This is a genomic window from Saccharothrix sp. ST-888 (genome assembly GCF_000955975.1).
Classification (GTDB): Bacteria; Actinomycetota; Actinomycetes; order Streptomycetales; family Streptomycetaceae; genus Kitasatospora.
Window position 1 is genome coordinate 1 of the sequence record NZ_JYJF01000030.1, and the last position, 55,176, is coordinate 55,176.

The 55,176-nt window shown below is 72.4% G+C and carries 54 protein-coding genes and 2 pseudogenes (1 of these 56 only partly in view); 26 read left to right on the forward strand and 30 right to left on the reverse strand.

Annotated features, from left to right (window positions below):
* Positions 1-518, forward strand: a 518-nt coding sequence (locus UK12_RS12690; protein WP_045303006.1) for an ISAs1 family transposase, incomplete at its 5' end; no start/stop codon positions are given.
* Here UK12_RS12690 and UK12_RS44750 read toward each other — a convergent pair.
* The 4 genes and pseudogenes from UK12_RS44750 to UK12_RS12710 all read right to left on the reverse strand — a co-directional run bounded on the left by UK12_RS44750 (position 484) and on the right by UK12_RS12710 (position 3,079).
* Positions 484-1,062: pseudogene (locus UK12_RS44750) on the reverse strand (replication initiator). The gene UK12_RS12690 and the pseudogene UK12_RS44750 sit on opposite strands and share 35 nt — an antisense overlap.
* 157 nt (positions 1,063-1,219) lie before the next feature.
* Positions 1,220-1,600 (reverse strand): PIN domain-containing protein, encoded by a 381-nt coding sequence (locus tag UK12_RS12700; protein WP_045303007.1) that lies wholly within the window; start codon positions 1,598-1,600, stop codon positions 1,220-1,222.
* Positions 1,600-1,887 (reverse strand): hypothetical protein, encoded by a 288-nt coding sequence (locus UK12_RS12705; protein WP_045303008.1) that lies wholly within the window; start codon positions 1,885-1,887, stop codon positions 1,600-1,602. Before UK12_RS12705 ends, UK12_RS12700 begins: the two co-directional genes overlap by 1 nt.
* Positions 1,888-2,155: 268 nt before the next feature.
* The gene (locus UK12_RS12710) at positions 2,156-3,079 is read right to left on the reverse strand and encodes an SGNH/GDSL hydrolase family protein (protein WP_045303009.1); all 924 of its coding nucleotides are present in this window, start codon (positions 3,077-3,079) and stop codon (positions 2,156-2,158) included.
* A gap of 318 nt (positions 3,080-3,397) precedes the next feature.
* Here UK12_RS12710 and UK12_RS12715 point away from each other — a divergent pair, with 318 nt between their 5' ends.
* Positions 3,398-5,053, forward strand: coding sequence for an FAD-binding dehydrogenase (locus tag UK12_RS12715; protein ID WP_045303010.1), 1,656 nt, complete (start codon positions 3,398-3,400; stop codon positions 5,051-5,053).
* Positions 5,054-5,212: 159 nt separating this feature from the next.
* Here UK12_RS12715 and UK12_RS12720 read toward each other — a convergent pair whose 3' ends face one another.
* Positions 5,213-5,647 carry a CBS domain-containing protein gene (locus UK12_RS12720; RefSeq protein ID WP_045303011.1) on the reverse strand — a complete coding sequence of 145 codons (435 nt, stop codon included), beginning with the start codon at positions 5,645-5,647 and terminating at the stop codon, positions 5,213-5,215.
* A gap of 183 nt (positions 5,648-5,830) precedes the next feature.
* On the reverse strand, positions 5,831-6,184 hold the full coding sequence (locus UK12_RS12725) for an ArsR/SmtB family transcription factor (RefSeq protein ID WP_045303012.1): 354 nt from the start codon (positions 6,182-6,184) through the stop codon (positions 5,831-5,833).
* A gap of 117 nt (positions 6,185-6,301) precedes the next feature.
* Between UK12_RS12725 and UK12_RS12730 the strand changes: the two genes are divergently transcribed.
* The 4 genes from UK12_RS12730 (at position 6,302) to UK12_RS12745 (ending at position 10,587) form a co-directional block, all read left to right on the forward strand.
* Positions 6,302-8,485: a heavy metal translocating P-type ATPase gene (locus UK12_RS12730; protein ID WP_045303013.1), complete on the forward strand. Its 2,184-nt coding sequence runs from the start codon at positions 6,302-6,304 to the stop codon at positions 8,483-8,485.
* On the forward strand, positions 8,485-8,931 hold the full coding sequence (locus UK12_RS12735; protein WP_231591175.1) for a hypothetical protein: 447 nt from the start codon (positions 8,485-8,487) through the stop codon (positions 8,929-8,931). Before UK12_RS12730 ends, UK12_RS12735 begins: the two co-directional genes overlap by 1 nt.
* Positions 8,932-9,009: 78 nt before the next feature.
* Positions 9,010-9,810, forward strand: a complete 801-nt coding sequence (locus UK12_RS12740) for an aminotransferase class IV (RefSeq protein WP_045303014.1) — start codon at positions 9,010-9,012, stop codon at positions 9,808-9,810.
* 66 nt (positions 9,811-9,876) lie between these two features.
* Positions 9,877-10,587, forward strand: coding sequence for an MBL fold metallo-hydrolase (locus tag UK12_RS12745; RefSeq protein WP_045303015.1), 711 nt, complete (start codon positions 9,877-9,879; stop codon positions 10,585-10,587).
* 15 nt (positions 10,588-10,602) lie between these two features.
* Here the strand turns inward: UK12_RS12745 and UK12_RS12750 are convergent, their stop codons facing one another.
* Complete coding sequence (locus UK12_RS12750) at positions 10,603-11,076, reverse strand: Dps family protein (RefSeq protein WP_045303016.1); 474 nt, start codon at positions 11,074-11,076, stop codon at positions 10,603-10,605.
* Between the two features lie 288 nt (positions 11,077-11,364).
* Between UK12_RS12750 and UK12_RS12755 the strand changes: the two genes are divergently transcribed.
* Positions 11,365-13,029: a purple acid phosphatase family protein gene (locus UK12_RS12755; protein WP_045303017.1), complete on the forward strand. Its 1,665-nt coding sequence runs from the start codon at positions 11,365-11,367 to the stop codon at positions 13,027-13,029.
* Between the two features lie 117 nt (positions 13,030-13,146).
* The gene (locus UK12_RS12760; RefSeq protein ID WP_045303018.1) at positions 13,147-13,482 is read left to right on the forward strand and encodes a YnfA family protein; all 336 of its coding nucleotides are present in this window, start codon (positions 13,147-13,149) and stop codon (positions 13,480-13,482) included.
* 73 nt (positions 13,483-13,555) lie between these two features.
* Here UK12_RS12760 and UK12_RS12765 read toward each other — a convergent pair whose 3' ends face one another.
* On the reverse strand, positions 13,556-14,767 hold the full coding sequence (locus UK12_RS12765) for a pyridoxal phosphate-dependent aminotransferase (protein WP_045303019.1): 1,212 nt from the start codon (positions 14,765-14,767) through the stop codon (positions 13,556-13,558).
* 102 nt (positions 14,768-14,869) lie between these two features.
* Between UK12_RS12765 and UK12_RS12770 the strand changes: the two genes are divergently transcribed.
* Positions 14,870-15,247, forward strand: coding sequence for a winged helix-turn-helix transcriptional regulator (locus UK12_RS12770; RefSeq protein ID WP_045303050.1), 378 nt, complete (start codon positions 14,870-14,872; stop codon positions 15,245-15,247).
* 136 nt (positions 15,248-15,383) lie between these two features.
* Here UK12_RS12770 and UK12_RS12775 read toward each other — a convergent pair whose 3' ends face one another.
* On the reverse strand, positions 15,384-16,229 hold the full coding sequence (locus tag UK12_RS12775; protein WP_197084802.1) for a GNAT family N-acetyltransferase: 846 nt from the start codon (positions 16,227-16,229) through the stop codon (positions 15,384-15,386).
* 163 nt (positions 16,230-16,392) lie between these two features.
* On the opposite strand from UK12_RS12775, the gene UK12_RS12780 reads away from it, so the two are divergent.
* On the forward strand, positions 16,393-17,289 hold the full coding sequence (locus tag UK12_RS12780) for an SGNH/GDSL hydrolase family protein (protein ID WP_082119553.1): 897 nt from the start codon (positions 16,393-16,395) through the stop codon (positions 17,287-17,289).
* Positions 17,290-17,318: 29 nt separating this feature from the next.
* Here UK12_RS12780 and UK12_RS12785 read toward each other — a convergent pair whose 3' ends face one another.
* The gene (locus UK12_RS12785) at positions 17,319-17,693 is read right to left on the reverse strand and encodes a cupin domain-containing protein (RefSeq protein ID WP_045303021.1); all 375 of its coding nucleotides are present in this window, start codon (positions 17,691-17,693) and stop codon (positions 17,319-17,321) included.
* A gap of 117 nt (positions 17,694-17,810) precedes the next feature.
* Between UK12_RS12785 and UK12_RS12790 the strand changes: the two genes are divergently transcribed.
* On the forward strand, positions 17,811-18,263 hold the full coding sequence (locus tag UK12_RS12790; protein ID WP_045303022.1) for a MarR family winged helix-turn-helix transcriptional regulator: 453 nt from the start codon (positions 17,811-17,813) through the stop codon (positions 18,261-18,263).
* Positions 18,264-18,363: 100 nt separating this feature from the next.
* On the opposite strand, the gene UK12_RS12795 is transcribed toward UK12_RS12790, so the two are convergent.
* The 4 genes from UK12_RS12795 to UK12_RS12810 all read right to left on the reverse strand — a co-directional run bounded on the left by UK12_RS12795 (position 18,364) and on the right by UK12_RS12810 (position 23,423).
* On the reverse strand, positions 18,364-20,742 hold the full coding sequence (locus UK12_RS12795) for an FtsX-like permease family protein (RefSeq protein WP_045303023.1): 2,379 nt from the start codon (positions 20,740-20,742) through the stop codon (positions 18,364-18,366).
* Positions 20,739-21,455 (reverse strand): ABC transporter ATP-binding protein, encoded by a 717-nt coding sequence (locus UK12_RS12800; protein WP_045303024.1) that lies wholly within the window; start codon positions 21,453-21,455, stop codon positions 20,739-20,741. Before UK12_RS12800 ends, UK12_RS12795 begins: the two co-directional genes overlap by 4 nt.
* Positions 21,452-21,976, reverse strand: coding sequence for a PadR family transcriptional regulator (locus tag UK12_RS12805; RefSeq protein ID WP_045303025.1), 525 nt, complete (start codon positions 21,974-21,976; stop codon positions 21,452-21,454). The genes UK12_RS12800 and UK12_RS12805 overlap by 4 nt, the downstream gene beginning before the upstream one ends.
* 133 nt (positions 21,977-22,109) lie before the next feature.
* Positions 22,110-23,423 carry a glycosyltransferase family 87 protein gene (locus UK12_RS12810; protein WP_063838249.1) on the reverse strand — a complete coding sequence of 438 codons (1,314 nt, stop codon included), beginning with the start codon at positions 23,421-23,423 and terminating at the stop codon, positions 22,110-22,112.
* Positions 23,424-23,672: 249 nt separating this feature from the next.
* On the opposite strand from UK12_RS12810, the gene UK12_RS12815 reads away from it, so the two are divergent.
* Positions 23,673-26,069 (forward strand): Tex family protein, encoded by a 2,397-nt coding sequence (locus tag UK12_RS12815; protein WP_045303053.1) that lies wholly within the window; start codon positions 23,673-23,675, stop codon positions 26,067-26,069.
* Positions 26,070-26,211: 142 nt separating this feature from the next.
* Here the strand turns inward: UK12_RS12815 and UK12_RS12820 are convergent, their stop codons facing one another.
* Entirely contained in the window at positions 26,212-26,781 is a 570-nt protein-coding gene (locus UK12_RS12820; protein WP_045303026.1) for an NUDIX domain-containing protein, read from the reverse strand.
* Positions 26,782-26,889: 108 nt separating this feature from the next.
* Positions 26,890-27,363 (reverse strand): annotated as a pseudogene (locus UK12_RS12825) (ionic transporter y4hA); the annotation flags it as partial.
* 158 nt (positions 27,364-27,521) lie between these two features.
* Here UK12_RS12825 and UK12_RS39635 point away from each other — a divergent pair.
* The gene (locus tag UK12_RS39635; RefSeq protein WP_156178688.1) at positions 27,522-27,677 is read left to right on the forward strand and encodes a hypothetical protein; all 156 of its coding nucleotides are present in this window, start codon (positions 27,522-27,524) and stop codon (positions 27,675-27,677) included.
* Between the two features lie 27 nt (positions 27,678-27,704).
* Here the strand turns inward: UK12_RS39635 and UK12_RS37830 are convergent, their stop codons facing one another.
* On the reverse strand, positions 27,705-29,225 hold the full coding sequence (locus UK12_RS37830; RefSeq protein ID WP_045303027.1) for a carbohydrate binding domain-containing protein: 1,521 nt from the start codon (positions 29,223-29,225) through the stop codon (positions 27,705-27,707).
* Between the two features lie 495 nt (positions 29,226-29,720).
* On the opposite strand from UK12_RS37830, the gene UK12_RS12835 reads away from it, so the two are divergent.
* Positions 29,721-30,677 (forward strand): aldo/keto reductase, encoded by a 957-nt coding sequence (locus UK12_RS12835; protein ID WP_045303028.1) that lies wholly within the window; start codon positions 29,721-29,723, stop codon positions 30,675-30,677.
* A 102-nt stretch (positions 30,678-30,779) separates the two neighbouring features.
* Here the strand turns inward: UK12_RS12835 and UK12_RS12840 are convergent, their stop codons facing one another.
* The 3 genes from UK12_RS12840 to UK12_RS12850 all read right to left on the reverse strand — a co-directional run bounded on the left by UK12_RS12840 (position 30,780) and on the right by UK12_RS12850 (position 33,995).
* A complete protein-coding gene (locus UK12_RS12840) occupies positions 30,780-31,370 on the reverse strand; it encodes a GNAT family N-acetyltransferase (protein ID WP_045303029.1) in 591 nt (196 codons plus the stop codon).
* Between the two features lie 167 nt (positions 31,371-31,537).
* Positions 31,538-32,212 (reverse strand): nitroreductase family protein, encoded by a 675-nt coding sequence (locus UK12_RS12845; protein WP_045303030.1) that lies wholly within the window; start codon positions 32,210-32,212, stop codon positions 31,538-31,540.
* A 145-nt stretch (positions 32,213-32,357) separates the two neighbouring features.
* A complete protein-coding gene (locus tag UK12_RS12850; RefSeq protein WP_045303031.1) occupies positions 32,358-33,995 on the reverse strand; it encodes an ABC-F family ATP-binding cassette domain-containing protein in 1,638 nt (545 codons plus the stop codon).
* A gap of 290 nt (positions 33,996-34,285) precedes the next feature.
* On the opposite strand from UK12_RS12850, the gene UK12_RS12855 reads away from it, so the two are divergent.
* From UK12_RS12855 to paaK, 4 genes are all read left to right on the forward strand, one after another.
* Complete coding sequence (locus tag UK12_RS12855) at positions 34,286-35,893, forward strand: ABC-F family ATP-binding cassette domain-containing protein (RefSeq protein ID WP_045303032.1); 1,608 nt, start codon at positions 34,286-34,288, stop codon at positions 35,891-35,893.
* A 76-nt stretch (positions 35,894-35,969) separates the two neighbouring features.
* Positions 35,970-36,236, forward strand: a complete 267-nt coding sequence (locus tag UK12_RS12860) for a hypothetical protein (protein ID WP_045303033.1) — start codon at positions 35,970-35,972, stop codon at positions 36,234-36,236.
* A gap of 2 nt (positions 36,237-36,238) precedes the next feature.
* Positions 36,239-36,607, forward strand: coding sequence for a hypothetical protein (locus tag UK12_RS12865; RefSeq protein WP_045303034.1), 369 nt, complete (start codon positions 36,239-36,241; stop codon positions 36,605-36,607).
* 139 nt (positions 36,608-36,746) lie between these two features.
* Complete coding sequence (gene paaK / locus UK12_RS12870; RefSeq protein WP_045303055.1) at positions 36,747-38,093, forward strand: phenylacetate--CoA ligase PaaK; 1,347 nt, start codon at positions 36,747-36,749, stop codon at positions 38,091-38,093.
* A gap of 28 nt (positions 38,094-38,121) precedes the next feature.
* Here the strand turns inward: paaK and UK12_RS12875 are convergent, their stop codons facing one another.
* From UK12_RS12875 to UK12_RS12880, 3 genes are read right to left on the reverse strand one after another with little or no spacing between them, the layout of a single operon-like run.
* Positions 38,122-38,769, reverse strand: a complete 648-nt coding sequence (locus tag UK12_RS12875; RefSeq protein WP_045303035.1) for a Pr6Pr family membrane protein — start codon at positions 38,767-38,769, stop codon at positions 38,122-38,124.
* The gene (locus UK12_RS45005) at positions 38,721-39,137 is read right to left on the reverse strand and encodes a LuxR C-terminal-related transcriptional regulator (RefSeq protein WP_156178689.1); all 417 of its coding nucleotides are present in this window, start codon (positions 39,135-39,137) and stop codon (positions 38,721-38,723) included. Before UK12_RS45005 ends, UK12_RS12875 begins: the two co-directional genes overlap by 49 nt.
* A gap of 28 nt (positions 39,138-39,165) precedes the next feature.
* Entirely contained in the window at positions 39,166-39,429 is a 264-nt protein-coding gene (locus UK12_RS12880; protein WP_045303036.1) for a DUF1876 domain-containing protein, read from the reverse strand.
* Positions 39,430-39,839: 410 nt separating this feature from the next.
* Here UK12_RS12880 and UK12_RS12885 point away from each other — a divergent pair, with 410 nt between their 5' ends.
* The 4 genes from UK12_RS12885 to UK12_RS12900 all read left to right on the forward strand — a co-directional run bounded on the left by UK12_RS12885 (position 39,840) and on the right by UK12_RS12900 (position 45,635).
* Positions 39,840-41,000: a CaiB/BaiF CoA transferase family protein gene (locus UK12_RS12885; protein ID WP_197084803.1), complete on the forward strand. Its 1,161-nt coding sequence runs from the start codon at positions 39,840-39,842 to the stop codon at positions 40,998-41,000.
* Positions 41,001-41,016: 16 nt separating this feature from the next.
* Positions 41,017-42,159: an acyl-CoA dehydrogenase family protein gene (locus UK12_RS12890; RefSeq protein WP_045303037.1), complete on the forward strand. Its 1,143-nt coding sequence runs from the start codon at positions 41,017-41,019 to the stop codon at positions 42,157-42,159.
* Positions 42,160-42,175: 16 nt separating this feature from the next.
* Complete coding sequence (locus tag UK12_RS12895) at positions 42,176-43,390, forward strand: acetyl-CoA C-acetyltransferase (protein ID WP_045303038.1); 1,215 nt, start codon at positions 42,176-42,178, stop codon at positions 43,388-43,390.
* 79 nt (positions 43,391-43,469) lie between these two features.
* Complete coding sequence (locus UK12_RS12900) at positions 43,470-45,635, forward strand: 3-hydroxyacyl-CoA dehydrogenase NAD-binding domain-containing protein (RefSeq protein WP_045303039.1); 2,166 nt, start codon at positions 43,470-43,472, stop codon at positions 45,633-45,635.
* Positions 45,636-45,702: 67 nt separating this feature from the next.
* Here the strand turns inward: UK12_RS12900 and UK12_RS12905 are convergent, their stop codons facing one another.
* Positions 45,703-46,428, reverse strand: coding sequence for a MerR family transcriptional regulator (locus UK12_RS12905; protein WP_045303040.1), 726 nt, complete (start codon positions 46,426-46,428; stop codon positions 45,703-45,705).
* A gap of 219 nt (positions 46,429-46,647) precedes the next feature.
* Here UK12_RS12905 and UK12_RS12910 point away from each other — a divergent pair, with 219 nt between their 5' ends.
* A complete protein-coding gene (locus tag UK12_RS12910; protein ID WP_197084804.1) occupies positions 46,648-46,917 on the forward strand; it encodes a hypothetical protein in 270 nt (89 codons plus the stop codon).
* Between the two features lie 39 nt (positions 46,918-46,956).
* On the opposite strand, the gene UK12_RS12915 is transcribed toward UK12_RS12910, so the two are convergent.
* Positions 46,957-47,889 (reverse strand): M56 family metallopeptidase, encoded by a 933-nt coding sequence (locus tag UK12_RS12915; protein ID WP_045303042.1) that lies wholly within the window; start codon positions 47,887-47,889, stop codon positions 46,957-46,959.
* 3 nt (positions 47,890-47,892) lie between these two features.
* Positions 47,893-48,324 carry a BlaI/MecI/CopY family transcriptional regulator gene (locus UK12_RS12920; RefSeq protein WP_045303043.1) on the reverse strand — a complete coding sequence of 144 codons (432 nt, stop codon included), beginning with the start codon at positions 48,322-48,324 and terminating at the stop codon, positions 47,893-47,895.
* A 208-nt stretch (positions 48,325-48,532) separates the two neighbouring features.
* Between UK12_RS12920 and UK12_RS12925 the strand changes: the two genes are divergently transcribed.
* A complete protein-coding gene (locus UK12_RS12925) occupies positions 48,533-49,186 on the forward strand; it encodes a hypothetical protein (RefSeq protein WP_045303044.1) in 654 nt (217 codons plus the stop codon).
* A gap of 54 nt (positions 49,187-49,240) precedes the next feature.
* On the opposite strand, the gene UK12_RS12930 is transcribed toward UK12_RS12925, so the two are convergent.
* The 3 genes from UK12_RS12930 to UK12_RS12935 form a co-directional block, all read right to left on the reverse strand.
* Positions 49,241-50,260 carry an isopenicillin N synthase family dioxygenase gene (locus UK12_RS12930; RefSeq protein WP_045303045.1) on the reverse strand — a complete coding sequence of 340 codons (1,020 nt, stop codon included), beginning with the start codon at positions 50,258-50,260 and terminating at the stop codon, positions 49,241-49,243.
* Positions 50,261-50,381: 121 nt separating this feature from the next.
* Positions 50,382-50,456: a putative leader peptide gene (locus UK12_RS45010; protein ID WP_442973793.1), complete on the reverse strand. Its 75-nt coding sequence runs from the start codon at positions 50,454-50,456 to the stop codon at positions 50,382-50,384.
* Between the two features lie 100 nt (positions 50,457-50,556).
* Entirely contained in the window at positions 50,557-52,158 is a 1,602-nt protein-coding gene (locus tag UK12_RS12935) for an AMP-binding protein (protein ID WP_045303046.1), read from the reverse strand.
* A 237-nt stretch (positions 52,159-52,395) separates the two neighbouring features.
* Here UK12_RS12935 and UK12_RS12940 point away from each other — a divergent pair, with 237 nt between their 5' ends.
* Positions 52,396-53,025 (forward strand): TetR/AcrR family transcriptional regulator, encoded by a 630-nt coding sequence (locus UK12_RS12940; protein WP_045303047.1) that lies wholly within the window; start codon positions 52,396-52,398, stop codon positions 53,023-53,025.
* A 326-nt stretch (positions 53,026-53,351) separates the two neighbouring features.
* Here the strand turns inward: UK12_RS12940 and UK12_RS12945 are convergent, their stop codons facing one another.
* Complete coding sequence (locus UK12_RS12945; protein WP_082119556.1) at positions 53,352-54,263, reverse strand: oxygenase MpaB family protein; 912 nt, start codon at positions 54,261-54,263, stop codon at positions 53,352-53,354.
* Between the two features lie 292 nt (positions 54,264-54,555).
* Here UK12_RS12945 and UK12_RS12950 point away from each other — a divergent pair, with 292 nt between their 5' ends.
* On the forward strand, positions 54,556-55,176 hold the beginning of the coding sequence (locus tag UK12_RS12950) for a glycoside hydrolase family 15 protein (protein ID WP_045303048.1). The gene runs 1,227 nt beyond the window's last position; the window shows 621 of its 1,848 coding nt (coding positions 1-621); its start codon is at positions 54,556-54,558; the stop codon falls past the right edge of the window.

A 55,176-nucleotide genomic window follows, 5' to 3' on the forward strand; every position in this document is an offset into this window, starting at 1 on the left:
TCAAGGCCAACCAGCCCGGGCTGCACCGCAGGCTCCGGTCACTGCCGTGGAAGGACGTCACCGCCCGCCGCTACGACCGCGAGACCGGCCACGGCTACAAGGAGACCCGCGTGACCAGGGCCCTCACCATCACCGAACTCGCCCCGGACTTCCCCCACGCCGTCCAGGCCGTCCGCATCCCGCGCCACCGCACTGACCTCAAGACCGGCGCCGTCAGCCGCCAGACCATCCACGCGATCACCGACCTGACCTCGCAACATGCCTCGCCTCAGCGGCTCGGTCAGCTCGCCAGGTTACAGTGGACCATCGAGAACCGGCTCCACTTCGTCCGCGACACCACCTTCGGCGAGGACGCCTCGAAGATCCACACCGGCCACGGGCCCGACAACATGGCGACCCTGCGCAACCTGGCGATCAACACGCTCCGGCAGTACGGACACCGCAACATCGCCGCCGGCCTCCGCCACGTCTCCTACGACCCCTTCAACAGGCCGCTGGACCTCCTGGGCATTGCCTGACCAGCCGGTCTACATGATCACCGGGACTTTGAAACACCCCTGGGTCGGTGATGCCGTCCGGGCCGTCAAGACGGATGACGGCGTGGAAGTGGACCAGGCCGCGCTTCTGGTACTTGGCGACCTTGGCGAAGGAGACCCGCAGTACTGCGCGGGCGGCTTTCTGGGTGAGGCCGAGCCGGGCGGCGATCTCACGGCGCAGGTGGATGGTGAAGCGCGCTCACAGGGCTCCGGCGTGGGGGTTGAACAGGGCTGCGCCTGTGTAGTCGTAGTCCTTGGGGTCCAGCGGGGTGCCGAGCAGCGTGCCCGTGGGCTCATGGGGCTTGCCGCCGCGGCAGAGCCGGACGCCACTGCTCGTACTGGTGGGGCGGTTGTGGACTGGGCCGAAGGACGGCGGGGTGAGCGTGGCGAAGATGCGGGGGTGGTTGCGGACGGTGTCCGGCACGCTCTTGCCGCCGGACAGGTCGGCGCGGATGAGCTGGTAGGTGTCGGCCGCGTAGAGACGGGAGCAGGCCGGGCAGCGCGAGGACCGGCGCGGTTTCCGCACGCCGTCAGAAGACTGCCCGTTGGCTCGTCGGTGGTGCTGTAGGAGCGCAGCACTTCACCCATGAGCGTGTGGACGGTGGTGGCTTGGCCGAAGCTCGGGCGGGACGCGGGGCGAAGCCCGCTCCGCCGCCCTTTGTGGCGGCGGCCGTCCGCAGCGGTCAGACGGTGAAGAGGCGGAGCTTGACGCCGATGGAGTCGGCGAGGTGGGTCAGGTCGTCGGGGTCGCTGGTGACCACGGCGGCCTGGTACTGAACAGCGGTGGCGACGACGATCGCGTCGACGACGTCGGAGGTGCCCGAGGCTCCGCAGGCGACGCCGGCAGCTCGGCCGGTGCGCTGGTCGTCGGGCAGGACGTCGCAGCCCTTGAGGACGCGGGAGATCTGGTGTTGCGGTCCGCCGCGCCAGGCTTGGGCGAGTACGACGACCGGTACGAGGGGACGGATGTGCGCGGCGGTGAGCTCGTCGTGGAGGGCGAGGAAGTCCGGGTTGCGACGTTCGGCGGCCAGCAGTGCACCGGTGTCGTAGACGATCGTGCGCACTACCCGACCGCCGGCCAGGCCGCGTCGTCCAGCAGACCGGCCTCGGTGAGGAACTGGCGGGCGCGCTGCCTGGACTCCTCGGGCAGCTTGCCGTGCTCGCTCTCGTACTCCGAGACCAGCTCACGTGCGGCGGCGCGCCCCTGGGCGTGCAGGGCCGCGATCTGAGCCTTCTCCACGGCGGCCTCCGCCAGCCAGGCGGACACCGGCTTGCCCTCTTCGGCGGCTGCGGCCTTGATCGTCTCTTCGACCTCGGGCGGCACCGAGATCGACAGCTTTCTTGAGGTCATGCATCCACGGTAGCGCACGGTAGGAATGCGTTCCTACCGCTTTCGCGGGGAGGCTTTCGGCGCGCATCGGTGTGGCTGATAGATCTGGACCTCTGGTGCAACGCCGACGGACTCCAACTCGAGCAGGGCTGCGGGGAAGGTCCGCCTTTACCGGCCTCATTGCCGTCCGCACCCAAGTCCCGAGCTCCAGGTCTCGAGCAGCACGGCTCGGCGCCCGACTGCCCACTGGGCGGTCGGGCGCCGAGGCCCCGCCGGTTTCGGCGGGCCGTCAGCGGCCCAGGGCCGCCAGGACCGCCTTCGCCATCACGCGCTCGCCCGTCGCGTTCGGGTGGAAGGGGACGGCGGGGGAGCCGGGGAGGGCGCCCTCGATCCAGCGGTCGGACGAGCAGGCGTCGTGGCCCTTGGTGGGGGTGAGGGTGTCGACGTAGGTGGCGTCGTTGGCGGCGGCGGTGGTGGCGAGCATGGTGTTGAGCTTGCCGAGGATGCCGCGCAGGTAGGCGACGTCGCCGGTGGTGACCGGCTGGCGGCCGAGGCAGTCGCGCTCGTTGTCGGGCAGGACGGAGGGGTAACCCACCAGCAGGACCTTGGCGTTGGGCGCCTTGGCGTGGATCCGCTGGAGGGTGTCGGCGAGCTGCGGGGCGGCGGCGTCGATGCGGTCGACCAGGGTGTCCTCGCCGTACTGCCAGGACCAGCTGCCGAAGTCCCAGTGCCCGTCGGCGTAGTGGTCGTGGCACGGGGTGCCGAACGGGTTGACCACGGCGCCGGCGATGCAGGTGGCGATGATGTCGCCGATGCCGATGTCGGAGACGCCGAGGTCGTTGCCGCCGATGCCGAGGGTGACCAGGTCGGTGTCGGCGCCGACGGCGTTCAGCTGGGGGTCGTTGACCCGGATGAAGGCGTCGTACTGGGGCGAGGTCATCGCCTTGATCTTGGCGGCCGCGCAGGTCACGTCGGTGTAGCTGGTGCTGCCGAGCGCGGCGGCGACCAGGTGTCCGTAGTTGTGGTCGGAGCGCAGGCACAGCCCGGCCGACTGGCCGGGCACACCGGCGCCGGCGGCGTAGGAGTCACCGAGGGCCACGTAATTCCCGCCGGTGGACGCGTGGGCGGCCGGGGCGCCGAAGGCGGTGAGTGCGGCGGCTGCGAGGATCCCGCTGACCAGGGTGGATGTGCGCTTCAGGGCATGGCGGAGCACGGGTTCCTCCTGGGGGAGAGAAACGGGCAGGTGGGTGGGGGCGGCCGGGGTCGCGCTGTTTCCGGCTACTGCCTAGTAAGTTACTGACGCGTTAACAGGTTGTCCAGATATCCGGCCGACAATTCCGTGGATATGTGTCAGGTATTCGATGAATTACGCTCCGATGTGGAGCGAATAGGTAATTCGGATACGCGGTGGAGCGAAAAGGCGTCGGGCACTTGTTACCGACCGGTTGACCGGTGGCGGCGCAGGGCGCAGGATCGGACCACTTCGCCCCGCCCGCCCGCTCAGCCCCGCCGACCGCCGGAGGATCGCCGCATGGCACTGGACGCCGACGTCATCGTCATCGGAGCCGGTCTGGCCGGTCTGGTGGCCACCGCCGAACTCGCCGACGCCGGACGGAAGGTGATCCTGCTCGACCAGGAGCCGAGGGCCTCGTTCGGCGGCCAGGCGCACTGGTCGTTCGGCGGCCTCTTCCTGGTGGACTCGCCCGAGCAGCGCCGGATGCGGATCCGCGACTCGCACCAACTCGCCTGGCAGGACTGGCTCGGGACGGCCGGCTTCGACCGCACCGAGGACCACTGGCCGCGCCGCTGGGCCGAGGCGTACGTCGACTTCGCGGCGGGCGAGAAGCGCAACTGGCTTCGCGCGCAGGGGATCCGGTTCTTCCCGGTGGTCGGCTGGGCCGAGCGCGGCGGGCTGCTGGCCAGCGGTCCCGGCAACTCGGTGCCCCGCTTCCACATCACCTGGGGCACCGGACCGGGCGTCGTGGAGCCGTTCGCCAGGCGGGTGTCGGCGGCAGCCGCCCGGAGGCTGGTGGACCTGCGGTTCCGCCACCGGGTCACCGGTCTGTCCGCGACCGCCGGAGTGGCCGACACGGTCAGCGGCGAGGTGCTGGTGCCGAGCAACGTCGCTCGCGGCGAGGCCAGTTCACGCGAGGTGGCGGGCTCCTTCGAGCTGCGGGCGCAGGCGGTGATCGTCGCCTCGGGCGGCATCGGCGGCAACCACGATCTGGTCCGGAAGGCATGGCCCGCCCGGCTCGGTTCGCCGCCGGAGCGGATGGTCTCGGGCGTGCCCGCGCATGTGGACGGCCTGATGCTGGAGATCGCGGGCGCGGCCGGCGGCCGTCTGATCAACGGCGACCGAATGTGGCACTACACCGAGGGCATCGAGAACTGGAACCCGATCTGGCCGGGCCACGGCATCCGGATCCTGCCCGGCCCCTCCTCGCTCTGGCTGGACGCGCGCGGAAAGCGGCTGCCCGTACCGCTGTTCCCCGGTTTCGACACCCTCGGCACGCTCGAACACATCATGACGACCGGCCACGAGCACACCTGGTTCGTACTGACCCAGAAGATCATCGAGAAGGAGTTCGCCCTCTCGGGGTCCGAGCAGAACCCCGACCTGACCGGGAAGAGCGTCAGGGACGTCCTCGGCCGGGCGCGCTCGGGCGCACCGGGGCCGGTCGAGGCGTTCAAGCGGCACGGGGTGGACTTCGTGGTCGCCCGCACCCTGCCCGAACTGGTCCGGGGGATGAACGCGAAGACGCCCCAACCGCTGATCGACGAGGCCGAGTTGCGCCGTGAGATCGAGGCGCGCGACCGCGAGATGGCCAACCCGTTCAGCAAGGACCTGCAGGTGACGGCCATCCACGGGGCCCGCCGCTACCTCGGCGACCGACTGATCCGCACCGCGACGCCGCACCGCCTGCTCGACCCGAAGGCCGGGCCGCTGATCGCCGTACGGCTCAACATCCTCACCCGCAAGTCACTCGGCGGACTGGAGACCGACCTCTGTGCCCGGGTACTGCGGGCGGACGGCAGCCCGCTGGACGGCATGTACGCGGTCGGGGAGGCGGCGGGCTTCGGCGGCGGCGGGGTGCACGGCTACCGCTCGCTGGAGGGCACGTTCCTCGGCGGCTGCCTCTTCTCGGGCCGGATCGCCGGACGGGCGGCGGCCCGCGCCACGGCCTGAGGCGAGTGGCTGCGCCCGCCAGGGCCCGGGATGCTGCGCCCGCCAGGGCCCGGGGTACTTCGGTGTTGCCGTGCGAGGTCCGCAGGGCGGGCTTCCGCAGCGTCGCGTGAGGAGCGGCGCCGACCCCCGGTGGGCCGACGCCGCTCCCGGCCCGTCGGTTCAGCGCTTGGCGTAGACGCCGTCCATGAATTCGACGATCATCTGATCGGTCAGGCCCTTGCCCATCATGTGGCCCGCCGCGAGGTCGGCCTCACTGATCATGCCGACCAGCTTCTCGTTGTCGATCACCGGGATCCGGCGGATCTGGTGGTCCTTCATCTTCTTCAGCACCATCTCCATGGTGTCGTCGGCGCGGACGCAGTGCAGGTGGCCGCCCAGGTCGATGGCCTTCATCGTGGCCGGGTCCTTGCCCTTGGCAATACATTCGATGACGATGTCCCGGTCCGTGATGATGCCCTTGAGCTTCTGGTCGCTGCCACAGATCGGCAGGGCGCCCACGCCCATCTTCGCCATCATCTTGGCGGCTTCCATCAGCGTCTGCTCCTCGCTGATGCACTGGGCCTTGGCATGCATGACGTCACGTGCAGTGATCACGGTCAAATCCTCCTGGTCGCTCCGCTCCGGCGGCAGCGCCGTTCGCAACCGCCCATGCAAAGCGGAGTGTGGCGATGTGGTCACCATAAGCAGCCACCGGGCGGGCCGCTCGGCGAGCGGTGACCCGAGGCGCGCGGAGGGGCCGGGGGTGTGGCGGGTCCGGAAGGCGGGGTGGGACGGGGCTCAGGCGGGTTCGTCGGTGAGGCCGAGCCGGAGGTGGTCCACGTGGTAGACCGCCTGGTCTAGGAGTTCCGCCACGTGGTGGTCGTGCAGCGAGTACACCACCGAGCGTCCGCGCCGCTCGCCGACGACCAGGCCGAGGTTGCGCAGCAGCCTCAACTGGTGGGAGCAGGCGGACTGTTCCATGCCGACCGCCTCGGCAAGCTCGGTCGCCGGCCGGGGGCCCTCGCGCAGCTGAGCGAGTATCAACAGCCGGGACGGAGTGGCCAGGGCCTGGAGCGTGTTGGCGACCTTGGATGCGTTCGAGGCGTCCAGACGCATGCGCGGTACGGCGTTCGCGGCGGCTCCATGTCCCATGGCTGCATCCTACGGGGGCGGTGCGGGCCGCCCTGACCGATGAATGAATGAAAACCTGTTCATGTATTCCTGTATCGTGGACGGCTGACCGCTCCGCCGTGCCCAGAGGACTCCGTCATGTCCACCACCCTCACCGCCAAGGCCGGCCCGGCCGTGCCTGCCGCCGCGCTACCGACCCGCCGCACCCGCGGCCTCGCGCTCCCCGAGGCCCGCTGGGCGGCGGCCGCCACGCTCGCCTTCCTGCTGGCGCTGCTCGCCCGGCTGCTCGGCGCACCGGGGTGGACGTACGGCGTGCTCTACGGCCTCGCCTACGCCACGGGCGGCTGGGAGCCCGCCTGGGCGGGACTCCGGGCGCTGCGCGACCGGACCCTGGACGTCGATCTGCTGATGATCGTGGCCGCCCTCGGCGCGGCGGCCATCGGCCAGGTGCTGGACGGCGCGCTGCTGATCGTCATCTTCGCCACTTCCGGCGCCCTGGAGGCGCTGGCCACCGCCCGGACCGCCGACTCGGTACGAGGTCTGCTCGACCTGGCACCCGCCACCGCGACCCGTCTGGACTCAGACGGGCACGAGGAGACCGTCCCCGCCGCCGCACTGGCGGTCGGCGACACCGTACTGGTCCGTCCCGGTGAACGGATCGGCGCGGACGGCCGGGTGCTCGAAGGCCTCAGCGAGGTGGACCAGTCCACCATCACCGGCGAACCGCTGCCGGTCGCCAAGAGCACCGGGGACGAGGTCTTCGCCGGCACCCTCAACGGTGTGGGCGCGCTGCGGATCGCCGTGGAACGGGACTCCTCCGACACCGTGATCGCCCGGATCGTCGCCATGGTCGAGGAGGCCGGCAGTACCAAGGCGCCCACCCAGCTATTCATCGAGAAGGTCGAGCAGCGCTACGCGGTCGGCCTGGTCGCCGCGACCCTGGCGCTCTTCGCCCTGCCGCTGGCCTTCGGCGGCGGGCTGACCGAGACCCTGCTGCGGGCGATGACCTTCATGATCGTGGCCTCGCCGTGCGCGGTGGTGCTGGCCACCATGCCGCCGCTGCTCTCGGCCATCGCCACCGCCGGGCGGCACGGAGTCCTGGTGAAGTCGGCCGTGGTGATGGAGTGCCTGGGGCAGGTCACCGCCGTCGCCCTGGACAAGACCGGCACCCTCACCGCGGGCACTCCGCAGGTGGTCGAGGTCCGTCCCACCGCCCGCCCCGACGGCGTCACGGCGGACGAGCTGCTCGCCCTGGCGGCGGCCGCCGAGGTGCGCAGCGAGCACCCGCTGGGCCGCGCGATCGTCGCCGCCGCACACGGGCGGGCGACGGCGCTGCCCGACTCGGCGGACTTCGCGTCCACACCGGGGACGGGCGTGCGCGCGACGGTCGACGGCCGGGTGGTCGAGGTCGGGAATCCGGCGCGCCTGCCGGGGGACGTGGGGGCTGCGAGCCCGGCGGAGGCCAGTACGCCGACCGGCCGGGTGAGGGCCACCAGGACGGCACACGCCGTCGCGGCGGTCGCCGGCGCAGTCGGCACCGAGCCGGGGGTGCCGGCTGCACCGGGACGGGCGGGCACACACGGTGCGGCGGTCGAGCAGGGTCTGGAACCTACCGATGCCGGGAACGCCGACCAGGCCGGCGGCAGCGCGCCCGACCCCGGTACGGCCCGCGCCGTGGCCGAGTCGGAGGCCGCCGGACGGACCGCGGTCCTGGTCCTGCGCGACGGGCAGCCGCTGGGCGTCCTCGGCCTCGCCGACCGCCCGCGCGAGCACGCCGCCGACGCGGTCCGGAAGCTGGCCGCGCTGACCGGGCGTCCGCCCGTGCTGCTCACCGGGGACAACCCGCGCGCCGCCGCCGGACTGGCCGCCGAACTCGGCCTCCCGGAGGTCCGGGCCGGGCTGCTGCCGCAGGAGAAGGCGGCTGCCGTCCAGGAGTTGGAGGCGGACGGGAAGCGGGTGCTGATGCTCGGCGACGGGGTCAACGACGCGCCCTCGCTGGCGGCCGCGCACTGCGGGGTGGCGATGGGCCGGGCCGGGTCCGATCTGGCGCTGGAGACCGCCGACGCGGTGGTGGTCCGGGACGAACTGCTCGCCGTACCGGCCGTGGTGGCGCTGTCGCGGCGTGCCCGGCGGCTGGTGGTGCAGAATCTGGTGATCGCGGGGGTGTTCATCGCCGCCCTGGTGGTCTGGGACCTGGTCGGCACGCTGCCGCTGCCGCTCGGGGTCGCCGGGCACGAGGGCTCCACCGTGATCGTCGGTCTCAACGGCCTGCGGCTGCTGCGCGACTCCGCGTGGCGGCGGGCCCTGTCGGAAGGAAGCTGATGGCCCGTCGCCCCCGCAAGGAGTCCGCCGGCACCGCCGCGTCCAGGGCGTCCCGGAGCTCGAAAGCGCCCGGCGCCGACGCGGGCTGCACGGTGACGGTCTGCCGGGGCTGCTGCTGCGGTACGACGGCCAGGCATCCGGAGGTGGACCACGGCGCGCAGCTGGTGCGGTTGCGCGAGGGCATCGGCGACGCGGGCCGGGTCCGGGCGGTGCCGTGCCTGGACGCCTGCGACCACTCCAACGTGGTCGTGGTCAGCCCTTCACCGGCCGGGCGGCTGGCGGGCGGCCGCCCGGTCTGGCTGGGCTGGGTGCTGGCCGACGACATGCTCGACGAGATAACCGACTGGGTACGTGCGGGCGGCCCCGGCATCGCCGAACCGCCCGGCACCCTCGACCTCCAGGAATTCACGGTCTCCCGCCGGGTCCGCGAGGGCCTGCCCGGCTGATCGGCGTCCGCCGGCTGCGCCCGCCGGGCGCGTCGGGGTCAGCCGGGCCCGGCCCTCATGGGTGCCATGATTGGCCTTATGGCAGACCAGGGCGCACCCAGTACGGCGGAGCTGAACGGAAGACCGGTGACCCCGGCGGAGCTCCGGGCGCTGGCGCTCACCGGCTACGGGCACTTCACCACCATGCTGGTCGAGGACGGCCGGGTCCGCGGCCTCCCGCTGCACCTGGAGCGGCTGGCCCGTGACTGCCGTACGGTCTTCGAGGCCGAGTTGGACCAGGCGCGGGTGCGGGAGCTCGCGCGCCGGGTGGTGCCGGCCGAGGGCGCGGTGGTGGTCCGGGTGACCGTCTTCGACCCGGCGCTGGACATCGGCACGATCGGGAGGCCAGCCGAGCCGCAGCTGCTGGTGACCGCCCGTCCGGCGGGGGGCCCGGCGCCGCTGCCGCCGCTGCGGGTGCGCTCGGTGCGGTACCGCAGGGAGCTGCCCGCGGTGAAGAGCGTCGGGCTGTTCGGGTCGCTGTGGCACCGGCGGGAGGCGCAGCGGGCGGGCTTCGACGACGTGCTGTTCGTGGACGGCGAGCGGGGGATCTCCGAGGGCGGCACCTGGAACATCGGGTTCGTCCGCGACCGGAAGGTGGTCTGGCCGGAGGCCGAGCACCTGGCCGGGACCACCATGGAGCTGCTGCAGGGCCTGTACCCGTGCCGGTCGGAGCGGGTGGGGGTGGCGGAGGCGGCCGGTTTCGAGGCCGCGTTCGCGACCAACGCGGCCAGCGGCGTGCGGGCCGTCGGTGCGCTGGACGGGTTGGTCTTCCCGGCCGAGCACCCGGTGATCGGGGAGCTGCGCGCGCTGTACACCGCTCTCCCGGGCGATCGGCTCTGAGCGGATCCGGTCCGCTCGGAGCGAAGTCCGGCTGCTCCCGGGCGGGGCGGGTGGAGGATCGTCGGTATGGAGACCGTGGAGATCCTTCCTGAGCTGTATCTGCTGGGTTTCGAGATCGGGCAGGCCTATCTGTGGTGCGACCCGGGGGAGTTGACGCTGATCGACACCGGGGTGGCCGGTTCCGGCGAGGCGATCGCGCGGGCGATCCGGTCGCTCGGGCGCGACCCGGCCGAGCTGCGCCGGGTGCTGCTGACGCACTGCCACGAGGACCATGCGGGTTCGGCGGCCGAGATCGCCGGCTGGGGCGGGGGCGGCCGTGTCCAGGTACTGGCGCACCGGCTGGACGCGCCCGTGATCCGGGGCGAACGGCCGCCGCTGCCACCGGTGTTCGACGACGCCCCGGCGTGGGAGGAGGAACTCTGGGCGGCGAAGCCCGTGTTGCCCCCGGCGCCGCCCGCGCGGGTGGACGTCGAGCTGGCGGACGGCGATGTCGTGGACTTCGGCGGCGGGGCGCGGGTGGTGGCGGTGCCGGGTCATACGGACGGGAGCGCCGCGTTCCATCTGCCCGGCCCCCGGGTGCTGTTCACCGGGGACGCGGTGGCCAACGTCGGCGGGCGGACCATCCTCGGGGTGTTCAACCGGGACCGGACGCGGGCGATCGAGTCCTTCCACCGGCTGGCCGCGCTCGACGCTCAGGTGGCGGTCTTCGGCCACGGCGAGCCGATCACGAGCGACGCCGCCGCTGCCCTCAGGGCTGCGGCGGCGTCGACCGGGTGAGCGGCGGAAGTCGGGTCAGGCGGTGTTCTCGGCCTGGGCCATCCAGGAGTACTTCTCCAGGTCGGCGGTCAGCCCGATCAGGATGTCCTGGCTGACCGGGTCGGGGTCGCCGGTGGCGGCGATGCGCTCGCGCATCCGGACGATCACCGCGCCGAGGGCCGCGACCAGGGCCCCCACCGTGGCCGAGTCGGTGACGGCGCCCTCGGGGGCGGTGGCGATGCCGCTGCTCCCGGACACCGTCCTGGCCCGGCCGTCCGGGGAGACCCCGATGGCGGCCGCGCGTTCGGCCACGGTGTCGGTGTGCTGCCGGGCGAGGGCGACCACCTCGTCCAGCTGGAGGTGCACCGAGCGGAAGCGCGGTCCGACCACGTTCCAGTGTAGCTGCTTCGCCACCAGGGACAGGTCGATCAGATCGACCAGTGCGCCCTGGAGCGCCTCCCCGACCACCTTGCGGTCGGCGTCCGGCAGAGGGCTCTTGACTCCGTACATCGGCTCGGCTCCTTCTGGTGCGGGTTCGGCCTGTTTTCGTCGGTCAGCCTCTCACGTATGCCCCCAAAAACGGTCATATGGCCTATCGCGTCGGGGTGTTGGATCCGACCGCAGGCGATCGGTCGACCAGATGTCAGCTGACCTGCCGTCAACCCGCCTCGGCAGGGCGCATGGCACCGCTTCTTTGCGAACATATGGGCGAAACTTGCGGTCCAGCACACCGACACGACAACGGTCGTTCACTGAATGTCCGTGTGCACGCAACCCGTCGCTGCGAATCTCCACGCCATGGATATCCCACGCATGGGCGTGCCCGAGAAGCTCGCCGACCGGATGAGCATGGCCGAGCAGCACGAGTACCTGCGCAGCAGGTTCTCCCGTCGGAAGGCGCTGCGGATGGGCGCCATCACGGTCGGTGCGGTCGCCGTCGGTGGCGCGCTCGGCAGTGGCACCGCCTTCGCCGCCCCCGCGACCCCGGGCCTGCTCACGGCCGGTAGCACGGACGGCATCAACGGCTCGCTGGTCGCTCCGATCGGCCGCCACCTCGCGTTCGGCGCCGAGCCGGACACCCAGTTCCGGATCTCCTGGCAGGTCCCCGCCCCGGTCAAGCGGCCGTTCCTGCGCTTCGGCAAGCACCCCTGGTCGCTCGGCCACAAGATCCAGGCGGAGGTGCGCGCCCTGCACACCCCCGCGCTGACCCCGACCGGCACCCCGGTCGACCAGTACTACCTGCACGTCTCGCTGGACGACCTCGACCCCGACACCACCTACTACTACGGTGTCGGCCACGACGGCTTCGACCCGGCCTCGCAGCAGGCCATCTCCACCCTCAGCACCTTCCGCACCGCGCCCTCGCGCGACTGGCGCTGGGGCAAGCCGTACGCGCCGTTCACCTTCACCGCCTTCGGCGACCAGGGCGTCAGCTCGCACGCCGCCGGGAACGACCACGTCATCCTGGCCCAGAAGCCGTCCTTCCACCTGCACGCCGGCGACATCTGCTACGCCGACCCGATGGGCCAGGGCCAGGACTCGGACAAGGTCGCGTACGACGCCAAGACCTGGGACTCCTTCCTGGTCCAGACCGAGTCCGTCGCCTCGAAGATCCCGTGGATGGTCTCCTACGGCAACCACGACATGGAGGCCTGGTACTCGCACAACGGGTACGGCGGCGAGGACGCCCGCTTCTTCCTCCCCGACAACGGCCCGGACCCGCGCAAGGCCCCCGGTGTCTACGCCTTCAAGTACGGCAACGTCGGTGTCATCTCGCTGGACGCCAACGACGTCTCGTACGAGATCCCGGCCAACCTGGGCATCACCGCGGGCAAGCAGACCAAGTGGCTGGACCGCCAGCTGCGCGACCTGCGCGATGACGAGACGGTCGACTTCATCGTCGTCTTCTTCCACCACTGCGCCTTCTCCACCACCCACCAGCACGCCTCCGAGGGCGGTGTCCGCGAGGCCTGGGTGCCGCTGTTCGAGAAGTACCGCGTGGACCTGGTGATCAACGGTCACAACCACGTCTACGAGCGCACCGACGCGATCCTCGGCAACAAGGTCTCCAAGTCCGTGCCGAGCGGCGAGACCATCGAGCCCGCCAAGGACGGCATCGTCTACGTCACCGCCGGTGCGGCCGGTCGCAGCCTCTACAGCTTCGACTACCCCGACACCTACGAGGGCCACGAGAACCGGGTCGACTCGGTCAAGACCTTCCACTTCGCCAAGGGCGGCGTGAAGGTCCAGGAGACGGTCGAGTGGTCCCGGGTCCGCTACACCGGCTACTCCTTCATCAAGGTGGACGTCACCCCGGCCCACCCCGGCCGCAAGTCCTCGATGAAGGTCACCGCCCTGGCGGAGGACGGCACCCAGATCGACCATTACACCATCCTGCGCGAGGCCGGCGAGAACTGGGACGGCGACGGCGACGACGGCGACTTCCCGTGGCTGCGCCGCTGACGGCGGCCGGCCCGAACTCCTGAAGGCGGCGCCACCGGGCACTACCCGGTGGCGCCGCCTTCGGCGTGCCGGCCGTGGGCCTTGGCGACATCGGGTCACGCCGTAAACTCGCTGGTCATGACCGTCGCACGCTCCGTCCTGCTGTTCGTTCTCGCCGCCCTGCTCGAAATCGGGGGTGCCTGGATGGTGTGGCAGGGGGTGCGGGAGCACCGGGGCTGGGCGTGGATCGGGGCGGGGGTCGTCGCGCTCGGGGTCTACGGGTTCGTGGCCACGCAGCAGGCCGACTCGCACTTCGGCCGCATCCTGGCCGCGTACGGCGGGGTGTTCGTGGCCGGCTCGCTGCTGTGGGGCGTGGTCCTGGACGGCTACCGGCCGGACCGGTACGACGTGACCGGCGCGCTCGTCTGCCTGGCCGGGGTCGGCGTGATCATGTACGCCCCGCGCGGGCGGTAGGAACCACCCCCGGCGCTGGCGGTCAGCACCTGGAGAGCAGCAACTGGGCGGTCGGCGCGGGGCGGCCGGTGTCCTACTGCCGGTAGGTGGCCAGGAAGCGGCCGATCCGGCTGATCGCGGTCTCCAGGTCGTCGGCGCGGGGCAGGGTGACGAAGCGGAAGTGGTCGGGGCGGTGCCAGTTGAAGCCGGTGCCCTGGACGATGTGGATCTTCTCGCGGAGCAGCAGGTCGAGGACGAACTTCTCGTCGTCCACGATCCGGTGCACCGCCGGGTCCAGCTTGGCGAAGGCGTACAGCGCGCCCTTGGGCTTGACGCAGCTGACGCCGGGCAGCTCGTTGAGGGCCCGCCAGGCGACGTCACGCTGCTCGGTGAGCCGGCCGTTCGGCAGGGTGAGGTCGTGGATGGACTGGTGGCCGCCGAGCGCCGCCTGGACGGCGAACTGGGCCGGGACGTTGGGGCACAGCCGCATCCCGGCGAGCATGGTGAGCCCCTCCAGGTAGTCCTTGGCGTGCTGCTTGGGTCCGGAGACCACCAGCCAGCCACTGCGGAAGCCGGCCACCCGGTACGCCTTGGAGAGGCCGTTGAAGGTGAGGGTGAGCACGTCGTCGGAGAGCGCGGCCAGGCAGTGGTGCTCGGTGCCGTCGTACAGGATCTTGTCGTAGATCTCGTCGGCGAAGACCATCAGCCCGTGGCGGCGGGCGAGTTCGAGGATGCCCTCCAGGAGCTCCTTCGAGTAGACCGCGCCGGTCGGGTTGTTGGGGTTGATGACGACGATGGCCTTGGTGCGGGGAGTGATCTTGGCGGCGATGTCGTCGAGGTCGGGGTACCAGTCCGCCTCCTCGTCGCACAGGTAGTGCACCGCCTTGCCGCCGGCGAACCGTACGACGGCCGTCCAGAGCGGGTAGTCCGGCATCGGGACGAGGACCTCGTCGCCGTCGTCCACCAGCGCCTGCACGCTCATCTGGATCAGTTCGGAGGCGCCGTTGCCGAGGTAGACGTCGTCCACCGTGACGCCCGGGACGCCGCGCTGCTGGTAGTACTGCACCACGGCCCGGCGGGCGGGCAGGATGCCGCGCGAGTCGCTGTAGCCGTGTGCGTTCGGGAGGTTGCGGATGATGTCCTGGAGGATCTCCGCCGGCGCCTCGAAGCCGAACGGCGCCGGGTTGCCGGTGTTCAGGCGCAGGACGGTGTGCCCGGCCTCCTCCAGCGCGTTGGCCTGGTCGACCACCGGGCCACGGATCTCGTAGCACACGTCCTTCAGCTTGCTGGACTGCCGAAACTCCATCAGCGGTCTCCCGATCCGTCCGTCACCACGCCGTCAGTCTGGTCACTTTGTTCTACCAAGTATCCACTTGGAAAGTCCAACTTTTTGGCTATGCTGATCGACATGTCACGCCGAAGCTACGACCAGTACTGCGCCGTCGCCCGCGCCCTGGACGCGGTGGGCGAGCGCTGGAGCCTCCTGATCGTCCGTGAACTCCTCGACGGTCCGCGCCGCTACACCGACCTGCACGCGGACCTGCCCGGCGTCTCCACCGACATCCTGGCCGCCCGCCTGAGGCAGCTGGAGAGCGAGGGACTGGCGGTCCGCCGCAGGCTGGAGCGGCCCGCCAACGCGACGGTCTACCAGCTGACGGAGCGAGGACTGGCGCTGCGCCAGGTCGTCGACGCGCTCGGCGCCTGGGGCCTGGCGGCCCTGGGCGAGCCGCGCCCCACCGACGCGGTCCGCGAGCACTGGGTGACGGGGGTGGGCGGCCGGAGCTAGTGCCGCTGTCCTCGGGTGAACGCAACCCGCCGCAGCGGCCCGACGCCCCCGAACCGGTGAACCGCCGGGGCCCACGGCCGAGGTCCGCGTAGCGGCGGACGGCCTGCACGCCTCGGGCCCCGGCGCCGGGGGAAGGTCAGGCTGCGGGTTCGGCGATCAGAGCCGTGCCGACCGGACGGAAGCCGAGGCGGGCGTAGACCCGGGCGACGTCCTCGTCCCCGGCGGAGAGGAAGACCGTACGGGCGCCGCGCGCACGGGCGTCGGCCACCAGGGCGGCGGTGACCGCGTGGGCGAGGCCCCGGCGGCGGGCGGCGGGAAGGGTGCCGACACCGACGATCTCGGTGACCCCGCCGACCGGCTGGTGCATGCCCGAGCACAGCGCGGTGCCGGCCGCGATCGCCACGGCGACCCGGGTCAGACCCGTGCGGATCCGGTCGGCCACCCGCTCGGTGGAGCCGTCCCGGGCGGCCGTCAGAGCCGCCTCGGCCAGTTCGGCCGGGCCGGCGGCACCGATCCGGGTACCGGGTTCGGCGAAAGCCAGCCGGGGGACCGCCAGCGCGGCGGCGAGCGCCGGGTCCTCGGGGCCGAGGACCCGGACGGTGACGTCGGCGTGGGCCACGGGCTGCGGGGTCGGCGCGTCCGGGGCGAGCACCATCAACGGGTGGGCGTGCACGTGCAGTCCGCAGGCCTCGGCGGCGGCCCGTAGTGAGGGTGCCGTCTCGGCGACCCACTCGAAGGATTCCGGCGCACCCAGCTCCCGCTGCCGGGAGAGCACCCGCGCCACGTCGTCGGCCCGCACCGGGCCGGCGACGCCCGGCGTCGGACGGGCGTAGAACGGCCAGCCCTCGCCCTCGCGGACGAACAGCGAGAGCGGACCGAAGTCCTCGACCCGGGCGCTGCTCCTCGGTACGGCGTCGTAGTACTGCTCAAGGGTGTCCAGTACGGCGGCGGACGCGGGCTGCTGACGGTTGTCTGAAGTCACACCGCGCATCAAAGCAGCAGGCCGGCGCGGCGTCACCGGGATTTCCCCCCGGACCCCGGACGGCGCCTGCCCCGCCCGCCGAGGTGCCGGCCGGGGCGGCCGACGGCGAAGACCGGGGGCGCCACTCCCGGCCGGGATGTCCTGCGCGTACGATCCTGTGACGATGAACGAGACCGCCACCGCCGCCACCACCGCTACCCCGCACGGCAGTTGCCCCGACGCCGGTCGACCCGGCGCCGCTCGGGCCGATGCCACGGAAACCGTCGCGTACACCGGGTACGTCGCCGTCGGGGACTCCTTCACCGAGGGCATGTGCGACGAGCTGCTCCCCGACGGCCAGTTCCGGGGGTGGGCCGACCGGGTCGCCGCCGCGCTGGCCGCCGAGCGGCCGGGGGAGGAGTTCCGCTACGCCAACCTCGCCGTGCGCGGCAAGCTCATCGGCCAGATCCACGCCGAGCAGGTGGACCGGGCCGCCGCGATGAACGCCGGGCTGGTCACCCTGGTGGGCGGGCTCAACGACGTCCTGCGGCCCGGCTGCGACGTGGCGGAGGTCAAGCGGCTGCTCGGCGGGGCGGCCACCACGCTGCTCGCCGGCGGCACTTCGGATACGGCTGCGGGCCGGACCGTGGTGATGTTCACCAGTACCGACCCGAGCCGCCGGCTGGCCGGGAGCGCCCGGCTGCTCCCGGCGATCCTGGAGATGAAAGCCTTCGTCGAGGGGCTGACCGGGCAGCACCCGGGTATCCGGGTGGTCGACCTCTTCTCGGCTCCCTGCTTCGACGACCGCCGCCTGTGGGCCGAGGACCGGCTGCACCTCTCCCCGGAGGGGCACCGCCGGGTCGCCGCCGCCGTCCTGGAGGCCCTCGGGCGGCCGGTGGGCTTCGACTGGCGCGCGCCGCTGCCCCCGGCCGCACCGCGCGGGCGGACCGAGCGGCTCCGCTCCGACCTGCGCTGGCTGCGCCTCCACCTCGGCCCGTGGATCGGCCGTCGGCTCACCGGCCGCTCCTCCGGCGACAACCGCCCGCCCAAGCGCGCCGAACTCCTGCCCTACGAAGGCTGATCGCCCCGGCGCTCAGTTGACCCCGGCGCTCAGTTCGCCCAGGGCGGGGTGAGCACCGAGCCGTCGGCCATCCGGGCCTGCAGTCCGGCGCTGGTGGTGACCCAGGCGTGGGCGGCCTGCTCGCCAGGGTTGTCGACCTTCAGGCGGGTGCCGGCCGGGGCGATCACGGTGTCGCCGGGGCTGAGTACCGTCCGCTCGCCGTCGAGGGTGACCACCGGTGCGCCGGAGAGCACGTGCAGGACCTCCTCGCGGGTGATGGTGTGCTCGACCCCCGGCGTTCCGGCCGCGATCTCCAGCCGCCAGGCGCAGAGTTCGGTGCTGCCGGTGGCCGGAGCGGCGTACGAGATGAACCGGGCGCCGTGGATCTCGTGGACGGTGGCCTGGTCGGCGCTGACGACTGGCATGAGGGTCTCCCTGTGATCGATGAAGTGGACAAGTGACTTGACTATATGGTCAAGCAGATTGCCCATATAGTCAAGTTACTTGTCCATCCCCGGAGTCGACCTGGCAGAATTCCGGGCATGACCGAAGCCGAGACCGTTGCCCTGAGCCTCCCGCCGCTGCTGCTCGGACTGGCCGCCGACCTGGTCCGGGCGATCGACGCGGGCGTCCGCGAGCGCGGCTTCGACGACGTACGCCCGGCGCACGGCTTCGCCTTCGCCCGGCTCGCCCCCGGCGGCGCCAGCGTCGGGGAACTGGCCGAGCACCTGGGCGTGACCAAGCAGGCGGCGAGCCAGCTGGTCGAGGAGCTGGTCCGCAAGGGCTACGTCGAGCGGCAGCCGCACCCCGCCGACGCCCGCGCCCGGCTCGTCGTGCTCACCGAACGCGGCTGGGCCTGCACCCGGGCGGCGGACGCGGCGGCGGCCGAGGCCGTCCGGCCGTGGGTGGCCACCCTGGGCGAGGAACGGCTGCGCGGACTGCGGGACGACCTGGCCCGGCTGGCGCCCAGCGGGCGGCTGCGGCCGATCTGGTGACGCCGGCACGGGCCGCCGGAGCCGCGCCGCGGACAGACGTGAGCCCGGCGTCCCCGGCCGGACGGCAGGGACGCCGGGCTCACGCCGACGGTCGTCCGCGTCACTCGGTCCGCAGGCCCTCGGCGCGCATCATCCGCCACAGCGACGGCAGGCTGGCCGCCGTGACCAGCAGGACCACGCCGGCACCGACCGAGCTGAAGCCGAGGATCGAGGCCCAGTCCAGGCGCACCGGGTGGTCGACCATGGTCAGCAGGGCCGAGCCGAGGCCGATCCCGCTGAGGGCCGCCAGGGCGATGCCCAGCACCACCGGCATGGCCGTCTGCCAGAGCACCGAGGCGCAGAGCGTGGAGCGGCGGGTGCCGAAAGCGATCAGCACCGCCAGCAGCCTGCGCCGCTCGCGCAGCTGCTCGACCGTGCCGACCAGCATGCTCGCGCCGATCAGCAGCAGGGTGGCGGTGACCCCGGCGAACAGTCCGCGCTTGATACCGGCGAACCGCTTGTTCTCCTCGGTCGACTGCAGCCGGTACACGGTGGCCGTCGGGTCCACGGCGGCAACGGTGTTGCGCAGCCGGTCGTACGCGTCGGGGGAGCCGGAGTCCACCTGGGCGTAGCCGGCGATGCGTCCGTGGGACTGCGGCGCGCCCTTGGCGGCGCCGGGGGTCAGCAGGAAGCCGGAGTAGACCAGTCCGAGCGACTCGGGGGCCGACTCGACCGGGCGCAGCCCGGTCGGCATGGTCCAGTTCGGGTGGACCGGCCGCATCTCGTCGCCCATGCCGGAGCGGTAGCCGACCTCCACCTGCTGCCCCGCCGTGAAGTGGGCCATCATGTTTCCGGCCGATCCGCCGCTGTTGTCGAGCGAGAAGGCGTCGCCGTCCCGGCAGGTGTCGATCCTGGCGAGGGTCTTCAGCGTCTCGCACGGCGCGATGTACAGCGAACGCAGCGCGGGTTCGCCGGGAAGGTCGCCGTCGGCGGCGACGAGCAGTTCCAGTGCGGAACCGGTACCGGTGACACCGGGGGTGGCGCGCAGGCGCCGGTCGAGCTCGGCGGGCAGGATCAGGCCCTGGCCCGCCGGGGCCGAGACGTACGCCTTGCCCGGGTCCTGACCGGTCTCCCGGCGGAAGTCGCCCTCGACTCCGCTGAACAGCATCTGCAGGGCGATCGCCCCGGCCGCCGCGACGGCGATGCCGCTGACCACCCGGGCCGAGGTGCCGCTGTCCAGCTGGAGCCGGCGGACCGCCAGCTGCCAGGCGACCGGGCCGCCGTGCAGCCGGGCGACCACGGACTCGACCAGCCAGGGCAGCAGCGCGGCGACGCCCACCAGGATCAGCACCGCCCCACCGGCGACCTGGTACTCGTTGAAGGTCCGCCGGCTGCCCGCGCCGCTGAACAGCGGGGCCAGCAGCGCGACACCGGCCACCGGCAGCAGCAGCCGCCACCAGACCCGCCGGCGCGGCGCCTGCGCCTGCCGGAACACGCCGAGCGGTTCCACCACGACGCTGCGCATGGCGAGCAGGGTGACGGCGATGGCGGCAGCCGGGACGGCCAGCACGGTGGAAGCGGCCAGCAGCGGGCCCGGCCGGAGGTCGGCGGGGAACAGGCTGATGTCGAAGAGCACGACCCCGCGCACCAGCTCGCGCCCGGCCAGGAAGAGCACGGCGCCGATCGCCACCCCGATCAGCGCCCCGAAGGCGGCCTCCCCGGCGGCGATCCGGCGGATCATCCGGGTGTCCGCGCCGACCAGCCGCAGCGCGGCCAGCCGGCGGTCGCGGCGCTCGCCGCCGAACCGGACGGCCGCCGCCACGAACACGGCGACCGGCAGCAGCAGGACGACGAAGCCGATGATCACCAGCAGGACCAGCATCGGGCTCAGCGCGGAGTACCCGGTCCGGTCGCCGAAGCCGGTGATCCGGCGTCCCACGCCGGAGTCGGGGTCGAGCCGGTCGGTGCCCGCGTAGAAGTAGTACTCGGCCGGGCCGATCAGGCCCGAGTCGCCGATGGTGCCGATGATCCGCTGCGGGAGGCGCTCGCGCAGCAGGGTGCTGTCGGAGGCGGCCAGCAGCTCCTTCAGCCTGGGTGAGACGACCATCTCGCCGGGCTTGGGCATGGTGGCGACGCCGGGCGGCAGCGGGGCCCTGGGCCCCTCGGGCTGGAGCAGCCGACCGCTGATGTCCTGCTGGCGGAACCTGGTGTCGGCTGAGGCGATCAGCAGCGTGTTGTCGGCGGGCTGCTCCGCGCCGAGCGACCGGCTGAAGTCGAGCCGGGCCTCGCTGCGGTCCTGCCGGGACTGGAGGGCGCTCGGGACGGCGGTCGCCGCCAGCAGCAGCGCGACGCCGAGGCCGACCCCGAAGGCGGTCATCACGGTGCGCAGCCAGCCCTGCCGACCGCCGCTCAGTGCCAGCCGGGCGCCGAACAGCAGGTCCCCGGCCCAGGCCCGGAGGGCGCTGCGCCGGGGGACGGGCGCAGGTGCGGTGGTGCTCATCCCATCCGCTCCAGGTTCAGTGCGCGGCCGTCCCGGACGACCACCTCGCGGTCCGAGTACGCGGCCACCCGGGCCTCGTGGGTCACCAGGACCACGGCTGCGCCGGACTCCTTGGCGGCGGCGGTGAACAGCTGCATCACCCGCTCGCCGTTGAGCGAGTCCAGGGCGCCGGTCGGCTCGTCGGCGAAGATCACCCGGGGGCCGGTGACCAGGGAGCGCGCGACCGCGATCCGCTGGCCCTGTCCGCCGGAGACCTCGCCGGGGCGCTTGCCGCCGAGGTCGTCGACCTCCAGCCGGGCCATCCACTCCAGGGCCCGCCGCTCGGCCTCCCGGCGGCGCACGCCGGTGAGCCGCAGCGGCAGGGCGACGTTCTCCAGGCAGCTCAACTCCGGTACCAGCTGGCCGAACTGGAAGACGAAGCCGAACTCGGTGCGGCGCAGCGTGCTGCGTTCGGCGTCGCTCATCCCGGTGAGCAGCCGCCCGTCGTAGGAGACATGGCCGGAGTCCGGGGGGACGATCCCGGCGAGGCAGTGCAGCATGGTGGACTTGCCGGACCCGGACGGGCCCATCACGGCGACCACTTCGCCGGCCCAGACGTGCATCTCGGCGCCGGCCAGGGCGTTGGTGGGCCCGAAGGACTTGTGCAGGTCGACGGCGGACAGCAGCGGCAGGGGCGTCGCCAGACCGGCGGGCCGCTCGGATATCGCGTTCATCGGCGGACCTCCGCAGCGAGCTGGTCGAGCCGCGCGGCGGTGAGCTCCAGCCAGCGCAGGTCGGCTTCCAGGTGGAACAGGGCGTGGTCGCAGACCAGTTGGTCGGCGAGGTCGCCGGTGGCCTTGCGGCGGGTGAGTTCGCGCATCAGGCGCAGGTGCTCGGCGCGCTGGACGTCCAGGATCTCGGCGGCCGGGCGCTCGGTGAGCAGGGCGAGCACGACCTTGGTGTAGAGGGTGCTCTGCAGGTACGGCTCGGGCTTCTCGGGGCGGCCGAGCCAGTCGGCCATGTCGGTCACCCCGGCGTCGGTGACGGCGTACCGCTTGCGCTCGGGGCCGTCGCCCGGCTCTATGCCGTCGACCTCGACCAGTCCGTTCTTCAGCAGCCGCGAGAGCGTCGCGTACACCTGGCCGTACGCGAGCGGGCGACCCTGGCCGAAGCGCTGGTCGTACGCCCGCTTGAGGTCGTAGCCGTGTCTGGGCCCGGTCTCCAGGAGCCCGAGGAATGCCTGTCCGATTGCCATGGAGCGAACATACACCACGTGTATACATGTGGTGTATACACCGCGATAGCCACCCGCGGGCCGTCAGGGAAGCGGGGCACGCCAAGGGGCGCGGGGAACAGCGTGCGCCCCCGCGCCCCTTGCGGTGAAGCGGTCAGGCGACCCGGATGGGTCCGCGGCGGACCTGGGGGGCCTGCTGGCGGGCGGCCTCGGCCGAGACGGTGGCGCGCCACAGGCGGGCGGCGGACCAGACCGAGGCGGCCAGCAGCAGCCCGTTGCGGCCCACGATGACCAGGGTGCCCTTCCAGCCGCCGTGGATCAGCGAGTCGAAGAAGAGCGGGTAGTCGATGGTGGTGACCGCGGTCGCGAGCAGCAGCAGCAGGGCGACCGGCCGCTGGCTGGAGCCCCGGACGGTGAGGCAGACCGCCGCCAGCCCGATCAGCCAGATCAGGTACTGCGGGCTGATCACCCGGCTGGTCACGGTGAACAGCAGCACGGCCGTGAGCGCCGCGTCGTACGGGGTCGCGGCGCTCCAGCGGCGGGCCTTGAAGCGCCAGAGCAGCAGCCAGCCGAAGGCGAGCGCGGTGAGCAGCAGCGAGGCACGGGCGATGGTGTGCACGTACGGGCCGAGGAACTCCAGCGAGCCGTAGTGCTGGTCGACGCCGCCGGGCCAGCCGAGTTCGCGGGCCACCTGGAGCGCGCTGCCGCCCAGCGACTCGATCTCGACGCCGCGTCCCTGCTGGGCGGTGAGGAAGTCGAAGGCGCCGCGGAAGAGGGTGGCCATCACCAGCAGCAGCGCGGCGGCCGAGGTGCACGTCGCCAGCCAGGCCTGCCTGGTGCCGCGTCCGCGCGGTGCACCGAGCACGACCAGCGCGGGCCAGACCTTGACCATGGCGGCGATCCCGGCGAGCGCCCCGCCCATCCGGGGGCGGGACGGGAGCAGCAGCAGCGCGGCCATCGCCAGGGCGGTGACCGGCAGGTCGTACCGGCCGTAGGGCAGGCCGAGCATCAGCGGGAGCGCCATCGCCCACATCCACGCGCCGGCGGTCGAACGGCCCCGGTGCACACCGCCGTTGCGGCGCAGCGAGACCCGGACCAGGGCGGCCTGGGTGATCGCGTCGGTGAGCAGCATCAGCAGCGCGAAGGCCTGAAGGTACGTCAGGAAGGGCAGCAGGCCGGGGGCGAGCATCGCGAGGGCCGCGCCGGGCGGGTACTGCCAGGTGACGTCGCCGACCGGGAAGGTGCCGCTCTGGAGGATCTGGAACCAGCCGTGGTAGGTCCGGTGGACCTCGATGGCCTGCTCGGCCTTCCCGGACTTGAGCATCCCGATCATGATCATGCGACTGGCGGCCCAGTAGCCGGCCAGGGCGAGTGCCTCCCGCGGCCAGGTGGCCGGTCTGGTCCAGCGGAACGGACCAGCCTGGGGCATGCCCCACTGGGTGACCGGTGTCGGGGCCTGAGCCACCATCGCCTCCACGAGAAGGTGCCGTGTGATCTATCTCATATCAGACAAATCAGGTCGGATGATCACCGTTCGGTTGCGTGTCACCGACCGTCAGCACAACGCGCCACGCCGCTCCAAGGACACGCCCGCACCACCCTCCGGGCGGGGCACCTGCCAGAATGCAGGGCGAACCGCAGGGCGCACACGGGGTGTGCAGCGCTCATCGCGGAACGCTCAACCCCGAACCAGGAGAAGGTGGCCGGCTTCGTGACCATGCCAGTCGAACGCAAGATCGCCGAAGAACTGGGCGTCCGCGAAGGGCAGGTGAAGGCGGCCGTCGACCTGCTCGACGGCGGAGCCACCGTCCCCTTCGTCGCCCGCTACCGCAAGGAGGCCACCGGTTCGCTGGACGACACCCAGCTGCGCACCCTGGAGGAGCGGCTGCGCTACCTGCGCGAGTTGGAGGAGCGCCGGAGCGCCGTACTGGAGTCCATCGACTCCCAGGGCAAGCTGGACGACAGCCTGCGGGCCCGGATCCTCGCCGCCGACTCCAAGGCGCGGTTGGAGGACATCTACCTCCCGTACAAGCCCAAGCGGCGGACCAAGGCGCAGATCGCCCGCGAGGCCGGTCTCGAACCGCTCGCCGACGCCCTGCTCGCCGACCCCACCCAGGACCCCTCGGCGCTGGCCGCAGGCTACTTGAACGAGTCGGTCGCCGATCCGGCCGCCGCCCTGGAGGGCGCCCGCGCGGTCCTGGTGGAGCGCTTCGGCGAGGACGCCGACCTGGTCGGCAGCCTGCGCGAGCGGATGTGGACCCGCGGCCGGCTGGTCGCCACCGTCCGCGACGGCAAGGAGCAGGACGGCGCCAAGTTCGCCGACTACTTCGACTTCGCGGAGCCCTACACCAAGCTCCCCTCGCACCGCATCCTGGCCATGCTGCGCGGCGAGAAGGAGGAGGTCCTCGACCTCGAACTCTCGCCCCTGGACGGCTCCGAGAGCACCGACCTGCCCGGCGAGAGCGACTACGAGCAGCGGATCGCCGCCCGCTTCGGCATCGCCGACCGGGGCCGCCCCGCCGACAAGTGGCTCACCGACACCGTCCGCTGGGCCTGGCGCACCCGCATCCTGGTCCGGCTCGGCATCGACCTGCGCACCCGGCTGCGCCAGGAGGCCGAGGACGAGGCCGTCCGCGTCTTCGCCGCCAATCTGCGCGACCTGCTGCTCGCCGCCCCCGCCGGAACCCGCGCCACCATGGGTCTTGACCCCGGCTTCCGGACCGGGGTGAAGGTCGCGGTGGTGGACGCCACCGGCAAGGTCGTCGCCCACAGCACCATCTACCCCCACCAGCCCGCCAACAAGTGGGACGCCGCCCTGGCCACCCTCGCCGAGCTGGCGCACAAGCACGCGGTGGACCTGGTCGCGATCGGCAACGGCACCGCCTCCCGCGAGACCGACAAGCTCGCCGAGGACCTGATCAAGCGTCACCCCGAGCTGAAGCTCACCAAGGCGATGGTCTCCGAGGCCGGCGCTTCGGTGTACTCCGCCTCCGCGTTCGCCTCCCAGGAGCTGCCCGAGCTCGACGTCTCCATCCGGGGCGCGGTCTCCATCGCGCGCCGGCTCCAGGACCCGCTGGCCGAACTGGTCAAGATCGACCCCAAGTCGATCGGTGTCGGCCAGTACCAGCACGACCTGAGCGAGGTGAAGCTCTCCCGCTCGCTCGACGCCGTGGTCGAGGACTGCGTCAACGCGGTCGGCGTGGACGTCAACACCGCCTCCGCACCGCTGCTCACCCGGGTCTCGGGCGTCACCGGCACGCTCGCCGACAACATCGTCGCCCACCGCGACGCCAACGGCCCCTTCCGCACCCGCAGGGCGCTCAAGGACGTGGCCAGGCTCGGTCCGAAGGCGTTCGAGCAGTGCGCGGGCTTCCTGCGCATCCCCGACGGCGACGACCCGCTGGACGCCTCCAGCGTGCACCCCGAGGCGTACCCCGTGGTCCGCCGCATCCTGGCCGGCACCGGCGGCGAGCTGCGCGCGCTGATCGGCAACAGCGGGGCACTGCGGGCGCTGCGCCCCGCCGACTTCGCCGACGACACCTTCGGTGTGCCGACCGTCACCGACATCCTCGCCGAGCTCGACAAGCCCGGACGCGACCCGCGCCCGGCCTTCCGCACCGCCGTCTTCAAGGAGGGCGTCGACAAGATCGGCGACCTGGAGGTCGGCATGGTGCTGGAGGGCGTGGTCACCAACGTCGCCGCGTTCGGCGCGTTCGTGGACGTGGGCGTGCACCAGGACGGCCTGGTCCACGTCTCGGCGCTGTCCAGGACCTTCGTCAAGGACCCGCGTGAGGTGGTCAAGCCCGGCGACATCGTCCGGGTGCGGGTCACCTCGGTGGACGTCGCACGCAAGCGGATCGGGCTGACGCTCCGGCTGGACGACGAGGTCGCCCCGGGCTCCGGCTCCGGTGGCGGCGGGGAGGGGCGCCGGGAGCGGGGTCCGCGTCCGCCGCGCCAGGACCGGCGTGGTGACGGGGAGCGGCGCGGTGACGGGGACCGCCGTGGCGGCGGCGGCGACCGGCGCGGCGGGGCACCGGCCCAGGTCGCCAACAGTGCGATGGCCGACGCCCTCCGCCGGGCCGGTCTGGCGGGCGGGGACTCGGGCAGGCGCTGAGCCTTCCCCGGTGGCCCGGTGGCGTCTGATCAGGCGTTGCCGGGCCGCCTGGTGGCGGGTCCGGCCCCGGGCCCGGACCGGTCGGGGTGCGGCGGCTTCGGCACGCATGACACCCGACCGGTCGACTGCCCTGTCCGGGACGTCAGTTGGCCGGCGAGCGGGACTCGACGGCGAGGTCGACGAGCTCGCCCCACCAGGCATCGCGGCCCTGGGTGAGCAGGCGGCGGGCCTCCTCGGGCGCCACGGTGCGGACCTCGACGACCTGTTCGCCGTCCTCCGGATTGGTCGGGGCGGAGTCCACCGTGACCTCGGCCCAGCCCCAGAGCCAGGCCTTCTCCGGGTGCGGCTGCCACGGGCGGTACGGTACCGGACTGTCCGTCACACAGCGGTGCGCGCCGATCCAGACCGGTGGCCCGGTCAGCCGGGCGCCCGCCTCCTCGCGCAACTCCCGCACCAGGCACGACTCGATGCTCTCCGCCTCTTCCCGGGTGCCGCCCGGCAGGAACCAGTGGCCGCGGGTGTCGCGGCAGAGCACCACTCCGCCCTCCGAGAACCCGACCAGGTGGATGTTGGTGATCAGTGCGTCCGGCGGCAGCTCCGTCGAGAACTGGGCGTCGATGCCGCCCCAGGCCCAGCGCTGCGGTGCGTGCAGACCGGGGAACCGCGCCGCCAGGTCCGCCGGTTCTGCTGCTCTGTCAGTTGTGTCCGTCATTCAGAGATCGTAGTCCCAGCGCGCGGTGCGTGCTGCCGTTCGGTGGCGCCGAGTGATCCGGCGGTCGCCGAGGGGCAGGGGGCGGGGGACGGTGGCGACGGACGGACGTCACGGACTGACGGCGAGGACCAGGCAGGTGGCCAGGACGGCGAGGTGGACGGCGCCCTGGAGCGGGGTGGCGCGACCGGGGACGACGGTCAGGGTGCCGACGGCGACCGTGAGGGTGAGCAGCACCATGTGGGTCGCGCCGAGCCCGAGGACCAGCGGGCCGCTCAGCCAGCTGGAGGCGATCGCGACGGCCGGGATGGTGAGGCCGATGCTGGCGAGGGCGGAGCCGAGCGCGAGGTTGAGACTGGTCTGCATCCGGTCGCGGACGGCGGCTCGGACGGCGGCGATCGTCTCCGGCAGCAGGACCAGCAGCGCGATCACCACGCCCACCACGGAGGCGGGCAGTCCGGCCGAGGCCACGGCGGACTCGATGGTCGGCGACACCCCCTTGGCGAGGCCCACCACCGAGACCAGGGCGACGGCGAGCATCGCGATACCGGTGAACGCCTGGCGGGAGGTGGGCGGTTCGGCGTGGTGGACGGCGGCCAGGACCGCGCCGGCCAGGAAGCAGGCCACCAGTGCGACCAGCGGTCCGGGCAGTGAGCGCCCCCAGGCGAGCGCCAGCAGCACGAAAGGCCAGCACCGGCACGGTGACGGTCCACCGCAGGGCTTCCGCACGGAGGCGAATGATCATGCGGGTCGGGCCTCCCGGATCGCTGGGTTCGTGGTCGGGCCAGCAGATCACGGACGGGCGGATCGGGGAGGCGGGCGCGCGCGGGTGTACTGCGTTCGGCGTCGCCCTGAAGATCGCCGCCGACCGGTCGCAGGCGGCGCTGGCCGCACCCTGACGGATCGTCGGCGCCGGCGGGCGGGCGTCAGCCGGTGTACTGGGCGAAGATCTTCGAGAACTCGTACGGCGACTGCGGGATGTTGGTGCACTTGAAGAGTGCGCCGGTGCAGGCGGCGGCGTCCCGGGTCATCTCCCAGAAGCCCAGCACGCCGAGGTGGTGCTGCTGGGCGAAGGACACCAACTTCCGGGCGGCGGACTGGTCGTAGATGCCGTGGTCGTCGTTCTCGCCGAGCATCGGGGTGACCCCGGTCATCGCCCAGAGCTGGGCGTCCGTCCTGGCCGGGTAGAGCGTCTTCAGCTGGTCGTGGGTGGACTGCGCGGCCTGGACGGCGTCGTCACCGTAGTCGGTGCTCGGCCGGTTGTAGTCCATCGCCATCACGTTCACCAGGTCGAGGTTGACCCCGGCGTCGCGGGCGGACCTGACCACGGCGACCCCGTCGGCGGTCAGACCCTCCGGCAGGACGGGCAGGGTGAGTGAGACCTTCAGGCCGGGGTGGGCCTGCTGGAGCCTGGCCAGCACGGCCGAACGGCGGTCGTTGGCGGCCGTGTCGACCACGGCGGTGCCCTCGATGTCGAAGTCCACGTACCTGAGGTTGTAGGCGTTCACCACGGCGTCGTACTCGGCGAGGAGCGAGTCCACCGTCGAGCAGGCCTGGGCGAGTTCGGTGCCGGAGGCGCCGCCGAAGGAGACCTTGACGTCGCCGCCCGCCGCCCGGACGGCGTCGATCTGGTCCTTGGCCCAACCGCTGCGCGGGTCATAGGCGTTGAACCAGGAGGCCTTGCATCCGCTGGGCGCGGTGATGAACGCCATGGTGAAGGACTTGAGGTTGCCGTTCGCCGCCATGTCCTTGAGCGAGGGGGTCGGCCAGGCGCCCATGTCCACGTAGGGGGCGACCGGGAGGGCGACGTCCGGCGGCGGGGTCTGGGTCTGGCTGGAGCCCGGGGACGGCGACGGGGACGGGGAACCGCTGCTGGGCGGCGGGGTGGTGGGCGGCGGGGCGCCGGGTCCGCCGAGCAGCAGGTCGTCGGCGAGGTAGGCGCCCTGGCCGTACCAGCCGTGCAGGTAGACGGTGACGCTGGTGGTGCCGGGGCCGGTGGTGAAGCCGGTGCTCAGCTGCTGCCAGGAGTTGCCGCCGGGCGTCCAGACGGCCGGGTCGGTGACACCGGAGCCAATCGCGCCGAGGTAGACGTACTGGCCCTGGACCCAGGCGCTCAGCGAGTACTTGGTGTTCGGCTGGACGCTGACGCGCTGGCTGCACTGGGCGGTGTCGCTGCTGCTCGCGGCCCCCTGGAGGGCGTACGAGCCGCTGTGCGCCGGTGAGTTGACCACGCTTCCGGTGCCGCCGGAACAGCTCCACGGACCGAGCGAACCGCTCTCGAAGCCGGGGTTGGCGAGCAGATTTCCGTCCGCCGCACTGGCGTTGACGGCCACCGTGGTCAGCGCACCGGCCGCGAGCGCGGCGGCGCAGCCGATCGGGAGGAGCTTCGCGACCCGCCCGGTGCGCCGATGGGGCGCGGCGGACTGGCGGTTGAGAGCGCGTGGCATGCGGGGCTGCCTTTCGGACGTGCCGAGGACGCCGGGCGCGGGGTGGTGGGGGAGCGGCCGGCGGCTGGCTGCGGGGTGGTCCTGAAGACGGCGGGTGGGGCCCGCCCTGCCCTTCAAAATGGACTAGACCAACTGTGCACGTCAAGCACTGCTGTCAGGTTTTGAACCGCTCTTAAGGTCGGCGGTGGCACCGGACAGCCCCCCGTAGGGAACCGGTCTTCGATGTCCATCGGGCCCAACGGGCTGACCCATCGTCAGCATTCCTGCCGGTGGCGGTTCCGCCGTCCGGGCCGTCCACCTGCTCCGTTGTCAGTGCTGCTGCCACGGTGGCGGCACGTGCAGGGAGATGAGGTCAGGAGGCCACTCGTGGGCGCCTGGGACATCGGTCCGCTCCGCGCGGTGCCGGCGGCGGTGGGCGTGGGTGCTTGACCTGGAGCGTACTCCAGGCGGCAGGGTGGACCCGGACGTACAGAACGGGCTGGAGGAGAAGCGAAGATGCGCAACACGACACTGGGCAGCACCGGACCCGAGGTCGGCGTGGTCGGGCTCGGCTGCATGGGGATGACCTGGGCGTACGACTCCGCCGGGCGGGACAGCGAGGTGTCGGTGCAGGTGCTGCATGCGGCACTGGACCTCGGGGTCACCCTGATCGACACCTCGGACATCTACGGCCCCTACACCAACGAGGAGTTGGTCGGCCGCGCACTGGCCGGTCCGTACCGGGAGCGGGTGGTGCTGGCCACCAAGGTCGGTCTGGTGCCCGGCACCGGCGACGCCCGGACGGCGAACGACGGGCGCCCCGAGCACGTGCGGAAGGCGATCGACGAGAGTCTGCGCCGCCTCGGCACCGACCACGTCGACCTGTACCAGCTGCACCGGGTGGACCCGGCGGTGCCGATCGAGGAGACCTGGGGCGCGCTGGCCGAGACGGTCGCGGCGGGCAAGGCCCGGCAGATCGGCCTGTCCGAGGTGACGGTCGAGCAGATCAAGCGGGCGCAGGCGGTGCACCCGGTGGCCTCCGTGCAGAACGAACTCTCGCTCTGGACCAGGGACTCGCTCGCCGAGGTGCTCCCGTACACCGAGCAGCAGGGGATCGCCTTCCTGCCCTTCTCGCCGCTCGGCCGGGGCTTCCTGACCGGCCGGATCACCTCCGCGAGCGACCTGGCGGCCGACGACTGGCGCTCCACCCTGCCGCGGTTCCAGGCCGAGGCGGTGCAGGCGAATCTGGCGCTGGTGGAGCAGGTCAAGAAGATCGCCGCCAGGACCGGAGCCACCCCGGCGCAGGTGGCGCTCGCCTGGCTGCTGGCGCAGGGGCGGTACGTGGTGCCGATCCCGGGCACCAAGACGCCCAGGTACCTGGCGGACAACGCCGGCGCGGCGGACGTCGTGCTCGGCCCCGCGGACCTCGCCGAGCTGGACGCACTGCCCGCGCCGGTCGGCGGCAGGTACTGAACCCGGCCGGGCACCGGCTCACGGGTGCGGGGAGCTGCAAGCCCGCTGCGGGGCCGAGCAGTTCCCCGCACCAGGGGGCACCCGGCGCCTGGGCAGGGCAGCTCAGGCGCCGGGTCCTTCGGTGATCCAGATCAGCCTGCGGCCGGTCTCGGCCGGTGCGACGGGCTCGAAGTCCACCACCCGGTCGAGCCGGTAGCCGAGCTTGCGCGGAACGGCGGCGCTGGCCAGGTTGCCCTCGTCGCAGTGGATCTCCACCCGCCCGATGCCCGGCAGGGCGAGCGCGGCCCCGGTCAGCACCCCGGCGGCGGCGGTCGCCAGGCCGCGGCCGGCGTGGTCGAGGGCGACCCAGTAGCCGATCTCCAGCGCGCCCGCGCCGATCCGTCCGTGCAGGCCGAAGGCGCCTACCACGCTGCCCGGCAGGGAGTCCGGGCCGAGGACGTACATGAAGTCGGTGCCCGCGTCCCAGGCGTCCACCCCGGCCTGGGCCATCTCCCGGGTGCGCTCCAGGGTCGGCTTCGACCGGGCCCACTCCATCCACGGCCGCAGGTGTTCGAGGCTGGCGGTCACCGCCGCGTTCAGCCCGGGGGCGTCGCCCACCGTACGGCGGCGCAGCGAGAATCCGCCCGGCAGTGGAATCAGCTCGGGCGGGCGTCCCTCGGAGACGGCGGAGAGCTCGTCGGTGCTTTGACTCATGACCGGATTATTGCCCCCTGATACCCGCTCTGAACAGGTGTTTTCCGGTGACACGTCAGCTGGTCCGACTCCGCTGGTCCGACGCTGCCGCCGAGGTTTCGGACCCGGGCGGGCGGCGTCGGACCAGCGTGCGAGCCGGGCAGGGCCGGCGCGGGGCCGGGGCGCGGTCAGAGCCGGACCAGGACCTGGTCGAGGTCCTTGCGGTGCAGGTCCGGCACCCGGGCGTGGTCCGCCGGGTAGCCGACCGGGATGACGTACGCGGCGCGCTCCTCGCCCGGCCGCTCGCACACCTCGTTGAGGAAGCGCATCGGGCTGGGCGTGTGGGTGAGGGTGGCCAGCCCCGCCTGGTGCAGGGTGGCGAGCAGCAGGCCGACGGCGATGCCGACCGACTCCTTGGTGTAGTAGGGCCGCGGCGTCTCCGGCCCCTTGTGCACCTCGAAGACCACGATCACGGCGGGGGCGTCCTCGAGGAACGGTTTCTGCCAGTCCGTGCCGATCGGCCGGAGCGCTTCCAGCCACTCCGGTGAGGCGCGGTGCGTGTAGAACTCCTGCTCCTCCGCCTCGGCGGCCTCGCGCAGCTTCCGCTTGCGCTCCGGGTCGGTGATCACCACGAACCGCCAGGGCTGGATGTGCGCGCCGCTGGGCGCGGTCGAGGCGGTGCGGATCGCCCACTCGATCACCTCGTCGGGGATCGGGCGGGTGGAGTAGTCGCGGACGGTCCGGCGCTGCGACATCACGTCGTAGAAGGCCCTGCTGCGGTCCGCCGCCTCCTGGGCGGGGACCGTCATGGGGCGGAGCGGGACCGTCGGGTAGGCGGCCGCTGTCGATGCACTGTCAACCATGGTGCACAGCACAGCACATGGCCACGCCCGGCGGAAGGGCGACCGTGCCGGGGCGCGGGGAGCCGCGCGGGACCGGGCGCCCCGGCGGCGGGCGGTCCCGCGGATCCCCGCGCCCCGACGGTCGTGCCGGAGCCAGGGGCGCGGGTCAGCGCTCGTGCAGGCGGCCGTCGGCGACCTCCAGGCGGCGGTTGACCGTGACCGCCTCCAGCATCCGCCGGTCGTGGGTCACCAGCAGCAGCGTGCCGGTGTAGGAGGCGAGCGCGGACTCCAACTGCTCGATGGCGGGCAGATCCAGGTGGTTGGTGGGCTCGTCCAGCACCAGCAGGTTGACCCCGCGGGCCTGGAGCAGGGCGAGCGCCGCCCTGGTCCGCTCGCCGGGGGAGAGGGTGTCGGCCGGGCGCAGCACATGGGCCGCCTTCAGACCGAACTTGGCCAGCAGGGTGCGGACCTCCTCCGGCGAGAGCTCGGGGACCGCCGGGGCGAACGCCTCCGCCAGCGGTTCGCCGCCCAGGAACAGGCCGCGCGCCTGGTCGACCTCGCCGACCACCACGCCCGAGCCCAGCACCGCGCTGCCGCCGTCCAGTTCGAGCCGTCCGAGCAGCGCGGCGAGCAGGGTGGACTTGCCCGCGCCGTTGGCGCCGGTGATGGCGACCCGGTCGGCCCAGTCGATCTGCAGGTCCACCGGCCCGAAGGCGAAGTCCCCGCGCTTGACCGAGGCCCCGCGCAGGGTGGCCACCACGGCGCCGGAGCGCGGTGCGGCGGCGATCTCCATCCGCAGCTCCCACTCCTTGCGCGGCTCCTCGACCACGTCGAGGCGCTCGATCATGCGCTGGGTCTGCCGCGCCTTGGACGCCTGCTTCTCGGTCGACTCCTGCCGCATCGCGCGGCCCATCTTGTCGTTGTCGCCGCCCTTGCGGCGGGCGTTGCGGACGCCGTGCTCCATCCAGCCGCGCTGCATCCGGGCCCGCGCCTCCAGCCCCGCCTTGGTGTCCGCGTACTCGTCGTACTGCTCGCGGGCGTGCCGGCGGGCCACCGCGCGCTCCTCCAGGTACGCCTCGTAGCCGCCGCCGTAGACGTTGACCTGCTGCTGGGCGAGGTCCAGCTCCAGCACCCGGGTGACCGTGCGGGCCAGGAACTCGCGGTCGTGGCTGATCAGGACGGTGCTCGCCCGCAGACCCTTGACGAAGGACTCCAGGCGCTCCAGGCCGTCCAGGTCCAGGTCGTTGGTGGGCTCGTCCAGCAGGAAGACGTCGTAGCGGGAGAGCAGCAGCGAGGCCAGCCCCGCGCGGGCGGCCTGGCCGCCGGAGAGCGCGGTCATCGGCAGGTCGAGGCCGACCTTCAGCCCGAGCGAGTCGGCGACCTCCTCCGCGCGCTCCTCCAGGTCGGCGCCGCCCAGGTCCAGCCAGCGGTCCAGGCCGGCCGCGTACGCGTCGTCCGCGCCGGGACGGCCCTCGACCAGCCCCTCGGTGGCCTCGTCCAGGGCGGCCTGCGCCGCCGCCACGCCCGTACGGCGGGCCAGGAAGGCGCGGACCGACTCGCCCGCCCGGCGCTCCGGCTCCTGCGGCAGGTGGCCGACGTTGGCGGTCGGCGGGTTCAGTTTGACCGTGCCGCTCTCGGGGGTGCTGAGACCGGCCAGCAGGCGCAGCAGGGTGGACTTGCCCGCCCCGTTGACCCCGACCAGGCCGATCACGTCGCCAGGGGCGACGACCAGGTCCAGGCCGGAGAAGAGAGTGCGGTCGCCGTGGCCGGCGGTGAGGTCGTTGACTACGAGAGTGGCGCTCATGATGTCCCCGATCCTATCGGCGGCCGCGGAAAACCCTTTGCGAGTGCGGTGACGGTCCGCCTACCGTGGATCTCGTTGCCGCCGCAGGTGCTGCGGTGCCGCCAGACGAGGAGAAGGCCGTTGCTCTACTGAGGTCCTGAGACACCGCCCCCACGCACCCCCTTGACGTGTGCGTGGCGTGAGTGTGCGACCTCGGCAGCGAGCATCCTCCCTGCATCCTTTCGCGACCGCTTCCAGCGGTGTCTCCCGTGTTGCTCCCCTCACCCGCAGCAAACACACCGGAGGCCGCCATGGCGCATCCCACCACCTCCATCCTCTGTACCGGCCTGAGCTTCGAATGGCCGGACGGCAGCACCGTCCTCGACGGCTTCCACCTCGCCGTCGGCCCCGGCCGCACCGGGCTGATCGGGCTCAACGGGGCCGGCAAGTCCACCCTGCTGCGCCTGATCGCGGGCGAGCTCACCCCCGCCGCCGGCACCGTCCGGATCGGCGGCGAGCTCGGCTACCTGCCCCAGGACCTCACCCTGGACACGGAGCAGCGTGTCGACGAGGCCCTCGGGATCCGGGCCGCCCGCGAGGCGCTGCACGCCATCGAGTCCGGTGACACCGGTGAGCGGCACTTCGCCGCGATCGGCGACGACTGGGACGTCGAGGAGCGCGCCCGCGCCACTCTCGACCGGCTGGGGCTGGAACGGCTCGACCTCGACCGGACGGTCGGCGAACTCTCCGGTGGCGAGGCCGTGCTGCTGCACCTGGCCGCCCTGCTGCTGCGCCGCCCGGACGTCCTGCTGCTGGACGAGCCGACCAACAACCTGGACCGGCGCGCACGTTCGCTGCTCTACGAGGCCGTCGCCGGCTGGCCGGGGGTGCTGGTCGTGGTCAGCCACGACCGCGAACTGCTCCAGTACGTCGATCAGATCGCCGACCTGCGCGACGGTACGGTCACCTGGTACGGCGGCAACCTCGCCGACTACGAGCGCACCGTCGCCGCCCAGCAGGAGACCGCCGAGCGGCTGGTGCGGGTGGCCGAGGCCGACGTCCAGCGGCAGAAGCGCGACCTGGTCGAGGCCCGTACCAAGCTGGCCCGCAGCGCCAGTTACGGCAAGAAGCGCTCAGAGACCCGCAACGACCCGAAGATCTTCGCCGGGAAGCTCAAACGGCAGGCCGAGGAGACCGCGGGACGGGTCAAGGGCATGCACGCCGAGCGCCTCGCCGAGGCGAAGGAGCGGCTCACCGCCGCGGAGGAGGCCGTCCGCGACGACGCCGAGATCCGGATCGACCTCCCGCGCACCTTCGTCCCGCCGGGCCGGACGGTGCTCAGCCTCGACCGGGTCCGGCTCCCGTACGGCACTTCGGCCGACCTGGAGCTGCGCGGACCGGAGCGGATCGCCCTGGTGGGCCGCAACGGCGCGGGCAAGACCACCCTGCTGCGCACCATCGCGGGCGACCTCACCCCGCTCGCGGGGGAGGTCACCGTGCCCGTGCCGCTGCGGTACCTGCCGCAGCGCCTGGACCTGCTGGACGACAGCCGTTCGGTGGCCGACAACGTCAAGGCGTACGCGCCGGGCGCGGGCGACAACGCGATCCGGGCCAGGCTGGCCCGCTTCCGGTTCCGGGGCGGGCGGGCCGAGCAGCTCACGGGCACGCTCTCCGGCGGCGAGCGCTTCCGGGCCGCGCTGGCCGCCCTGCTGCTCGCCGACCCGCCGCCGCAGCTGCTGCTGCTGGACGAGCCGACCAACAGCCTCGACCTGGCCAGCGTCCGCCAGCTCACCCAGGCGCTCGCCGGGTACCAGGGGGCGCTCGTGGTGGCCAGTCACGACGTCCCGTTCCTGCGCGGGATCGGGATCACCCGATGGCTGGAGCTGGACGGCGAGTTGAGGGCGATCGGCGCGCTCTGACAACGCTCTGCCAAGGAGGGCGCCGCCGGGTGCGGAGGGGTGCCGCGAGCCGGCACCCCTCCGGTACCATCCCGGCATGCCAGCGCTCAATATCGAGTACACGGAGCCCGAACTCGCGGCGATCCGCGAGGCCGCCGCCGCGGACGGCAAGAGTGTCAAGGCGTATGTGCACGACCTGAGCGTCCGCGAGCAGCAGCGCCGGAGTTTCGTCAGGCACGCGGTGGCCTTCTGGAACGCCCACGTCGAGGAGTTCGACGCGGCCTTCCCGGAGGACGCCCCGGACACCGGGCACCGCGACACCGCACGCCGCGGCGCCGCCCGCTCCGACTCGGCCGCCGCCTGAGGATGCTCCAGGTCGACATCCGCTGGCTGCTCGACGTCCAGGAGTTGGCCTCGCCCGAGGACCTCACCGTGCGCGACTACTCCGCCCTCCAGGCGGCCGTCGCCCGGCACCGCGTCAACACCGCGCAGCTCGGCCACGACGCCGACCCGGCCTGGTGCGCGGCCGCCCTGATGCACACCATCGTCCTGCTGCGCCCGCTGCCGGTCCGCAACAACCTGTACGCCTGCATGGCCACCGCCGCCTACATGCACGCCGCCGACGAGGGCATCGACCCGCCCTACGGGGCCCTGGTCGAGCTGGCCCGCGACGTCGCCGACGGGACTTCGGACGTCTTCTCCGCCGCTCGGCGGATCCGCGCCTGGCGGATCTGAACCGGCGCGCGCCCGCCGGGCGAATCCCTTGACAGCCGGATCACCTCCTGGATTACTGGCCTTCACACTGCCGATGACCGAATGTTCGGTCGGTGCGCCGGGGCGGCGGGACCGGCAGCCGATCCGAGAGGACGAGTCGATGAGCCGCACCCCGACCGATGCCACCGGACCGGGCCGAAAGCTCGGCGAGCCGACCCCGCCCGAACTCCTCGACGCCGGCGAGCGGATGACTCCCGAGGAGCTCGGGGCGCACCAACTCGTCCGGCTGCGCAGCACGCTGCGCCACGCCTACGAGCATGTCGAGCTCTACCGGCGGAAGTTCGACGCGGCCGGGGTCGGGCCCGAGGACTGCCGCACGCTCGCGGACCTCGCCAAGTTCCCCTTCACCACCAAGGCCGACTTCCGGGACGCGTACCCCTTCGGCATGTTCGCCGTCCCGATGTCCGAGGTCCGGCGGCTGCACGCGTCCAGCGGGACCACCGGGCGGCCCACCGTGGTCGGCTACACCGAGCGCGACCTCTCGCTCTGGGCCGACCTGGTGGCCCGCAGCATCCGGGCGGCCGGCGGCCGCCCCGGGCACAAGGTGCACATCGCCTACGGCTACGGGCTGTTCACCGGAGGACTGGGCGCGCACTACGGGGCGGAACGGCTCGGCTGCACGGTGATCCCCGCCTCCGGCGGCATGACCGCCCGGCAGGTGCAGCTCATCCAGGACTTCCGGCCCGAGATCATCATGGTCACGCCGTCCTACCTGCTCACCCTGCTGGACGAGTTCGAGCGCCAGGGGATCGACCCGCGCGGCACCTCGCTGCGGATCGGGATCTTCGGCGCGGAGCCGTGGACCGAGGAGATGCGCCGCGAGATCGAGCAGCGGATGGACATCCACGCGGTCGACATCTACGGGCTGTCCGAGGCGCTCGGCCCCGGCGTGGCGCAGGAGTGCGTGGACACCAAGGACGGGCTGCACCTCTGGGAGGACCACTTCCTCCCCGAGATCGTCGACCCGTTCACCGACCGGGTGCTGGCCGACGGAACGGGCGGCGAGCTGGTCCTCACCTCGCTCACCAAGGAGGCGCTGCCCGTCATCCGCTACCGCACGCGCGACCTGACCCGGCTGCTGCCCGGCACCGCGCGCCCGGCCTTCCGCCGGATCGAGAAGATCACCGCCCGCTGCGACGACATGATCATCCTGCGTGGGGTCAACGTGTTCCCGAGCCAGATCGAGGAGATCGCGCTGCGCACTCCCGGCGTCGCACCGCACTTCCAGCTGCGGCTGTCCCGGCGCGGTCGGCTGGACCACATGACGGTCCGCGTCGAGGCGCGGCCGGACACCGGGCCCGACCGGCGGGCGGAGGCGGCCCGGGAGATCGGCCAGGGCATCAAGGACGGCGTCGGTGTCACGGTCGAGGTGGAGGTCGTGGACCCCGAGACGCTGGAGCGCTCGGTGGGCAAGATCCGCCGGGTGGTGGACCAGCGGGAGCGGTGAGCGCCCGCGGCCCGAGCTGCGGGAGGGCTCAGCCGGTGGCCGGGCGGAGCCTGCCGCGGAGGCTGGTGCCGAGGCGGTCCATGCCGATCACGGCGGCACCGAGGATCACGAACTCGACCGTGAGCTGGCCGATCTGGCCGGCCACCCAGGCGTAGCCGTGCTCGGTCGGGTCCAGGAAGAAGTACGGGTACCTGTTGTCGAAGTGCGGGAAGAGCGCGGCGCGCAGCTCGGTCAGGACGGCGTAGCCGAGCGGGAAGGAGAGCCAGAGCGGCAGGTTCCGCCAGTGCGAGACGTTGCGGGGCTTCAGGCAGAGCCAGTCGAGTACGACCATCACGGGTGTCGTGTAGTGCAGGAAGAAGCTCGACCAGTGCGCGAGGCGGTCGGGCCCGGAGAAGAGACCGGGCAGCGGGTTCTCGCCGTGGTTGAGGATGATGTGGGCGACCAGGCCGGTGATGGTGATGTAGAGCACGGCGGCGCCGCGCAGCCGGGGCGCCGGGGCGTCGGTGGTGTTGCGCCTGGTCATCCAGTACACGGCGCCGGCGAAGTAGCCGAGCACGATGACGTTGCTCTCGATGGTGAAGTACACCAGTGAGCCGGTGCCGAGGATCAGCCCGAGCCCGGCCGAGATCATGATGGCCAGGCGCCACCAGAGCGCTGGTCTGGTCCAGACTGACATGCGTTCACCGGTTCTTTTCGCAGGGGGTGGGGGTCGTCGCACTCTACCCACGGGTAGCGGCCGGGCGGAAGCCGTCGCGTGGACGGCAGCCGCCCGGTACCGGCCCGCCCGCGTCCCGGTGCTGCCGGCGGGATCGACCGGCCCCGGGCGTCCGGTGAGAACCAGGACCCGGCCCAGCGGGGTCGGACGAAGCCGGACTCATAGGCGGCGGTCACGGCCTGGGTGCGGTCCCGTGCGCCGAGTTCGGCGCGCACGCTGCCGACGTGGGGCGTGATCGTCTCCGGGCTCACCGCCAGCCGATCGGCGACCCCGCCGTTGGCCGGCCCGGCGCGGCGGCGCCTTCGAGGACCCGGACCGCCGGGACTCAGCGCCGTGACCGCCGCCGGGAGAGACCGCTCAGAAGATCAGGTGGGCGCGCTCGTGGGTGCGGACCTCGATTCCGGAGGCGGCCTTGTTGATCAGTTCGTGGGCGAGGTTGGAGCAGGCGCGGGCGGCTGCCAGCTCCTCGCCGACGGCGGAGTCCGGAGTGTCGTCCGGGTTGCGGCGGGCGACGCCGAGGCCCTGGACTCCGGGCGCGCTGAAGCCGCTCAGCGAGGCCGTGCAGGTGGTCCGGCTGTCGTCCTCTTCGAAGTTGAGGTCGACGATCCAGTGATTGTGCATGGTGGCTCATCTCCTCGGTGGAGAGATCGTAAGCCCCAGAATCCGCCGGGCGGGGGCGGTTGGCAAGGCGTGGTCGGCCGGGGTCCGCTCCCGGGTGTCGACCCGTCCTGATACAGCAGAGCGGAGTTTGTAATACGGGCTCGCGGCCCTGAAGCGGGAGGTGCCACGACCGGCCGGACCGACCCCGGGTGACCGTCCGCGGGCGACTCCGGCGGGGCGCCTGCCGTCCGACACCGGGTAGCGCCCGTCGTGCGGTGGCACGCAGTTGCCCGAGTGCGGTGGCCCACGGCCGCCCGGCCGCAGCCCAGCCCCGCCGAAAAGCCGTCCTGCCGCCCTTGTTACCGGTGGGTCGGATCCCTATCATCACGACTGTGACAGCCATACTGTCAAACACGTCGGGAGAGCAGCCGGTGCCGGAACGCAGCAGTGGCCCGCTCGCAGGGGTGCGGGTGGTGGAGCTCGCGGGCATCGGCCCGGGACCGTTCGCCGCGATGCTGCTCGCCGATCTCGGTGCGGACGTGGTCCGGGTGGACCGTCCCGGCCCGGTCGCGCTCGGCCAGGACCCGGACTTCGACGTCACCAACCGCAACAAGCGCTCCGTGGTGATCGACCTCAAGTCGCCCGAGGGCCCCGGTCTGGTGCTCGACCTGGTCGAGCGGGCCCACCTGTTGATCGAGGGCTACCGCCCAGGGGTGGCCGAACGGCTCGGCGTCGGACCCCAGGTGTGCCTGGACCGCAACCCCGCGCTGGTCTACGGCCGGATCACCGGCTGGGGCCAGGACGGGCCGCTCGCCGCGCGGGCCGGCCATGACATCGGCTACGCCGCCACCGCCGGGGTCCTCGGACTGATCGGTGCGCCCGGCGAGGCCCCGGCCATCCCGGTCAACCTGCTCGGCGACTACGCGGGCGGCTCGCTGTACCTGGTCGTCGGCCTGCTGGCCGCACTGCACCACGCCCGCGCCACCGGTGCCGGACAGGTCGTGGACGCCGCCATCGTGGACGGCGCCGCCCACCTCACCTCGATCCTCTGGGGCCTGCTCGCCGCCGGACAGTGGCAGGACCGGCGCGGCGTCAACCTGCTCGACGGCGGTGCCCCCTGCTACTCGGTCTACCGCACCGCCGACGGCGAGTACATGGCGGTCGGCGCACTGGAGCCGCAGTTCTACGCCGAGTTCACCAGGCTGCTGGAGCTGGAGCCGGACGCCCCCGGCCAGTTCGACCTCGCCCGCTGGCCCGAGCTGCGCGCGCGGATCGCGGCCCGCTTCGCCACCCGCACCCAGGCCGAGTGGACCGCCGTCTTCGAGGGCACCGACGCCTGCACCTCGCCGGTGCTGACCATGCGCGCGGCCGCCGGGCACGCACACCTCGCGGCGCGCGGCACCTACACCACGCACCGGGGCATCACCCAGCCGGCGCCCGCGCCGCGCTTCTCGGCCACCCCCGGCGAGCTGCGCCGCCCACCCGCCAGGCCCGGCGCGCACACCGGCGAGGTGGCCCGCGACTGGGGCGTCCCCGGACTGCTGCCCCGGGCCGGTCGGTTGCCCGACACCCATGAGACAGACGATCGTTGAGCCCTAGGAGAGCGCAGTGCAGCGCGAGATCTACACCGAGGAGCACGAGGCGTTCCGGGAGAGTGTCCGGGCGTTCCTGGCCCGCGAGGTGCTTCCGCACTACGAACGCTGGGAGCAGGCGGGCATCGTGGACCGCTCGGCCTGGCTGGCGGCGGGCAAGCAGGGGCTGCTCGGGCTCGCCGTGCCGGAGGAGTACGGCGGCGGGGGCACCACCGACTTCCGCCACCCGGCCGTGCTGGCCGAGGAGTTCGTCCGCGCGGGGATCAGCGGGCTGGCCATCGGGCTGCACAACGACATCATCGGCCCGTACCTGACCTCGCTCGCCACCGACGAGCAGAAGCAGCGCTGGCTGCCCGGCTTCTGCAGCGGCGAACTCATCACCGCCATCGCGATGACCGAGCCGGGCGCCGGGTCCGACCTCCAGGGCATCCGGACGCACGCCGTCGACCAGGGCGACCACTACCTGCTGAACGGCGCCAAGACCTTCATCTCCAACGGCATCCTCGCCGACCTGGTGGTGGTCGTGGCCAGGACCACCCCCGAGGGCGGCGCGCACGGCCTCAGCCTGCTGGTGGTGGAGCGCGGGACGGCGGGCTTCGAGCGCGGCCGCAACCTCGACAAGATCGGCCAGAAGGCCCAGGACACCGCCGAGTTGTTCTTCGACGACGTGGTCGTGCCCAAGGAGAACCTGCTCGGCGAGGAGAACCAGGGCTTCGGCTACCTGATGCGCAACCTCGCCCAGGAGCGGCTGGCGATCGCGGTCTCGGCGATCGCCGGGGCCGAGCACCTGGTGGAGCTCACCAGCGCGTACGTCAAGGAGCGGACCGCCTTCGGCCGCCCGCTCGCCAAGCTGCAGCACGTCCGGTTCGAGATCGCCGAGCTGGCGACCGAGTGCGCGGTCACCCGGACGTTCGTCGACCGCTGCATCACCGAGCACAACCGGTACGCGCTGACCCCGGTGGACGCCTCGATGGCCAAGTGGTGGGCCACCGAGCTGCACAAGCGCACCGCCGACCGCTGCCTCCAACTCCACGGCGGATACGGCTACATGGCGGACTATCCGGTGGCCAGGGCGTTCACCGACGGCCGGATCCAGACCATCTACGGCGGCACCACCGAGATCATGAAAGAGATCATCGGCCGCTCCCTCCTCGGCTAACCCGAAAGGCATCACCGTGACCACCGAAGCGTACGTCTACGACGCGATCCGCACCCCGCGCGGCCGGGGCAAAGCCAACGGCTCGCTGCACGGCACCAAGCCGATCGACCTGGTGGTCGGCCTGATCCACGAGATCCGCGCCCGCTTCCCCGACCTGGACCCCGCCGCGATCGACGACATCGTGCTCGGCGTGGTCAGCCCGCTCGGCGACCAGGGCTCCGACATCGCCCGGATCGCCGCCGTCGCCGCCGGGCTGCCGGACTCGGTGGCGGGCGTCCAGGAGAACCGCTTCTGCGCCTCCGGCCTGGAGGCCGTCAACCTCGCCGCGGCCAAGGTCCGTTCGGGCTGGGAGGACCTGATCCTGGCCGGTGGCGTGGAGTCGATGTCCCGGGTCCCGATGGGGTCGGACGGCGGCGCCTGGGCGATGGACCCGATGACCAGCTTCCAGGTCGGCTTCGCCCCGCAGGGCATCGGCGCCGACCTGATCGCCACCATCGAGGGCTTCTCCCGCACCGACGTGGACACCTTCGCCGCCGAGTCCCAGGCGCGCGCCGCCAAGGCGTGGGCCGACGGGAAGTTCGACCGCTCGGTGGTGCCGGTCAGGGACCGCAACGGACTCGTGGTGCTGGACCGCGACGAGCACTTCCGCCCCGGCACCACCGTGGAGACGCTGGCCGGCCTCAAGCCCTCCTTCGCGACCATCGGCGAGGCGGGCGGCTTCGACGCCGTCGCCCTGCAGAAGTACCACTGGGTCGAGTCGATCGACCACGTCCACACCGCGGGCAACTCCTCGGGGATCGTGGACGGCGCCGCCCTGGTCGCCATCGGCTCGCGCGAGATCGGCGAGCGGTACGGGCTGCGCCCGCGCGCCCGGATCGTCTCGGCCGCCGTCTCCGGCTCCGAGCCGACCATCATGCTCACCGGCCCGGCCCCGGCCACCCACAAGGCCCTCGCCAAGGCCGGACTCACAGCCGAGGACATCGACCTGGTCGAGATCAACGAGGCGTTCGCCGCCGTCGCCCTGCGCTTCATGCGCGAACTCGGCTTCAGCCACGAGAAGGTGAACGTCAACGGCGGGGCGATCGCCCTCGGCCACCCGCTCGGCGCGACCGGCGCGATGCTGATCGGCACCCTGATCGACGAGCTGGAGCGCCGCGACCTGCGCTACGGCCTGGCCACGCTGTGCGTCGGCGGCGGCATGGGCATCGCCACCGTCATCGAGCGCATCTGAACTCCCCTGGCCCTCCCGTCGCCCGCCGCCACCCTTCTTGGGACGCGCTTCGCGCGCAGCCTCGAACAGGACTTCCGACATGACTGAAGCAACCGCCATCCGCTGGGAGCAGGACGACGAGGGCGTGGTCACCCTCGTCCTCGACGACCCGGCCCAGTCCGTCAACACCATGAACGCCGCCTTCACCGAGGCGTTCATCACCGTCATCGAGCGCCTGAAGGCCACCGAGGGCCTGCGCGGCGTCATCATCACCTCCGCCAAGAAGACCTTCTTCGCCGGGGGCGACCTGCATCTGCTCCGCGCGGTCCAGCCCGCGCAGGCGGGCGAGTTCCTGGCGAACACGCTGCGCCTCAAGCGCGCCATGCGTGCGCTGGAGACACTCGGCAAGCCGGTGGTGGCCGCCGTCAACGGCGCCGCCCTCGGCGGCGGTCTGGAGATCGCGCTCAGCTGCCACCACCGCATCGCGCTGGACGCCCCCGGCAGCCGGATCGGACTGCCCGAGGTCACCCTCGGCCTGCTGCCCGGTGCCGGCGGCGTGGTCCGGACGGTACGGATGCTCGGCATCGCCGACGCGCTGCTCAAGGTGCTGCTCCAGGGGCGCCAGTACCGGCCCGCGCAGGCCCTGGAGATCGGCCTGGTGGACGAGATCGCCGGCACCGCCGAGGAGATGCTCGCCAAGGCGCACGCCTTCATCGACGCCAACCCGGAGTCGGTGCAGCGCTGGGACGTCAAGGGGTACCGGATCCCCGGCGGCACTCCGTCCACCCCCGCCTTCGCGGCCAACCTGCCGGCCTTCCCGGCCAATCTGCGCAAGCAGCTGGCCGGTGCGCCCTACCCGGCCCCGCGCAACATCCTGGCGGTCGCCGTCGAGGGCGCCCAGGTGGACCTGGACACCGCGCTGGTGATCGAGTCCAGGTACTTCACCGAGCTGGCCTGCGGCCAGACCGCCAAGAACATGATCCAGGCGTTCTTCTTCGACATGCAGGCCGTCAACTCGGGTGCGGGCCGGCCGAAGGGCGTCCCGGCGCGCGAGGTGCGCAAGGTCGCCGTGCTCGGCGCCGGAATGATGGGCGCGGGCATCGCGTACTCCTGCGCCAAGGCCGGGATGCAGGTGCTGCTCAAGGACGTCACGCTGGAGGCGGCCGAGCGCGGGAAGGCATACTCCGCCGGGCTGCTGGACAAGGCGGTGGCCCGCGGGCGGACGACCGAGGCCGAGCGGGCGGAGTTCCTGGCCCGGATCACGCCGACCGCCGAGGCCGCCGACCTGGCCGGCTGCGAGGCGGTGATCGAGGCCGTCTTCGAGAACCCGGAGCTCAAGCACAAGGTCTTCCAGGAGATCGAGGACGTCGTCGCGCCGGACGCGCTGCTCTGCTCCAACACCTCCACCCTCCCGATCGGCCTGCTCGCCGAAGGGGTGGGTCGCAGCGCCGACTTCATCGGTCTGCACTTCTTCTCGCCGGTCGACAGGATGCCGCTGGTGGAGATCATCCGCGGCCCGCAGAGCGGTGACGAGGCGCTCGCCCGCGCCTTCGACCTGGTCCGCCGGATCGACAAGACCCCGATCGTGGTCAACGACTCGCGCGGCTTCTTCACCTCGCGGGTCATCGGCCAGTTCATCAACGAGGGCGTGGCGATGGTCGGCGAGGGCGCCGACCCGGTCTCCGTCGAACAGGCCGCCGCCCAGGCCGGGTACCCCGCCAAAGTGCTCTCACTGCTGGACGAGCTGACGCTCACCCTGCCGCGCAAGATCCGCAACGAGGCTCGCCGGGCGATCGAGGAGGCGGGCGGCAGCTGGACCGCGCACCCCGCCGACCTGGTGATGGACCGGATGCTCGACGAGTTCGACCGCCCGGGGCGCAGCGGCGGCGCCGGCTTCTACGAGTACCAGGACGGGCGCCGCACCAGGCTGTGGCCGGGGCTGCGCGAGCACTTCAGCAAGCCCGGGGTGGAGATCCCGTTCGAGGACATGAAGGAGCGGATGCTCTTCGCGGAGGCGCTCGACTCCGTGCGCTGCCTGGAGGAGGGCGTGCTGACCTCGGTCGCGGACGCCAACGTCGGCTCCATCCTCGGCATCGGCTTCCCGGCGTGGACCGGCGGTGTGCTCCAGTACATCAACGGCTACCAGGGCGGACTGCCCGGCTTCACCGCCCGCGCCCGCGAGCTGGCGGCGGCGTACGGCGAGCGCTTCGACCCGCCCGCGCTGCTGGAACGCCTGGCGGCGGAGGGCGGCCGGTTCGAGGACTGACCGTCCGATCGGGGCTCCGCGCAGAGGTCTCCCGCTCCCCCGGCCTGCACGGCCGGGGGAGCGGGGCCTACTGCCGCTGCGCGGCCAGCTCCTCGGCGAGCGAGCGCTGGAAGGCCGTCACCAGGGCCTGGACCACCATCGGCTGGATCTGGTCGGTGAGTTCCTTCATCCGCTCCAGTTCGGCCGGCGGCGGATCGCTCTCCCGGTACGGCTTCCAGACCGTCTCGCGGAACAGCCGGTGCAGGTCGTGGGCGGTCGCCCGGCTGTGCAGCCGGACCACCGCGCGGGCCGCGACCAGCGTCTCCAGCGGGATCGGTACGTCCAGCACCCGCACCCCGAGCGGCAGCAGACCCGGGTCGACCTTGAAGACCTCGGGGTCGTCGGTGCGGTGCAGCGCACCCATCGCGGCCAGCCGGTCCACGTCGGCGTCCGAGAGCGCCCGCCCGGCCCGCCGCCCCAGCTGGTCGCGGGTGGCCTCCTCGGCGGCCTCCGGAGTCCAGGACGCCACCAGCGCCCGGTGGATGGCCAGGTCCAGCGAGCCGATGTCCGCGGGCAACTGCGCCAGGTACCGCTCGATCGCCGCGAGCGTCAGACCCTGCCGCTGCAACTCCTCGATCAGCTCCAGCCGTCCGAGGTGCTCGGCGCCGTACAGCCCGACCCGGCGCGGCCCCAGCTCCGGCGGCGGCAACAGGCCCTTGGTGCTGTAGAAGCGCAGTGTCCGCACCGTCACCCCGGCCCTGGCGGCCAGCTCGTCGACGGTGAGTCGCAGTGGCCCGGCCGACATTGCTGTCATGGAACGTAACCTCACGCTGACTCGGGAGAACCCGATGACCGACACGGCAGTGCTGCTGTAACAGCACCAGTGTGACACCACCCCTGCACCGGGGGCCATGTCCGGTTCGGAGGGCCGAGACCTGACGTACACCGATCCCGCACGATCGAACCTGCCCGCAGACTTCTACAGGTCTGTAGAGTTCTGATGACAGTGGTCCATGGAGCAGGGAGCGGGACGGTGCACGGTTCACAGGAGCGCTCCGGCGCAGCTCGAAGCCCCCAGGACGTTTCCTGGCAGCCGCCCGAGGCGGAGGTGCGGCGGGTGTACCAGCCGGTCGAGGTCCATCGCGAGGACGGGACCTGGGCGGTGGGCCGGATCAACGCGTGGTGGCATCCGGCCGACGGTGAGCCGTGGTGCCGGGTGCGGACCATCGGGCGGGGCGGGGTGCCGTCCTGGATGCCGTTCGACCCGGAACGGCTGGTCCTGCTGCCGCTCTCCGGGATCTGACACAGGCGGGCGGGCCGTCCTCGCGGGCGGCCCGCCGGGTCACAGCGGGGTGGCGGCCTTGAGCACCAGCAGCAGGGCGACGGCCGCGTTGAGTGCGGAGAGCGCCGAGGCCGCCGTGCCCGCGGCGGCGACCATCGCGGCCAGGCCGACCGGGCTGTGGGCCGGCGGCCAGGTCTCGGGCGGCGCCTCGGGACTGAGCAGTGCGGCCACCCGGCGCGGGACGGGCCCGGGGGCGGCGAACGCGGCGAATCCCGGCGCGGGCACGTGCTGGGAGACCAGGGCGGCCCTGGCGACCGCGCGGGCCGTCACCCGGCGGCTGCCGACCGTGTGCGCCGCCTCCTCGTCGGCCCAGCGCTCGGTGCCGTAGGCGACGGCCTTCTGCAGCGGCCGCAGGAACGGGTTGACGCAGCTGGCCAGTTGGGTCGCCAGCAGATAGCGGTGGTGGCGGTTGGCCAGGTGGGAGCGCTCGTGCGCGACCAGGGCCCGGCGCTCGTCGTCGGCGAGGCTGTCGATCATGCCGGTGGAGACGACGATCCGCCCGGGTGTGCCGGGCACGGCGTAGGCGTACGGGTTGCCGTCCGGCAGCACGGCCAGGTCGGAGTCGCGCGGGACGAACTCCAGGGCCTGCTGGGCGCGGGCCCTGATCCGCAGGTGCCGGCGCAGGGTGACGGAGCACATGGTCAGCACCGTGACCAGGACGATCACCGCCGCCGTACCGACCTCCTCGTGGAAGGGGACGGCCGCGCGGACCTCGGGATCGGACCAGTTGTCCGGGAGGGGGTTGCCGGGGATCTGGGCCGTGCCGACCACGAACAGCAGTCCGAGGCAGAGCGAGCTGCAGACGGCCATGCTCACGCTGATCCAGGTCAGCAGCCGGACCGCGGTGCGCGGGTGGAGGTGGTGTTCGGCGAGGCGGGCGATCGGCAGTGCCGTCAGCGGCAGGATCAGGGGGAGGAAGACGAAGACGCCCATGGCTCAGTGCTCCCGTTCCGCGGCCGAGCGTTCCGCGGCCGGGCGTTCCTCGGTCGAGCCGGCCAGCAGGGCCCGCAGCCGCCGCTCGTCCTCGGGGGGCAGGGCGCTGACGAAGCTGGCCAGTACCGCGTCCCGGTCGGACTCGGTGTCGAGCATCCGGCGCATCCGGATCGCGGCCAGGCCCGCCGCGTCCGAGGCGGCCAGCCACAGGTAGACGCGGCCCGACCGGCTGCGGGAGACCGCCTGCTTGGCGAGCAGCCGGGAGAGGATGGTCATGACCGTGGTGTAGGCCAGTTCGCCGCCGAGGCGCTGCTGCACCCAGCCCGCGGTGACCGGCTCGGGGGCGCTGCTGAGCACCTCCAGGACCTGGCTCTCCAGTTCGCCCTGGCCGCGCTTGCGGGGTCGCCTGCCGGCGTCGCCTCTGCTCCGGTCCATGGTGTCTCCCTCCCCGGCGGGCCTGTCCGTGTGCGCGGCGCGCGCCCTCATCCTAGTGAGCGGGCCGCGTGCGGCCGCCCGCTCGCCCTTCGGCGGCGGTCCCGGTTCCTCTACAGTGCTGTAGATTCAGTGCGCGCCGCAATGCTACAGCCGTGCGCCGGGCAGCCGTCCGGGCCCGGGCCGGCGTCCAACGCATCGGAGGACACCTGTGGACGTACCTCCTCGGCTTCGGCAGCAGGACCGAGCCGACTTCGAGCGTGCGCTCGCCCAGGCGCTGGCTGCCGACGACATCCGCGCGGCACTCGCGCGCAACGCCCGGGGCCTCGACAACGCCGGTCTGCGGGCGCTGGCCAGGTCGGCCTCGGCCGAGATCGCGTCGGCCGCGGCGGACGAGTACGGCGAGTACGCCCGGCTCCGCGCCGCCGCCGACCTGGCCGGAACGCTCGGCGGGCAGCCGCAGGACGAACCGGGTGCGCGGCGCGACGGCGGTGGCCTGATGAGCGCACTCGCGGTGTTCACCCCGATCCTGGCGGGCACCGCCGCGGTGCTCTGCTACCTGATCGGCTGCCTGCTCAGGCTCTTCGAGGGAACCGACCACCGGATCGCCGACTCGGTGGTCGAGGTCGCCTGGTCCGCCGCGATCGTCGCGGCCGCCAGCGCGTTCGCCGGCGTGGTCGGACTGCTCATCACCGCGGCCCGCCAGCGCTCGGCCGCCCTGGCGCAGGCCGGCACCGCGGAGCCCGCCCCGGACGGCCTCCTGCTGGCCCGCGAGGCCTGGCGGACCGCGCTGCTCGAACGCGGCATGCTCCCCTTCCTCCTCAGCCGGCTGGACCCCGCCCGCAACGGGGACCGGCCGGCCTGACCGCCGCCCCGGACAGGCAGCGGACGCGGCGTCGGAAAGCTGCCGGAGGTGTCGCTAGGCGGCGGGCAGCAGGCCGGTGTGGTAGCGGCGGGTCACCTCGGGGTGGGCGCGCAGGTAGCCCTTGAGCTCGTTGAAGCCGAAGTCGGCGTAGAGCGGGTTGGCGGGGTCCTGGGTGGCACCGGGCGCGTGCTGGGCACCGGGGAAGTCGAGCGGCTCGATGTGGGCGTCCAGACGCGGGTTGTAGAAGAACGGGACCGAGAATCGCTCGCGGGCCCCCGCCGGGCTGACCACGCGGTGGCGGGTGGCCTTCAGGTAGCCGTCGGTGGCGACTTCGAGCAGCTCGCCGAGGTTGACCACGAAGGCGCCGGGCATCGGCGGGACCTCCAGGTAGGACCCGTCGGGGCGCTCCACCTGGAGTCCGCCGACCTGGTCCTGGAGCAGCAGCGTGATGAACCCGTAGTCCTTGTGCGAGCCGACGCCCTGCCCGGCGCCGTCGGGCGCGGTGCCCGGGTAGCGGACCAGCTTGAGCCGCAGGTGCGGGTGTCCGGCGAAGGCGTGGTCGTAGAAGTCCGGCTCGGCGCCGATCGCGGCGAGGAGTTCGTGCAGCAGCTGCTCGGCGACGCCGCTCAGCCGGTCGATCCAGCCCAGGGCCGCGGTGCGCAGCTCGGGCAGCGCCTCGGGCCACTGGTTGGGCCCCTCCAGCCACCAGTAGGCGGGGTCGCCGGGGGCGGGGACGTGCGGAGGCAGCTCGGCGCCGATGTCCAGCTGGTCGCGCCAGTCCTGGCTGCCGCCGGTGCGCTCGTCGCCGGTGCGGGTGTAACCGCGGAAGTGCGGGGAGTTGAGGTTGCTCACGGAGAGCCGGTCGGCCTCCGGGAGTGCGAAGAAGGCCCGCATGGCGCTGGTCAGGGCGGTGGTCTCGGCCGCGGTTATGCCGTGGCCGGTGAGCTGGAAGAAGCCCACCTCCGTGGCGGCCGCGCGCAGCGTGCTGTGGAGGCGGGCGCGACCCTCGGGGCCGCCGTCGGCGAGCGACAGGTCGATCACGGGGAGGGTGGTGGGGAACGACTGCTGAGTCATGGAGGGCATCCGCTGAGGTCGGTGCCCCGGCTGGGTCCGGCGGTTGCCGGGAAGCCGTCGCTGCGCGCCTGACGGGTGGGGGCGGATGCAGCGGTGCCGGGGGAGGGTGGGAAGGGCGAGATCAGCTGGAGCGTCGACAGCCCATGCTCGTGACGCGGCACAGGTCCACGTGGCGACGACGCATAAGGATAAGCATGTGACTATCTTAGATGACCTTATGGGCGGTGGTCGAACACGTTTTGGCAACATCCGTTGGCATATGCCAAGGCTGCGGTGTCGAGCCGCATCCGGCGTGCTCACCGCCCGAGATCCCGGGCCGCCAGCTCGCGCAGTTCGGTCTTGCGGACCTTGCCGCTCACCGTCATCGGGAACGCCTCCACCACCCGCACGTGGCGGGGCGTCTTGAAGTGCGCGAGCCGTCCGTCGCAGTACGCGGCCACGTCCTCGATGCAGAGCGCGCCGGCCGGGTCGCGCAGGACCACGAAGGCGAAGATCTCCTCGCCGTACCGGAGGTCGGGCACCCCGACCACCTGGACGTCCGCGATCGCCGGGTGGGTGTGCAGGAACTCCTCGATCTCGCGCGGGTACACGTTCTCCCCGCCGCGGATGATCATGTCCTTGATCCGTCCGACCACGGACACGTAGCCGTCCTCGCGCAGCACGGCCAGGTCGCCGGTGTGCATCCAGTCCTCGGCGTCGACCGCCTCGGCCGTCCGGTCGGGGGCGTCCCAGTACCCGAGCATCACCGAGTACCCCCGGGTGCACAGCTCGCCGGGGGTGCCGCGCGGCACCGTCCGTCCGGTCGCCGGGTCGGTCACCTTGACCTCGACCTGCGGCATCACCCGGCCGACCGTCTCGGTGCGGTGCGCCAGGTCGTCCTCGCGCCTGGTCATGGTGGAGACCGGAGAGGTCTCCGTCATCCCATACACGATGGCCACCTCGGCCATGTGCATGTCCGCCTGGACCCGCTTCATCACCTCCACCGGGCAGGGCGAGCCGCCCATCAGGCCGGTGCGCAGCGAGGAGAGGTCGTACGAGGCGAAGTCGGGCAGGCCGAGTTCGGCGATGAACATGGTCGGCACCCCGTACAGCGAGGTGGCCCGTTCGGTGGCGACGGCGCGCAGCGCGGCCGCCGGGTCGAAGCCCTGCGAGGGGATCACCACGCAGGCGGCGTGGCTGAGCGCCGCGAGGTTGCCGATCACCATGCCGAAGCAGTGGTAGAACGGCACCGGCACGCAGATCCGGTCCTGCTCGGTGTACCCGAGCAACTCGCCCACCGAGTGGGCGTTGTTGAGGATGTTCCGGTGCGAGAGGGTGGCGCCCTTGGGGAAGCCGGTGGTGCCGGAGGTGTACTGGATGTTGATCGGGTCGTCGCACCGCAGTGCGGGGAAGTCCCCCTCGGGCCCGGCCAGTTGCTTCCACTCCGGGGTGCCGATCCACAGGGTCTCCCGCAGTGCGGGACACCGGCCGCCGGCCAGCACCTCGCCGACCATCGCCCGGTAGTCGCTGCTGCGGTAGGCGGGCTGGGCGACCAGCAGGCCGACTCCGGACTGGTTCAGCACGTACGCCAACTCGTGGCTGCGGTAGGCCGGGTTGATGTTCACCAGGATCGCGCCGAGGCGGGCGGTGGCGTACTGCACCAGCACCCACTCCGGGCAGTTCAGCGCCCAGATGCCCACCCGGTCGCCCTCGGCCACCCCGAGCGCCCGCAGCCCCCGGGCCAACCGGTCGACGTCCCCGGCCAGTTCGCGGTAGGTCCAGCGCCGGCCGCTCGGGACGTCCACCAGTGCCTCCCGGTCCGGGAACGCGGCCACCACCTGGTCGAGACGCTCCCCGATGGTGCAGGTCAGCAGCGGACTGCCCGTGCTGCCACGGGAGTAGGACGCCTGCTCGGTCACCGTTGGACCTCCGGCTCTCTGGCGGTCGGGCACGGGCGTGGTGCGGAGTACTGCCGGGAACTGCGCCGTGCGGGAACTGCGCTGTGCGGGAACTGCGCTGTGCCCGACCAGGCTTGGTCAACGGCGCCGGTTCGTCAAGACACCTCGCCTGCCCATACGGGCGGTATGGGGCAGCCGGGCTGCGGAACTGGTAGACAGGGTGCTCACCTCCGGCTACGGGGCGGTTGAGGGAGACAGATGCAGGTCGAGCGGATGGACATCGAGCGGCTTGACGTCGAGCGGCTCGACCCGGTGGCGGGGCGGATCCTGGACGCGGCCCTGCAGCAGTTCACCCGCTGCGGGCTGCGCCGCTCGACGGTGGACGACGTGGCCAGGCGGGCCAAGGTCTCCCGGGTGACGGTCTACCGGCGCTTCGGGAGCAAGGAGAGCCTGGTCGCGTCCTGTCTGCTGCGCGAGTCGCGCCGCTTCCTCGCGGTGCTGGACGCCGCCGTGGCGGAGCTGCCGTCGATCGAGGAGCGGGTCGCCGAGGGCTTCGCCGTGACCCTGCGGCACATCAGGAGCCACCCGTTGATGGGCGGACTGCTGCGGCTGGAGCCGGACGTGGTGCTGCCCTTCCTGACGGTGGACGGCGGTCCGGTGCTGGTCGCCGTCCGCGACCATGTCGCCGAGCGCCTCCGGCGGGAGGGGGTGGGCGGTGCCGGGAACGGCGGTCCGGGCGGCGCGGAGGCTGCGACGGTGGCCGAGCTGATGGTGCGGGTCGTGGTCTCCTTCCTGCTCACGCCGGCCAGCTGCATCGAGCTGGACGACGCCGACCGGGCGCGGGACTTCGCCCACCGCTTCCTGGTGCCGCTGCTGGGGCATCACTGAGGGTGTCCGGTTGTGCGCCGCAGGTGATGGCGCGGATTTGTTCGCGTTTGTTCGTGCCGGGCTCTTGACCTGCGGTGAATACGGAGGAAACTGGTCAATACACCGGAAAACCGGACAGAGCCACAATGGCTGATGAAGACGTCCACCAGCTGTCGTGACAATGATCCAGGCTCTGGCTAAGCCCCCGGCACGTCCGCCCGATACCGGAACCATCAGCGACGACTGAAGGCCTACGGTTCGAGAACGGGACTACCGGGGACTGACATGTCCGGACACGGCGCGATCCGGGCTCGTGAGGATCCGGGCCTGTCAAGCGTTCGCGTCCGTCAAGCGTTCGCGCCCGTGAAGGGGCAGCTGCCGCTCTTGCCGCCCTGTCCGGAGCTCTCCCCGCTGCTCTGCTCGAAGGTGCCGAGCTCGCCGATCCGGTAGCCGTTCGGGTAGCCCCTGACCTGGCTGCTCTCGCGGGCCGGGGCCGGCCTGCGGCGCGGCGGCAGCAGCCGGACCACCCGCCCGCGCAACCGCATCCCGGCCCGAACGGCCTTCCGCAGCGCGGCGGGTGGGCGCGGATAGCCGAAGGCCTCGCGCAGCGGGTCGTCCAGCAGGCAGACCGACGAGGCCCGCATCGCGCCGCCGAGCGTCTTCGGGTACCAGCTCGCGGTCAGGTCGAGGGTGGCGTCGGAGACGTCCCGGCCGCCCTGGTCGAAGCCGAAGTGGGCCCGCTCGTAGTCGTCCAGCAGCCGCTCGAACTCCTCGTAGGTCTCCGGGATGTCCTTGAGCCCCATGTGGCTGCCGAGCCGGCGGTAGTAGTTGACGGCGGCCCGCAGCTCGTGCGGCGAGTACGGCCGCCAGCCGTAGTCGTCCAGCCAGCGCTTGGGGACGACGACGAAGGTCGAGAGGACGTAGACGTAGTCCTCGTTGGAGATGTCGTAGCGCCGGTGCATCTGGTTCATCCGGCGGATCGCCTCGCGGCCCTGAGCGGAGTCGAAGCCGTGCTCGACCACCGCGTCCAGGATCAGCACCGTGTCGTCGTACCGCTTCTGCGTGCGCTCGGTGAACTCGCCCGTCCGGGCGAGCAGTCGGCCGATGCTCGGCACGGCGTAGGTGCGGTAGAGGGCGAAGCCGAGTGACTGGTTGGTGTCCCAGGGGAACTCGTACTGGCTGCTGATCCGGTAGATCTCGGCGAAATCCGTCTCGGGGTCGAGCTGGTGTATCCGGTCCAACCAGACGTGACGCTTCATCGGGATCCTTCGTCGGCCGCGCTGCCGCGACTCAATGTTACTGAACGGTCGCTCAGACTCTACGGCTTGACGGGACGTCGAGGCGAGGGGGCCGGTTGGATCTTCGGTGAACGGGTGGGGCCGGTCGGTGAGCACCGGGCCCGGCCCGAGCGGCTGCCCGTCCGAGCGGCCCGGCCGTCCCGGGTGCCGGACGAGTGGGTGCCCGTGCTCGGACCGGACTACCGGTTCAGGGCGGATTACCATGAAATACGAGGTTTCTCGGTGCCCGGACCGCAGCGGTAGGGAGGCCGGTATGGCGTTCGAGAATGCTGCTCTCGGAGGAGTGGACGACTCCCGCTACCTGCCGATCTCCGAGCACGGCCTGATCGGCGATCTCCGTACCGCCGCGCTCGTGGGCACCAACGGGACCATCGACTGGTACTGCTGCCCGCGCTTCGACGCACCCAGTGTGTTCGCGTCCATCCTCGACGCCGACCGGGGCGGATCGTTCGAACTGGCCGCCGACGTGCCGACCCGTACCCGGCAGTTCTACTTCCCCGACACCAATGTGCTGATCACGCGGTTCTTCGCGGCCGACGGGGTGGCGGAGATCCAGGACTTCATGCCGGTCGTCGACGAGTCGCGCGAGGCGGACCGGCACCGGCTGATCCGACGCGTGATCTGCGTGCGGGGAACGCTTCCGTTCCGGGCGAGGGTGGCTCCGCGCTTCGGCTACGGGGCCGAACCGCACTCGGTGCAAGTGCGGGACCACGAGGCGATCTTCCAGTCCCGGTCGCTGTCGCTGTCCCTTACGGCCACCGCGACGCTCGAAACCGACGGCCGGGACGTCTGGGCGAACTTCAAGCTCCTCGAGGGCGAGTCCGTGGTGTTCGCCCTCGACCGGATCGGCGACGAGGTCAGGCCCCGGGCCTGT

Coding starts and splice junctions, on each gene's coding strand:
- UK12_RS12820 (WP_045303026.1), bottom strand. CDS start 26,781: ATGACGGACACAACTGACAGAGCAGCAGAACCGGCGGACCTGGCGGCG.
- UK12_RS12785 (WP_045303021.1), bottom strand. CDS start 17,693: ATGCCAGTCGTCAGCGCCGACCAGGCCACCGTCCACGAGATCCACGGC.
- UK12_RS12875 (WP_045303035.1), bottom strand. CDS start 38,769: ATGTCAGTCTGGACCAGACCAGCGCTCTGGTGGCGCCTGGCCATCATG.
- UK12_RS37830 (WP_045303027.1), bottom strand. CDS start 29,225: ATGCCACGCGCTCTCAACCGCCAGTCCGCCGCGCCCCATCGGCGCACC.
- UK12_RS12855 (WP_045303032.1), top strand. CDS start 34,286: ATGGCGCATCCCACCACCTCCATCCTCTGTACCGGCCTGAGCTTCGAA.
- UK12_RS12795 (WP_045303023.1), bottom strand. CDS start 20,742: ATGAGCACCACCGCACCTGCGCCCGTCCCCCGGCGCAGCGCCCTCCGG.
- UK12_RS12900 (WP_045303039.1), top strand. CDS start 43,470: ATGACTGAAGCAACCGCCATCCGCTGGGAGCAGGACGACGAGGGCGTG.
- UK12_RS12845 (WP_045303030.1), bottom strand. CDS start 32,212: ATGGTTGACAGTGCATCGACAGCGGCCGCCTACCCGACGGTCCCGCTC.
- UK12_RS12760 (WP_045303018.1), top strand. CDS start 13,147: ATGACCGTCGCACGCTCCGTCCTGCTGTTCGTTCTCGCCGCCCTGCTC.
- UK12_RS12805 (WP_045303025.1), bottom strand. CDS start 21,976: ATGGCAATCGGACAGGCATTCCTCGGGCTCCTGGAGACCGGGCCCAGA.
- UK12_RS12860 (WP_045303033.1), top strand. CDS start 35,970: ATGCCAGCGCTCAATATCGAGTACACGGAGCCCGAACTCGCGGCGATC.
- UK12_RS12740 (WP_045303014.1), top strand. CDS start 9,010: ATGGCAGACCAGGGCGCACCCAGTACGGCGGAGCTGAACGGAAGACCG.
- UK12_RS12765 (WP_045303019.1), bottom strand. CDS start 14,767: ATGGAGTTTCGGCAGTCCAGCAAGCTGAAGGACGTGTGCTACGAGATC.
- UK12_RS12790 (WP_045303022.1), top strand. CDS start 17,811: ATGACCGAAGCCGAGACCGTTGCCCTGAGCCTCCCGCCGCTGCTGCTC.
- UK12_RS12915 (WP_045303042.1), bottom strand. CDS start 47,889: ATGGGCGTCTTCGTCTTCCTCCCCCTGATCCTGCCGCTGACGGCACTG.
- UK12_RS12730 (WP_045303013.1), top strand. CDS start 6,302: ATGTCCACCACCCTCACCGCCAAGGCCGGCCCGGCCGTGCCTGCCGCC.
- UK12_RS12840 (WP_045303029.1), bottom strand. CDS start 31,370: ATGAGTCAAAGCACCGACGAGCTCTCCGCCGTCTCCGAGGGACGCCCG.
- UK12_RS12930 (WP_045303045.1), bottom strand. CDS start 50,260: ATGACTCAGCAGTCGTTCCCCACCACCCTCCCCGTGATCGACCTGTCG.
- UK12_RS12745 (WP_045303015.1), top strand. CDS start 9,877: ATGGAGACCGTGGAGATCCTTCCTGAGCTGTATCTGCTGGGTTTCGAG.
- UK12_RS12725 (WP_045303012.1), bottom strand. CDS start 6,184: ATGGGACATGGAGCCGCCGCGAACGCCGTACCGCGCATGCGTCTGGAC.
- UK12_RS12800 (WP_045303024.1), bottom strand. CDS start 21,455: ATGAACGCGATATCCGAGCGGCCCGCCGGTCTGGCGACGCCCCTGCCG.
- UK12_RS12945 (WP_082119556.1), bottom strand. CDS start 54,263: ATGAAGCGTCACGTCTGGTTGGACCGGATACACCAGCTCGACCCCGAG.
- paaK (WP_045303055.1), top strand. CDS start 36,747: ATGAGCCGCACCCCGACCGATGCCACCGGACCGGGCCGAAAGCTCGGC.
- UK12_RS12810 (WP_063838249.1), bottom strand. CDS start 23,423: ATGGTGGCTCAGGCCCCGACACCGGTCACCCAGTGGGGCATGCCCCAG.
- UK12_RS12880 (WP_045303036.1), bottom strand. CDS start 39,429: ATGCACAATCACTGGATCGTCGACCTCAACTTCGAAGAGGACGACAGC.
- UK12_RS12735 (WP_231591175.1), top strand. CDS start 8,485: ATGGCCCGTCGCCCCCGCAAGGAGTCCGCCGGCACCGCCGCGTCCAGG.
- UK12_RS12920 (WP_045303043.1), bottom strand. CDS start 48,324: ATGGACCGGAGCAGAGGCGACGCCGGCAGGCGACCCCGCAAGCGCGGC.
- UK12_RS12865 (WP_045303034.1), top strand. CDS start 36,239: ATGCTCCAGGTCGACATCCGCTGGCTGCTCGACGTCCAGGAGTTGGCC.
- UK12_RS12815 (WP_045303053.1), top strand. CDS start 23,673: ATGCCAGTCGAACGCAAGATCGCCGAAGAACTGGGCGTCCGCGAAGGG.
- UK12_RS12770 (WP_045303050.1), top strand. CDS start 14,870: ATGTCACGCCGAAGCTACGACCAGTACTGCGCCGTCGCCCGCGCCCTG.
- UK12_RS12755 (WP_045303017.1), top strand. CDS start 11,365: ATGGATATCCCACGCATGGGCGTGCCCGAGAAGCTCGCCGACCGGATG.
- UK12_RS12780 (WP_082119553.1), top strand. CDS start 16,393: ATGAACGAGACCGCCACCGCCGCCACCACCGCTACCCCGCACGGCAGT.
- UK12_RS12715 (WP_045303010.1), top strand. CDS start 3,398: ATGGCACTGGACGCCGACGTCATCGTCATCGGAGCCGGTCTGGCCGGT.
- UK12_RS12850 (WP_045303031.1), bottom strand. CDS start 33,995: ATGAGCGCCACTCTCGTAGTCAACGACCTCACCGCCGGCCACGGCGAC.
- UK12_RS39635 (WP_156178688.1), top strand. CDS start 27,522: ATGCGGGTCGGGCCTCCCGGATCGCTGGGTTCGTGGTCGGGCCAGCAG.
- UK12_RS12705 (WP_045303008.1), bottom strand. CDS start 1,887: ATGACCTCAAGAAAGCTGTCGATCTCGGTGCCGCCCGAGGTCGAAGAG.
- UK12_RS12940 (WP_045303047.1), top strand. CDS start 52,396: ATGCAGGTCGAGCGGATGGACATCGAGCGGCTTGACGTCGAGCGGCTC.
- UK12_RS12905 (WP_045303040.1), bottom strand. CDS start 46,428: ATGACAGCAATGTCGGCCGGGCCACTGCGACTCACCGTCGACGAGCTG.
- UK12_RS12835 (WP_045303028.1), top strand. CDS start 29,721: ATGCGCAACACGACACTGGGCAGCACCGGACCCGAGGTCGGCGTGGTC.
- UK12_RS12750 (WP_045303016.1), bottom strand. CDS start 11,076: ATGTACGGAGTCAAGAGCCCTCTGCCGGACGCCGACCGCAAGGTGGTC.